The 55,837-nt window shown below is 62.9% G+C and carries 55 protein-coding genes (2 of these 55 cut by a window edge); 32 read left to right on the top strand and 23 right to left on the bottom strand.

All coding sequences use genetic code 11. The features are described from left to right. Positions 1–423, bottom strand: the beginning of a protein-coding gene (locus ACWF6P_RS10590; protein ID WP_452620981.1) for a peptidylprolyl isomerase. Its footprint begins 459 nt before the window's first position; the window shows 423 of its 882 coding nt (coding positions 1–423); its start codon is at positions 421–423; its stop codon lies off the left edge, out of view. A gap of 194 nt (positions 424–617) precedes the next feature. On the opposite strand from ACWF6P_RS10590, the gene ACWF6P_RS10585 reads away from it, so the two are divergent. The 4 genes from ACWF6P_RS10585 (at position 618) to ACWF6P_RS10570 (ending at position 4,260) form a co-directional block, all read left to right on the top strand. After that, positions 618–1,298 (top strand): MBL fold metallo-hydrolase, encoded by a 681-nt coding sequence (locus ACWF6P_RS10585; protein ID WP_378445886.1) that lies wholly within the window; start codon positions 618–620, stop codon positions 1,296–1,298. Between the two features lie 15 nt (positions 1,299–1,313). Next, complete coding sequence (gene hisS, locus ACWF6P_RS10580) at positions 1,314–2,585, top strand: histidine--tRNA ligase (RefSeq protein ID WP_452620980.1); 1,272 nt, start codon at positions 1,314–1,316, stop codon at positions 2,583–2,585. After that, a complete protein-coding gene (locus ACWF6P_RS10575) occupies positions 2,575–3,204 on the top strand; it encodes a hypothetical protein (RefSeq protein WP_042919891.1) in 630 nt (209 codons plus the stop codon). Before hisS ends, ACWF6P_RS10575 begins: the two co-directional genes overlap by 11 nt. A gap of 66 nt (positions 3,205–3,270) precedes the next feature. Then, positions 3,271–4,260: a malate dehydrogenase gene (locus ACWF6P_RS10570; RefSeq protein ID WP_452620979.1), complete on the top strand. Its 990-nt coding sequence runs from the start codon at positions 3,271–3,273 to the stop codon at positions 4,258–4,260. A gap of 62 nt (positions 4,261–4,322) precedes the next feature. Here ACWF6P_RS10570 and ACWF6P_RS10565 read toward each other — a convergent pair whose 3' ends face one another. Together ACWF6P_RS10565 and ACWF6P_RS10560 are read right to left on the bottom strand one after the other, a co-directional pair. After that, positions 4,323–5,699 carry a hypothetical protein gene (locus ACWF6P_RS10565; RefSeq protein WP_452620978.1) on the bottom strand — a complete coding sequence of 459 codons (1,377 nt, stop codon included), beginning with the start codon at positions 5,697–5,699 and terminating at the stop codon, positions 4,323–4,325. Beyond that, entirely contained in the window at positions 5,696–6,025 is a 330-nt protein-coding gene (locus tag ACWF6P_RS10560; protein ID WP_452620977.1) for a type VII secretion target, read from the bottom strand. Before ACWF6P_RS10560 ends, ACWF6P_RS10565 begins: the two co-directional genes overlap by 4 nt. Before the next feature lie 173 nt (positions 6,026–6,198). Between ACWF6P_RS10560 and otsB the strand changes: the two genes are divergently transcribed. Further along, entirely contained in the window at positions 6,199–6,987 is a 789-nt protein-coding gene (otsB, locus tag ACWF6P_RS10555) for a trehalose-phosphatase (protein ID WP_452620976.1), read from the top strand. 199 nt (positions 6,988–7,186) lie between these two features. Here otsB and ACWF6P_RS10550 read toward each other — a convergent pair whose 3' ends face one another. From ACWF6P_RS10550 to ACWF6P_RS10535, 4 genes are all read right to left on the bottom strand, one after another. Next, on the bottom strand, positions 7,187–7,978 hold the full coding sequence (locus ACWF6P_RS10550; RefSeq protein WP_452620975.1) for an ABC transporter permease: 792 nt from the start codon (positions 7,976–7,978) through the stop codon (positions 7,187–7,189). Continuing rightward, complete coding sequence (locus tag ACWF6P_RS10545; protein ID WP_452620974.1) at positions 7,978–8,952, bottom strand: ABC transporter ATP-binding protein; 975 nt, start codon at positions 8,950–8,952, stop codon at positions 7,978–7,980. Before ACWF6P_RS10545 ends, ACWF6P_RS10550 begins: the two co-directional genes overlap by 1 nt. Positions 8,953–9,033: 81 nt before the next feature. Then, positions 9,034–10,092, bottom strand: a complete 1,059-nt coding sequence (locus tag ACWF6P_RS10540; protein WP_452620973.1) for a serine/threonine protein phosphatase — start codon at positions 10,090–10,092, stop codon at positions 9,034–9,036. Then, positions 10,089–10,592 (bottom strand): nuclear transport factor 2 family protein, encoded by a 504-nt coding sequence (locus ACWF6P_RS10535; RefSeq protein WP_378630386.1) that lies wholly within the window; start codon positions 10,590–10,592, stop codon positions 10,089–10,091. The genes ACWF6P_RS10540 and ACWF6P_RS10535 overlap by 4 nt, the downstream gene beginning before the upstream one ends. Before the next feature lie 158 nt (positions 10,593–10,750). Between ACWF6P_RS10535 and ACWF6P_RS10530 the strand changes: the two genes are divergently transcribed. The 3 genes from ACWF6P_RS10530 to ACWF6P_RS10520 are packed head-to-tail and all read left to right on the top strand — an operon-like array spanning position 10,751 to position 14,832. Continuing rightward, positions 10,751–11,371, top strand: a complete 621-nt coding sequence (locus ACWF6P_RS10530; protein ID WP_378647887.1) for a TetR/AcrR family transcriptional regulator — start codon at positions 10,751–10,753, stop codon at positions 11,369–11,371. After that, entirely contained in the window at positions 11,371–13,134 is a 1,764-nt protein-coding gene (gene kstD, locus ACWF6P_RS10525; RefSeq protein ID WP_452620972.1) for a 3-oxosteroid 1-dehydrogenase, read from the top strand. The genes ACWF6P_RS10530 and kstD overlap by 1 nt, the downstream gene beginning before the upstream one ends. A 15-nt stretch (positions 13,135–13,149) precedes the next feature. Next, positions 13,150–14,832: an ABC-F family ATP-binding cassette domain-containing protein gene (locus ACWF6P_RS10520; RefSeq protein ID WP_452620971.1), complete on the top strand. Its 1,683-nt coding sequence runs from the start codon at positions 13,150–13,152 to the stop codon at positions 14,830–14,832. Positions 14,833–14,849: 17 nt separating this feature from the next. Here ACWF6P_RS10520 and ACWF6P_RS10515 read toward each other — a convergent pair whose 3' ends face one another. After that, a complete protein-coding gene (locus ACWF6P_RS10515) occupies positions 14,850–15,497 on the bottom strand; it encodes a hypothetical protein (protein ID WP_378533234.1) in 648 nt (215 codons plus the stop codon). A gap of 439 nt (positions 15,498–15,936) precedes the next feature. Between ACWF6P_RS10515 and ACWF6P_RS10510 the strand changes: the two genes are divergently transcribed. Continuing rightward, positions 15,937–16,491 carry a LysM peptidoglycan-binding domain-containing protein gene (locus ACWF6P_RS10510; protein ID WP_378533232.1) on the top strand — a complete coding sequence of 185 codons (555 nt, stop codon included), beginning with the start codon at positions 15,937–15,939 and terminating at the stop codon, positions 16,489–16,491. Positions 16,492–16,503: 12 nt separating this feature from the next. Here the strand turns inward: ACWF6P_RS10510 and ACWF6P_RS10505 are convergent, their stop codons facing one another. Continuing rightward, on the bottom strand, positions 16,504–17,232 hold the full coding sequence (locus ACWF6P_RS10505) for a TetR/AcrR family transcriptional regulator (RefSeq protein WP_452620970.1): 729 nt from the start codon (positions 17,230–17,232) through the stop codon (positions 16,504–16,506). A gap of 197 nt (positions 17,233–17,429) precedes the next feature. Between ACWF6P_RS10505 and ACWF6P_RS10500 the strand changes: the two genes are divergently transcribed. The 5 genes from ACWF6P_RS10500 to ACWF6P_RS10480 all read left to right on the top strand — a co-directional run bounded on the left by ACWF6P_RS10500 (position 17,430) and on the right by ACWF6P_RS10480 (position 22,965). Then, positions 17,430–18,989 (top strand): amino acid permease, encoded by a 1,560-nt coding sequence (locus ACWF6P_RS10500; protein WP_452620969.1) that lies wholly within the window; start codon positions 17,430–17,432, stop codon positions 18,987–18,989. A gap of 2 nt (positions 18,990–18,991) precedes the next feature. Then, entirely contained in the window at positions 18,992–19,825 is an 834-nt protein-coding gene (locus tag ACWF6P_RS10495) for an urea amidolyase associated protein UAAP1 (protein ID WP_452620968.1), read from the top strand. Beyond that, positions 19,822–20,475, top strand: coding sequence for an urea amidolyase associated protein UAAP2 (locus ACWF6P_RS10490; RefSeq protein ID WP_347872683.1), 654 nt, complete (start codon positions 19,822–19,824; stop codon positions 20,473–20,475). Before ACWF6P_RS10495 ends, ACWF6P_RS10490 begins: the two co-directional genes overlap by 4 nt. Continuing rightward, the gene (locus ACWF6P_RS10485; RefSeq protein WP_452620967.1) at positions 20,472–22,454 is read left to right on the top strand and encodes a 5-oxoprolinase/urea amidolyase family protein; all 1,983 of its coding nucleotides are present in this window, start codon (positions 20,472–20,474) and stop codon (positions 22,452–22,454) included. The genes ACWF6P_RS10490 and ACWF6P_RS10485 overlap by 4 nt, the downstream gene beginning before the upstream one ends. A gap of 145 nt (positions 22,455–22,599) precedes the next feature. Beyond that, positions 22,600–22,965, top strand: a complete 366-nt coding sequence (locus ACWF6P_RS10480; protein WP_452620966.1) for a cupin domain-containing protein — start codon at positions 22,600–22,602, stop codon at positions 22,963–22,965. Here ACWF6P_RS10480 and ACWF6P_RS10475 read toward each other — a convergent pair. From ACWF6P_RS10475 to ACWF6P_RS10460, 4 genes are read right to left on the bottom strand one after another with little or no spacing between them, the layout of a single operon-like run. Further along, positions 22,931–23,725, bottom strand: a complete 795-nt coding sequence (locus tag ACWF6P_RS10475) for a Fic/DOC family protein (protein ID WP_452620965.1) — start codon at positions 23,723–23,725, stop codon at positions 22,931–22,933. The genes ACWF6P_RS10480 and ACWF6P_RS10475 overlap by 35 nt on opposite strands. Beyond that, the gene (locus tag ACWF6P_RS10470; protein WP_452620964.1) at positions 23,722–25,155 is read right to left on the bottom strand and encodes a putative nucleotidyltransferase substrate binding domain-containing protein; all 1,434 of its coding nucleotides are present in this window, start codon (positions 25,153–25,155) and stop codon (positions 23,722–23,724) included. Before ACWF6P_RS10470 ends, ACWF6P_RS10475 begins: the two co-directional genes overlap by 4 nt. A gap of 50 nt (positions 25,156–25,205) precedes the next feature. Further along, complete coding sequence (locus ACWF6P_RS10465) at positions 25,206–26,090, bottom strand: DUF5995 family protein (protein WP_452621013.1); 885 nt, start codon at positions 26,088–26,090, stop codon at positions 25,206–25,208. A 54-nt stretch (positions 26,091–26,144) separates the two neighbouring features. Beyond that, positions 26,145–26,510, bottom strand: a complete 366-nt coding sequence (locus ACWF6P_RS10460; RefSeq protein WP_019748335.1) for a RidA family protein — start codon at positions 26,508–26,510, stop codon at positions 26,145–26,147. A 97-nt stretch (positions 26,511–26,607) separates the two neighbouring features. Between ACWF6P_RS10460 and ACWF6P_RS10455 the strand changes: the two genes are divergently transcribed. Genes ACWF6P_RS10455 through ACWF6P_RS10440 form a run of 4 tightly spaced genes read left to right on the top strand, consistent with a single transcriptional unit; the run spans position 26,608 to position 32,370 of the window. After that, a complete protein-coding gene (locus tag ACWF6P_RS10455; RefSeq protein ID WP_452620963.1) occupies positions 26,608–27,645 on the top strand; it encodes an Rv2578c family radical SAM protein in 1,038 nt (345 codons plus the stop codon). 54 nt (positions 27,646–27,699) lie between these two features. Then, positions 27,700–29,124, top strand: coding sequence for a 3' terminal RNA ribose 2'-O-methyltransferase Hen1 (locus ACWF6P_RS10450; protein WP_452621012.1), 1,425 nt, complete (start codon positions 27,700–27,702; stop codon positions 29,122–29,124). Next, positions 29,121–31,664, top strand: a complete 2,544-nt coding sequence (locus tag ACWF6P_RS10445; protein WP_452620962.1) for a polynucleotide kinase-phosphatase — start codon at positions 29,121–29,123, stop codon at positions 31,662–31,664. Before ACWF6P_RS10450 ends, ACWF6P_RS10445 begins: the two co-directional genes overlap by 4 nt. Positions 31,665–31,701: 37 nt before the next feature. Further along, positions 31,702–32,370, top strand: a complete 669-nt coding sequence (locus ACWF6P_RS10440; protein ID WP_452620961.1) for a class I SAM-dependent methyltransferase — start codon at positions 31,702–31,704, stop codon at positions 32,368–32,370. Here ACWF6P_RS10440 and ACWF6P_RS10435 read toward each other — a convergent pair. Next, entirely contained in the window at positions 32,331–33,560 is a 1,230-nt protein-coding gene (locus ACWF6P_RS10435) for an MFS transporter (RefSeq protein WP_378445911.1), read from the bottom strand. The genes ACWF6P_RS10440 and ACWF6P_RS10435 overlap by 40 nt on opposite strands. A gap of 70 nt (positions 33,561–33,630) precedes the next feature. Here ACWF6P_RS10435 and ACWF6P_RS10430 point away from each other — a divergent pair, with 70 nt between their 5' ends. Next, positions 33,631–34,686, top strand: coding sequence for a LacI family DNA-binding transcriptional regulator (locus ACWF6P_RS10430; RefSeq protein WP_452620960.1), 1,056 nt, complete (start codon positions 33,631–33,633; stop codon positions 34,684–34,686). Further along, positions 34,653–35,138 carry a hypothetical protein gene (locus ACWF6P_RS10425; RefSeq protein WP_452620959.1) on the top strand — a complete coding sequence of 162 codons (486 nt, stop codon included), beginning with the start codon at positions 34,653–34,655 and terminating at the stop codon, positions 35,136–35,138. Before ACWF6P_RS10430 ends, ACWF6P_RS10425 begins: the two co-directional genes overlap by 34 nt. A gap of 94 nt (positions 35,139–35,232) precedes the next feature. Here ACWF6P_RS10425 and ACWF6P_RS10420 read toward each other — a convergent pair whose 3' ends face one another. Then, positions 35,233–36,051: an AraC family transcriptional regulator gene (locus tag ACWF6P_RS10420; RefSeq protein WP_452620958.1), complete on the bottom strand. Its 819-nt coding sequence runs from the start codon at positions 36,049–36,051 to the stop codon at positions 35,233–35,235. A gap of 91 nt (positions 36,052–36,142) precedes the next feature. Between ACWF6P_RS10420 and ACWF6P_RS10415 the strand changes: the two genes are divergently transcribed. Continuing rightward, on the top strand, positions 36,143–36,514 hold the full coding sequence (locus tag ACWF6P_RS10415; protein WP_452620957.1) for a cupin domain-containing protein: 372 nt from the start codon (positions 36,143–36,145) through the stop codon (positions 36,512–36,514). Here the strand turns inward: ACWF6P_RS10415 and ACWF6P_RS10410 are convergent, their stop codons facing one another. The 4 genes from ACWF6P_RS10410 to ACWF6P_RS10395 all read right to left on the bottom strand — a co-directional run bounded on the left by ACWF6P_RS10410 (position 36,515) and on the right by ACWF6P_RS10395 (position 40,304). Next, the gene (locus ACWF6P_RS10410; RefSeq protein WP_452620956.1) at positions 36,515–37,243 is read right to left on the bottom strand and encodes an HD domain-containing protein; all 729 of its coding nucleotides are present in this window, start codon (positions 37,241–37,243) and stop codon (positions 36,515–36,517) included. 210 nt (positions 37,244–37,453) lie between these two features. Continuing rightward, positions 37,454–38,050, bottom strand: a complete 597-nt coding sequence (locus tag ACWF6P_RS10405) for a CHAP domain-containing protein (protein WP_452620955.1) — start codon at positions 38,048–38,050, stop codon at positions 37,454–37,456. Between the two features lie 17 nt (positions 38,051–38,067). After that, the gene (locus ACWF6P_RS10400) at positions 38,068–39,639 is read right to left on the bottom strand and encodes an MDR family MFS transporter (RefSeq protein ID WP_378445918.1); all 1,572 of its coding nucleotides are present in this window, start codon (positions 39,637–39,639) and stop codon (positions 38,068–38,070) included. Between the two features lie 32 nt (positions 39,640–39,671). Then, positions 39,672–40,304, bottom strand: coding sequence for a TetR/AcrR family transcriptional regulator (locus ACWF6P_RS10395; protein ID WP_452620954.1), 633 nt, complete (start codon positions 40,302–40,304; stop codon positions 39,672–39,674). Positions 40,305–40,408: 104 nt separating this feature from the next. Here ACWF6P_RS10395 and ACWF6P_RS10390 point away from each other — a divergent pair, with 104 nt between their 5' ends. The 4 genes from ACWF6P_RS10390 to ACWF6P_RS10375 all read left to right on the top strand — a co-directional run bounded on the left by ACWF6P_RS10390 (position 40,409) and on the right by ACWF6P_RS10375 (position 43,797). Then, complete coding sequence (locus tag ACWF6P_RS10390; protein WP_452621011.1) at positions 40,409–40,762, top strand: zinc ribbon domain-containing protein YjdM; 354 nt, start codon at positions 40,409–40,411, stop codon at positions 40,760–40,762. 100 nt (positions 40,763–40,862) lie between these two features. Continuing rightward, positions 40,863–41,894 (top strand): ABC transporter substrate-binding protein, encoded by a 1,032-nt coding sequence (locus ACWF6P_RS10385; RefSeq protein ID WP_452620953.1) that lies wholly within the window; start codon positions 40,863–40,865, stop codon positions 41,892–41,894. Positions 41,895–41,945: 51 nt separating this feature from the next. Then, on the top strand, positions 41,946–42,365 hold the full coding sequence (locus ACWF6P_RS10380; RefSeq protein WP_214886538.1) for a DUF1622 domain-containing protein: 420 nt from the start codon (positions 41,946–41,948) through the stop codon (positions 42,363–42,365). A gap of 31 nt (positions 42,366–42,396) precedes the next feature. Continuing rightward, positions 42,397–43,797: a DUF2252 domain-containing protein gene (locus ACWF6P_RS10375; protein ID WP_452620952.1), complete on the top strand. Its 1,401-nt coding sequence runs from the start codon at positions 42,397–42,399 to the stop codon at positions 43,795–43,797. A gap of 4 nt (positions 43,798–43,801) precedes the next feature. On the opposite strand, the gene ACWF6P_RS10370 is transcribed toward ACWF6P_RS10375, so the two are convergent. From ACWF6P_RS10370 to ypfJ, 3 genes are all read right to left on the bottom strand, one after another. Continuing rightward, positions 43,802–44,518: an SRPBCC domain-containing protein gene (locus ACWF6P_RS10370; protein ID WP_452620951.1), complete on the bottom strand. Its 717-nt coding sequence runs from the start codon at positions 44,516–44,518 to the stop codon at positions 43,802–43,804. A 2-nt stretch (positions 44,519–44,520) separates the two neighbouring features. After that, positions 44,521–45,135, bottom strand: a complete 615-nt coding sequence (locus ACWF6P_RS10365) for an ArsR/SmtB family transcription factor (protein ID WP_452620950.1) — start codon at positions 45,133–45,135, stop codon at positions 44,521–44,523. 73 nt (positions 45,136–45,208) lie between these two features. Continuing rightward, on the bottom strand, positions 45,209–46,132 hold the full coding sequence (gene ypfJ / locus ACWF6P_RS10360; RefSeq protein ID WP_095970224.1) for a KPN_02809 family neutral zinc metallopeptidase: 924 nt from the start codon (positions 46,130–46,132) through the stop codon (positions 45,209–45,211). Positions 46,133–46,295: 163 nt separating this feature from the next. Between ypfJ and aspS the strand changes: the two genes are divergently transcribed. From aspS to ACWF6P_RS10345, 3 genes are all read left to right on the top strand, one after another. Further along, the gene (gene aspS, locus ACWF6P_RS10355; protein WP_452620949.1) at positions 46,296–48,119 is read left to right on the top strand and encodes an aspartate--tRNA ligase; all 1,824 of its coding nucleotides are present in this window, start codon (positions 46,296–46,298) and stop codon (positions 48,117–48,119) included. A gap of 18 nt (positions 48,120–48,137) precedes the next feature. Then, a complete protein-coding gene (locus ACWF6P_RS10350; RefSeq protein WP_452620948.1) occupies positions 48,138–49,103 on the top strand; it encodes a DUF389 domain-containing protein in 966 nt (321 codons plus the stop codon). Between the two features lie 191 nt (positions 49,104–49,294). Then, positions 49,295–50,476: a kinase gene (locus tag ACWF6P_RS10345; protein ID WP_452620947.1), complete on the top strand. Its 1,182-nt coding sequence runs from the start codon at positions 49,295–49,297 to the stop codon at positions 50,474–50,476. A gap of 68 nt (positions 50,477–50,544) precedes the next feature. Here the strand turns inward: ACWF6P_RS10345 and ACWF6P_RS10340 are convergent, their stop codons facing one another. Beyond that, the gene (locus ACWF6P_RS10340) at positions 50,545–50,925 is read right to left on the bottom strand and encodes a nuclear transport factor 2 family protein (RefSeq protein ID WP_452620946.1); all 381 of its coding nucleotides are present in this window, start codon (positions 50,923–50,925) and stop codon (positions 50,545–50,547) included. 189 nt (positions 50,926–51,114) lie between these two features. On the opposite strand from ACWF6P_RS10340, the gene ACWF6P_RS10335 reads away from it, so the two are divergent. The 4 genes from ACWF6P_RS10335 to mltG form a co-directional block, all read left to right on the top strand. After that, positions 51,115–52,458: a replication-associated recombination protein A gene (locus tag ACWF6P_RS10335; protein ID WP_452621010.1), complete on the top strand. Its 1,344-nt coding sequence runs from the start codon at positions 51,115–51,117 to the stop codon at positions 52,456–52,458. Positions 52,459–52,535: 77 nt separating this feature from the next. Continuing rightward, positions 52,536–55,208 (top strand): alanine--tRNA ligase, encoded by a 2,673-nt coding sequence (alaS, locus tag ACWF6P_RS10330; protein WP_452620945.1) that lies wholly within the window; start codon positions 52,536–52,538, stop codon positions 55,206–55,208. A 2-nt stretch (positions 55,209–55,210) separates the two neighbouring features. Continuing rightward, positions 55,211–55,744: a Holliday junction resolvase RuvX gene (gene ruvX / locus ACWF6P_RS10325; RefSeq protein ID WP_230815526.1), complete on the top strand. Its 534-nt coding sequence runs from the start codon at positions 55,211–55,213 to the stop codon at positions 55,742–55,744. Further along, on the top strand, positions 55,741–55,837 hold the beginning of the coding sequence (mltG, locus tag ACWF6P_RS10320) for an endolytic transglycosylase MltG (protein WP_452620944.1). Its footprint extends 1,214 nt past the window's final position; 97 of the gene's 1,311 nt are visible here — the first part of the coding sequence; its start codon is at positions 55,741–55,743; the stop codon falls past the right edge of the window. The genes ruvX and mltG overlap by 4 nt, the downstream gene beginning before the upstream one ends.

Here is a 55,837-nt window from a genome sequence, read left to right as displayed (position 1 = left end):
GAGCGTGAGCCCGATGTTCCCCTGTGACGTCTCGACGCTGATGCTCGGCGTCGCGTCCGGGGCGGTGGTGGGAATCCCGTCGGTACGAGGCGGGTTGTTGGCCTTGGACGCGGTAGCACCGTCCGCCGGGTACGAGCAGGAAACCGTGTCGGCCAGGGGCGTCGACAGACCGGCAGGCATCGCACCCGCGGTCTGCGGCGTGAGGCTCGAGTCGTCGGCAGCAGCGTTGGTGGTGTTCGCGTCGTCGTCACTGCGGTTGCTCAGCCAGATGAGGCCGCCGACGACACCGACTACGACAACCACGCCGAGCGCAGTTCCGGCTATGGTCATCTGCTTGCGCTTGCGGGCACGTTCTGCGCGACGTTCGAGCTGACGCTCGAGCTTGCGTTTCGCCGCCTCGCGGCGTTGCTCGTTACTCGGCACTGCTGTAGTCCTCCGTATCGCGGGTGGATCGTGGTCGGCCGGCCGAGCGACACCCTGGGGTCGGCTTCGGCAAGCGGCTCTACTCGTCGTCAGAGTCTCCCATTGCAACCTGAGAACTTACTGGCGGGGCAGCAGCTTAGGCTGTAACCGACACCGTGTTGTTCGTTTCCGCCCTTCGAAGAGGAGTTGCCCCCGTGCTCGTCACTGGTTTTCCGGCCGGGATGTTCCAAACCAACTGCTACATACTCGCCCAGGACGACGCGTGCGAATGCGTAGTCGTCGACCCGGGGCAGGATGCGGCCGAGCCGCTCTTCGAATATCTCGACTCGAAGGACATGACGGTCAACGCGGTACTACTGACACACGGTCATCTCGATCACGTGTGGTCGGCCCGCGAGGTCTGTGAGCGGTATTCCGTACCCGCGTACATCCATCCCGAAGATCGCTACATGCTCAGCGATCCGGCACGGGGGATCGGCCCGACGATGAAGGAATTCATTCAGGGCATGACGTTCGTGGAGCCGGACGAGGTGATCGAACTGGCCGACGGCGACAAGATCACCGAAGCCGGAATGACGTTTGTCGTCGACCACACACCCGGGCACACGCAGGGATCCGTGGTGTTCCGAACCCAGGCGAACACCGAGGACGGACCCGTGGACTTGGCGTTCACCGGTGACACCCTGTTCCAGGGTTCCATCGGGCGCAGCGACCTGCCCGGCGGAAATCACGAGCAGTTGCTCGCCTCGATCGCCCGCAAGCTACTGGGACTCGGTGACGAGACAGTGGTCCTGCCCGGGCACGGCGGCAACAGTTCGATCGGCGCCGAGCGAAGCTCGAACCCGTTTCTCGTTGGACTCAGCGCACAAGAATAAGGAAAAGTACCTCTCGTGAGTAAAGCCAGCACCTTCTCTGCACCCAAGGGCATTCCGGACTACGTTCCGCCGCAGTCAGCCGAATTCGTCGCCGTTCGTGACGGTTTGACGCGCGCCGCCAGGTTGGCCGGGTACGGCCACATCGAATTGCCGATCTTCGAAGACACCGGCCTGTTCGCGCGCGGCGTCGGCGAGTCCACCGACGTCGTCAGCAAAGAGATGTACACGTTCGCCGACCGTGGCGATCGTTCGGTGACGTTGCGTCCCGAGGGAACCGCAGGCGTCATGCGTGCCGTCATCGAGCACAGCCTCGATCGTGGACAATTGCCGGTCAAGGTCAGCTACGCGGGCCCGTTCTTCCGCTACGAGCGCCCGCAGGCCGGTCGCTACCGTCAGTTGCAGCAGGTCGGCGTCGAGGCCATCGGGATCGACGACCCCGCACTCGACGCTGAGGTCATCGCGATCGCCGACGCCGGATTCCGGTCGTTAGGGCTCGACGGCTTCCGCCTCGAAATCACCTCTCTCGGCGACGACACCTGCCGACCCCAGTACCGCGAACTGCTGCAGGAGTTTCTCCTTGCACTTCCGCTCGACGAGGACACGCGTCGACGCGCGGAGATCAACCCGCTCCGGGTGCTCGACGACAAGCGCCCGGATGTACGTGAGATGACTGCGGGCGCACCGCTCATGCTCGATCACCTGTCGGAGAGCTGCAAGGCCCACTTCGACGAGGTGCTCGCGCACTTGGACGCCTTGGGTGTTCCCTATGTCGTCAACCCGCGCATGGTTCGCGGCCTCGATTACTACACCAAGACGACCTTCGAATTCGTGCACGACGGACTGGGCGCGCAGTCCGGAATCGGCGGCGGTGGTCGTTACGACGGTCTGATGGAACAACTGGGCGGACAGCCGCTCTCGGGGATCGGGTTCGGAATCGGCGTCGACCGCACGGTTCTCGCTCTCGAAGCCGAGGGAAAGTCGGTTGCACCACCGGCACGTGTCGATGTCTTCTGTGTGCCGATGGGCGCCGAGGCGAAGGCGGCACTGGTGAAGATCGCACATCAGTTGCGTGCCAACGGAATTCGTGTCGACCTGGCGTACGGAAATCGTGGCGTGAAGGGCTCGATGAAAGCAGCTGATCGTTCGGGTGCCGCAATCGCATTGGTACTCGGCGAGCGTGAGCTCGAAGAGGGCGTTGTCGTTGTCAAACAGTTGGCAACAGGTGAGCAGGAGACGGTGGCGCTCGACCAGGTTGTCGACAAGCTCGGGGATCTCGTTGAGCACTGAGGCCGAACCGGTTTCACTCGATCTGGTTCCCGTGGCGTTGATCGCGCCGCGGCTGAAGAAGTTCGCCGTTGTCGTTGTGGTGTTCGGTGTGGTCGTCGGGTTGATCGTCAGTGTGTTCTCGACGGCGACCGTTGGAGTGATCGTCGGTGCCGTCATCGCGGTGCCGACGTCGCTGGCGATCCTGATGACGCTGCGCCGACACATCACGTTGTACGGCAACAGGGTTCGTGCGCAAGCTGGTTTTCGAACCAACGACGTCGACGTGGCCGAGGTACTCACGGCGGCGTTGACGGTGCGATCCGGCCGGATCAGCGAGGTCAGCCTGACACTCGGCGACGGACGGTCCACCGTGCGGATACCGCTCGCGCTGTACACGGCAGGAGGCGGGCGCGAGTTGGAGATCCTTGCACTCCGCAAGCTCGCCGACGCCCTCGCTGCCAGCGAGTTGGTGCCGGCTGCCGCGTTGTCCTCGGTGCTGATCGAACAGTTGCGTGCCGAAGCCCGCGGCGCCGGACTGGCCGAGCGTCCGCTGTATCGCGCCGTCGAACTCGTGACGGCGGAGGGACGAGTGCCGAGAACCACACTGACAGACCACGAAGTGGCCGGATTACTCGACTAGCGTGGAAACCGTTCTTGCAGCGTTGTAGAACGGACAGTCGTGAAAACGGCAGGTGAGGAGTCGGCAATGAGTATTGCGCCCGTAACCGTCACGGTGACCGGAGCGTCGGGTCAGATCGCATACGGCATGCTTTTCCGCATAGCTGCGGGGGAGATGCTCGGCGCGGACGTCCCGATCAAACTTCGACTGCTCGAGATTCCCGCCGCCGTGTCCGCTGCCGAAGGTGTTGCGATGGAACTCGAGGACGGCGCATTTCCCTTGCTGAGCTCCATCGACATCACCGACGATCCCGACGTCGCCTTCTCCGGCGCGAACATCGGCATGCTGGTCGGTGCGCGTCCGCGGAGCAAGGGGATGGAGCGCGCCGACTTGCTGAGCGCGAACGGCGCGATTTTCACAGCGCACGGGAAGGCGATCAACAACAACGCAGCCTCGGACGTCAAGGTTCTGGTCGTGGGAAACCCGGCCAATACCAACGCACTTATCGCGATGAACAACGCACCGGATGTACCGGACACTCGGTTCAGTGCACTGACGCGTCTCGACCACAACCGAGCGATCGCGCAGGTGGTAAAGAAGACCGGCGTTCGTGCGTCGTCGGTCCGCAAAGTATCCGTCTGGGGAAACCATTCGGCGACGCAGTACCCGGATCTGTCCCATGCGACCGTCGCGGGCAAGCCTGCGCTCGCGATGATCGACGATCGCGACTGGGTGGAGAACGATTTCATCCCTACGGTTCAGGTGCGAGGCACAGCCATCATCGCTGCGCGTGGATCGTCCTCTGCGGCAAGCGCAGCCAGTGCTTCGATCGACCACGTCCGCGACTGGATGATCGGTACTGCCGAGGATGACTGGGTATCGATGGCCGTGTGTTCGGATGGTTCATACGGAGTGCCCGAAGGATTGATCTCATCCTTCCCGGTGACCTGTGCCGGTGGTGAATTTTCCATAGTTCAGGACCTCTCGATCGACGACTTCTCACGCGAACGGATCGACCTGTCTGTCAGCGAATTGGAGCAGGAGCGTGCGTCGGTGCGGGAGCTGGGCTTCGTCTGAGCTGAGCTTTGTCTGGGGTTGAACCGCCGCCCCGGCCGGTGACACCCGGCCGGGGAGTCCGATCAGAGATCTCGTAACAGGTACTGATCGGGATCCTCGGCGCCGAGCACGGGCGGCGACACCATCGGTAAATCGTCGACCATAGAATTTTCGTCGCCGGCATTGACGAGATACCCCGGAGTGGTGCGTGACGACTCGTCGTCCCGCGATCCGCGAGGTCCGCCGCCCATCATTCCCCCAGGCGTCATATTTCCGCCGCCGACCGCCGAAGATACTGCACCCAGGCCGGGCGTTGCTACCGGAACCGGTTGAACTGCAGCAACTCCCGCCGCGCCTCTCATCGTTCCACCGCTCGCGCCGTTCCCGCCCACCCACGCCCCGCCGGAGCTCGCGGTCGCACCGGGTGACGGCGACCCACCGGCTGCGAGTGACGCCGACGAATTGCCTGCGCCCCACAGCTTCTCGACGCCGGCCGGAAGTCCGGCGCCTGCCTGCGCTGCCGAGGTCGGAACTGCATCGGCGGCTGGGTGAGTGGAGTACGGTGCGTCGCCGGCGTTGATTGATGCCGGTGACTGTGGGGCGGATGCAGCCGAGGCCGACAGAGGCTGGGCGATCTGGCGGGCGGCGTCGGCGAACGCCTCCGGAGCGGCAAGGTTGGCGAGCGCCTCACTGATCGGTGGAGTCGGAACGGGGATCGACCCGGCAAGGGCGTTCATGGCAGCGGTGTGCCCGAGCATTTCGCCGCGAGTCTGCGTCACCGCCGCGACCGCTGCCTGCATGTGTTCAGCTGCGGAGGCAATCAACATTGCCTGCCCGGGTGGTGTCCACGCGATCGGTGCAGCAGCCGCAACCGTGGCGGCGAAGGACTGGGCGATCGCCGCGAGATTTGCATTGCCTCGTTGCACCGATTCCGCTGCGGCAGCAGCGGTTTTCGATATCGCAGTTCCGCGTTCGCTCAATTCTGCGCCGCTGTTCTGTGCGGATCGCGACAGTTCGGTCGCGGCGTCACTGCCGGTGCTGTTCCATGTCTGCCCCACCTCGGCGACCGCGCTTTCGGACAGTCCCATGGCTTGGTCGATCAGCGTGGACGCCTGGTTGAAGATGCCGACGGGATCGATGCCGGTAAAAGTGCCTGTGCCGAGACTCTTCCCGAGTTCGATCAGGGGCGCGAACAGATCTTCGATTCCGGGGAGCGCCGGAACCGGTATGCCGGCGAGCATCGAGTCGACCGCGTTGTTCGGCAGTGCCGGGGCCTGTGGACTGCCGAGGAAGCTCGGTATCGACGGCAGGGTCGGAAGTGACGCGAGCAGGTCCGAGAGATCCCCGAGCGCGGACAAGGCCATTGCCGGGTCCGGCGCACCACCTTGAAGGAGTTCGAGGACCGTCGTCGAGTCGTCTTCGGTATTGACGCGATCGGTATTGACGCGACCGGTGTTCACGCTGTCACACTCGTCGATCCAGCCGCGCCGGTCAGATCTGACGCGATTGCATGATCTGTCCTGTCGTAGGCCTGCGCGGCTGCACCGGCAGTTGCGGCATTACCGGCGTAGAACGTAGCGAGTGCTGCAACGTCTTTGGTGTGTGTGGCCTGAGCGCGCGCGAATGCTTCGAGAAATTCGATCCCGACGGGGCCAACGGCTGGTGCGACTGCCGCGATGTTGGCCCCCAGATCGACGACGGCGGCCTGCGCGATGTGTCCTGCCGCTTCGGCAGACGTCGAGCCGTACTTACGGATGTCGTCAGTGACGACAGTCAATTCGCTCATCATTACCCCCCAGTTGGCAAGCGTCGTGAGAACTGTATCGGACCACAGTCCGCCCTTGCAGGGAGAGAACGCGAGTTCGCCAGCGGTTCCGGACAACTTGGACGAAGTGGCGGAGATTACATTCGGATCCGGTGTTGGTATTGCGGGTGCGATCGATTTGGCACACTCGAACCATGCGAACCGCTTCGGACGTCATCCTCCGACTCACGTCCGATCCAGCTCGCTGTGGACTGGTGATGGATTTCGACGGTGTGCTTGCACCCATCGTCGATGATCCGTCGGCGAGTGCACTTCTGCCCGGCGCCGAGGACGTGCTCGCGACTCTGACGAAGCACCTCGGTGTAGTCGGCCTGCTTTCGGGGCGGCCGGTGTCGTTTCTGCGAGAACGGCTGAGTCTGGATTCGGTTGTACTTATGGGTTCCTACGGTGTCGAGACCTGGACGGACAACGGAATTGAGGTGCTTCCGGCCGTCGCGGCGTTCAGTGATGCCGTCGCCGAAGCAGAAGCCGACCTGCGCCGCTTGTTCTATTCTCAGGCAGTTCCTGGCATCCATGTCGAGAGCAAAGGCCTTGCGGTGGCCGTGCATTGGCGTCGGGCTGCAGATCGAGCGGCCGCGCAGCGCCTGGTGGAAGCAGCGACAACTGAAATCGCGAGCCGGACCGGGTTGCAACGTGAGCCCGGCAAGCTGGTCGAAGAATTGCGCCCACCGGTCAAGGAGGACAAGGGGACAGGTCTTCTTCGTGCGATCGAGGCCGCGGGAGTCGACTTCGTTGCGTACGCAGGTGACGACCGCGGCGATCTACCAGCCTTTGCGGCGGCAATCGCATCCGGGGGAGAAGCGCTGGTGGTCAAGGGCGATGAAATTGCACCAGAAGTTGCCGCCGTCGACGGCGTCCAGTTCGACGGCCCGCAGGCATTCCTGGGTTGGATGAAAGATCTTGCCGCGCAACTCGAACGCTGATGCGTGATGTCAGTCGGCCAGGAACTCGACCAGGTCTTCTTTCGAGGTGCCGCGTGCACGGGGCGGAGTGACGCGAACCCGCTCGTGCCCTGATCCTTGGCGTGATCGACAAGCGCTGCGGGTTCTGTCAACGCGAAACTGGCCGCACCGGAAGGGCTCCGGTGCGGCCAGTTTTGGTCTTGATCAGTTCGTGACTCGGTCAGGCGTCGCGCTTGTTGACGACGGCGATGCTGATTCCGAATATCACCAGCACAAATGCTGCGAAGTAGAACAGGCTTCCCCAAGGGCCCCAATGGAAATTGGCGCTCGAACCCGAAGAGAGGAAGTGGTCGGCATTGGCGAACGGGAGGAACGGTGTGACGTTTCTGCCGAAGGATCCGAACATGCCGAACAGGCTCTCGATGAGCAGTGGCCACAGCAGTAGTAGTGCAATGGCGCCGGCGGACTGACGAAGGAGTGCTCCGACGGCAATAGCAAGGGCGACGCAGAGGAACGCGAAGATCGGTACGCCGTAAACGGCGCGCCAGGCATCGGCGTTGTCGAGTGCAAGATTGGTGGAACCTTCAGAGCCTGCAGCAGCTTTGGTGATGAATACCGCGCCGAGCATGAGAACGAAGGACAGTACCGCGCCGAAAGCCCCGATCAGGCCGGCTTTGGCGATCAGAACCGAAGCCCGACTCGGGATAGCTTGGAAGGTAGTACGGATGATGCCGAAGCGGTACTCGCTGGTGATCGCGAGCGCCGCCATGATCATCAGGACCATGACGCCGAATCCGGATACTCCTAGTCCCGCGTCGTTGAACGTGGGGAGGAATTTCTCGAAATCAGGAGTTCCTGATGCAGCTTCATCGTTGTACGCCTGAATGCTCGAACTCGACGAACGCCCGATCATCCAGGCGACGCCCAACCCAAGGACGATGATTGTGATCGTGCACCACAGCGGCGACTTGGTCGTGGTGATCTTGATACGTTCAGCACTGAGAACAGCCATTACAGTGCACCTCCCATAGCGTGCTGTGTGTTTGAATGGTGGGCTCCGGCACCCGGATCGATACCGGATGCGTGGTACTGGACATCATCTCCGGTCAACTTCATGAACGCATCCTCGAGCGACCCCTGCACAGACGCCAACTCGTGCAACACGATTCCCTGCGAACCAGCCAGACCGCCGATCACATCGGTGGTCGAATCCACCACCACCAACACCGGCTCCGATCCTGAATGCTCCACGCGGACAGTCAGTCCGTGGGCAGTCAATGCGGCATGGAGAGCGTCCAATTGTGGGCTGCGCACGCGTACCGTCGACTCCGACGAACGATCCACGAACTCCGCCACCGTCGAATCCGAAATCAACCGACCCCGACCGATCACCACCAACTGCTCCGCCGTGAGCGCCATCTCCGACAGAAGGTGACTCGACACCAACACAGTGCGGCCCTCCGCCGCCAACCGCTGCATGAACTTACGAATCCAGACGATGCCCTCCGGATCGAGACCGTTGACCGGCTCGTCGAACAACAACACCTTCGGATCACCCAACAACGCACCCGCCAACCCGAGACGCTGCGACATACCGAGCGAGAACCCGCCGGCCTTCTTGCCCGCCACCTCGGACAACCCGACCAACCCGAGCACCTCGTCGACGCGGGACTTCGGGATCCCGTTCGAGGCAGCCATCCACTGCAGATGCGCCCGCGCACTGCGATTGGGGTGCACCCACTTCGCATCCAGCAACGCGCCCACCGTCCGCAACGGTGTTGTGAGCTCCCGGTACGGCCTGCCGTCGATCAACGCCGCACCCGACGTCGGCTGATCCAAACCCAGGATCATCCGCATCGTCGTCGACTTGCCCGCACCGTTCGGGCCCAGAAAGCCCGTCACGATGCCCGGCTTGACCGTGAACGACAAATCGTCCACCGCTTTCGTCGGTCCGTAAACCTTGGTCAATCCCCTCAGTTCAATCATGTGCAGAACTGTGCCCTACCGGCAATGACCAGCGCATCGGTCCGGAGGATGACATGAACCCTGAGATGTGGAGACGGCAGTTCAGGGAAAACCCTGTCCTCGACCGGATCTCAGAACTGCCGCTATATGAGGGTAGTGCGCGTCGAAGTCGCCGTCGAACAATTGCCAGTAGAAGTCGTTCATCTCCGCAGCGGCAGGTGCGTGCCGGGTCAAGATCGCGGCCACCTCCGGTGCCACATCACCGGGGATATGACCTGTGGCGCACCGGCGTACGTACTCGTTGCGGGCGACTGGTCCGCCGCTGGTCGGCCTCGGTACCCCGCAGACCTCGGTCACCAACCAGTTGACCAGAAGCATGGCGGCGTAGTCGGCGTCGTGAGTGGCATGACTCCGGGCGAAGTCGCGCTCGGCAGTCGACAGGTCGAAGTGTGGGGATGTGGCCAGTCCGAAGTCGCTGAGATAGATCCGCTCCATGTCGGTGCGCATATTGCCGAAATGTCCGTCCATGTGGAGCAACTGTCGATCGCGCAAGAACGCCACGATCTCCGAGAACTGTCGCTCGACTTCGGCAGCCTTGCCGGTCGGGTTGTCTTGCAGCCAATCCGATATCGGGTGTGCGATGTACTCGCAGAACAGAACGAGGCTGCATGGTGCAGCGGCGAGTGCCTCGAGGCGTGTTCGTACTGCCGGGCTGCCGCCCTGAGAGGCAAGCACCGCGTCGATGTCCGCGTGTTCGGATGCAACAGGTGAGCGGCCGGGCAGCACCCGCCAGTGGTAAAGCATCGGGAACGACTGTGTTTCGCCGGCCAGAACGGCATCGGTGACGACGACGTTCGCGGCCAGCTCTCGCCAAGCGTTGAAGCTTGGGCCTCCAATGCCGTACTGGCAGAACATGGGTAGGTCGAAGAGGTTGGACGTGGAGCCCACGTCGGCGAGTTCGCGTTCGCTCAATGGAATTCGTTTGGTGAATACCGGAACGCCGTTGAGCCTGTTTTCGCCGACACTGACGAGTCCTGCGGCGCCGCCCACTCCGACACTCGTGACTCGAGCGGTGTCTACCAGTTGGGCCAGTTCGGCATCGTTCTGAGAAGCGAGGAATGCCGATAGTTTTCGATACCGGTCAGCCCTGACATCTGTCATTCCACGACTGTGCCACAGGTTCGTGCGGCTTCGATTTCGCGAAGCCGCTTGTCGAAGTCTCCGATTCTGGCGGTGTCCTCGTAATAGTCTTCCTGCTCGATGATCTTCCCCCACTTGGTTCGGACGAGAAGCACTGTCCGATTTTGGTAGATGACGGAGCCGTCGGGGCCGAGCGCTCGGTCATTGAAACGCGCGAGCAGCGTCATGCGCCAAAGTGAACCACCGAAATACGCTTCGGTGACTTCGCCTTGAAGCCCGGCTGCGACGAATTCCTGGAGAAATTTCTCAATTTGGTCCCTTCCGGCGTGCACGCCGGCCCACCGATGATCGCCGTCGGCGAATCTCAGTACTGCGTCACGGTGATATGAGCCCAGCAGCGGACGGTAGTTTCCGGAGTTGAGCGCCCGGACGTCGCGCCTGAACTTGAAAAGCAAAGCTTTACGCAGCAGCGATCGCGAGACGATCGCCGTTCCGAGGCCGGCCGCGAACCATCGCTTCATCTTCGAAGCTTGTCGTGGCATCGAATGCCCTGTCAACGATGTGCCGGGGTCTGCTGGTATCTGACAGAGAATTGGATATTGACAGTGACTGTCACAATAGGTGAGACTCGCATTATCGAGAATGGCCGGATCTCGGCCGAGGCGGGAGGACGTTGCTGATGTCACTACGGGAGAGACAGCGGTTGCAGGTGCGAGCAGACATTCAACGTGCGGCATTCGAACTGTTCGCACGTGACGGTTTCGAAGACGTGACCACTGAGCAGATTGCGTCGGCGGCGGGGGTGTCGGCGAGCACGTACTTTCGGCACGTTCGTAACAAGGAGGATTTGCTGTTGGATCCGGTCAGGCAAGGCGGTGCCGGAATCGTGACGCTACTCGAGGAGCGCCCGGCATCCGAGTCGGCTGATCTTGCGATCTCACGGGCAATCCTCGAGCGTTCCAATGCTTTCGAGTCCTCGGAGATCGATCAGTGGCGATCGGCGTTCCGTACCGCGCCGCACCTGATGGATCGAGTCGCGCTGATCGCGCCCGAACATCGTGATCGGCTGGTCGAGTTGGTGGCACAGCGAATGCAACTCGATCCGGAAAACGACAGCCGTCCAGGACTTCTCGTTCATCTGATGTTGGCTGCGGCGGAGTTCGGCTATCGGCAATGGATACGTCACCCCCAAAAGCGCGGGGCATCGCTTCCCGTGTGCGTCGAGGGGGCGCTCGACGCCGTTCGGGGATCCCGGTGGCACACGCAGGACGAAGATGACACGAAAGGCCGTGACCAGTGATGGACGAGAACTCTCAGGGCGCCGTGCCGCCCGTGGTAAATGTGCCCGTAGTGGATGTCGTTGTTGTCGGCTCGGGGGCTGCCGGCATGTCCGCAGCCATCACCGCAGCCCGCAACGGACTCTCGACGATCCTCGTGGAGAAGTCCGAATACTGGGGCGGTTCGTCCTCTCGGTCCGGGGGCGGCGTGTGGATTCCGGGAAATTCGATACTTCGCCGCGAGGCGCCGGCAGACGATATCGACTCTGCGCGAACATATCTGAAGAGCATTGTCGGCGAGGACGCGGACACCGATCGCATTGATACCTATATCGATCGAGGCCCCGAAGCCCTCGATTTCCTGATCCGACATTCCGCTCTGGACCTCGAATGGGTGAAGGGTTACTCCGACTACTTTCCCGAGGCGCCCGGCGGACTTGCAAGCGGGCGATCGTGCGAACCGCGCCCGTTCGATGCCCGAGCACTGGGCGACGATCTCGCGACACTTCATCCGCCGTACATGAAGGTTCCGCTCAACATGGTTGTCCAACAATCTGACTACCGGTGGCTGAGCACGGGGATTCGGCATTGGCGCGGGCCGGTGCGAATGCTTCGGGTGGGAATGAGATCCCTGGCCGCGAAGGCCAGGAAGAAGAAGCTGATCGGGCTCGGACCAGCACTCATGGCGGAACTGATGCTCGGAGTTCGGGAAGCCGGAGTGCCGGTGAAACTCGGAACGAAGCTTGTGGATTTGGTTACCGACAGCGGACGTGTGGTGGGCGTGCGACTCGAGTCCGGGGGAGTACAGACAACGCTGCGCGCGCGATGCGGCGTCATCCTCGCGTGTGGCGGTTTCGACAACAACGACGACATGCGCAGCGAGTATCAGCGTCGACCGAGTAGTGCACAGTGGACTCTCGGAGCGCCGACCAATACCGGGGACGGTATCCGAGCAGCTCTCGGCATCGGCGCAGCAATTTCGTACATGGACGACGCGTGGTGGGCGCCGTCGATTCCACTGCCCAAGGGCCCGTGGTTCGCCTTGGCGGAGCGCTCGTTGCCGCGCAGTCTGATGGTCAACGCCGGCGGGAATCGGTTCATGAACGAGTCGCTTCCCTACGTCGAAGCGGCGCATGCAATGTTCGGCGGGAAACATGGCCGAGGTGAAGGCCCTGCCGAGAACATCCCGGCCTGGCTGATATTCGATCAGACTTACCGTGACCGTTACCTGTTCGCGGGAGTTCCGGCGCGTGGGTCGATACCTCGGTCGTGGGTCGCATCGGGCGCGATTGTGCGAGCCGGATCGATTGCCGAACTTGCTGCCGAGATCGGAGTACCAGGCGATGCGTTGTCGGCGACGATCACGCGATTCAACAGTTATGCGCGCGACGGAGTCGATCGTGACTTCGGCCGGGGGACAAGCAAATACGACCACTATTACGGTGACCGCACCAACAAGCCCAATCCCAGCCTCGGAGAACTCACCAAGGGGCCGTTCTACGCCGCGAAGATGGTTCCCGGCGATCTGGGAACCAAGGGCGGTATCAACACGGACGCTCGCGCGCGGGCGCTGCGCGCGGACGGTTCAGTCATCGACGGGCTCTACGCCGCCGGAAACACCAGTTCGCCGGTGATGGGTCATACCTATGCGGGGCCAGGCGCAACTATCGGTCCCGCAATGGTTTTCGGCTATCTGGCGGCGCTCGACGCGGTCGCACAATCCCATGACGGTCGTGAGCTAGCGACCGAAGGCAGAAATAATGGTTTGGCAGATCGCCGTGGGTAGGGTTCTCTTGACAGCGTGACCCACCTCAACATCGCCGACGTCGACTACTTTCTCCCTGATGGTCGACAACTGCTCAGCGGCGTCAGCTTCCGGGTCGGCAACGGTGCCAAGACTGCACTGATCGGCCCGAATGGGACCGGCAAGACGACATTGCTTCGGATCATTGCCGGAGACGCACTCGCTGACGAGGGCGCAGTCACCAGATCCGGAACACTGGGTGTGATGCGGCAATTCGTCGGTCAGGTTCGTGACGAGTCCACCGTGCGTGATCTCCTGTTGTCCGTCTCTCCGGCGCCGATCCGCGACGCGGCACTGGCGCTCGACACCGCGGAGAACGCGATGATCGAGCGAGACGAAGAGTCAACTCAGATGAAATACTCACACGCGCTGGCCGATTGGGCCGACGTCGGCGGATACGAGACCGAAGACTTCTGGGACAAGATCACTACCTCGGCTCTCGGAGTTCCCTACGACCGTGCGAAGTGGCGAGCGGCCAACTCGCTCAGTGGCGGCGAGCAGAAGCGGTTGGTTCTCGAAGCGTTGTTTGCCGGGCCCGACGACGCACTTCTTCTGGACGAGCCGGACAACTACCTCGATGTTCCGGGGAAGAGGTGGCTGGAAAAAACGATCTCGGAATCGCCGAAAGTGGTCCTGTTCGTCAGCCACGATCGCGAACTGATCGCCAATGCGGCCACCCACATCGTGACACTCGAACCCGGAATCAGCGGCGCGACATCGTGGACCCACGGCGCTGGGCTGGCCAGCTACCACCAGGCCCGCGAGGATCGCAACGCGCGCTTCGAAGAACTGCGCCGGCGCTGGGACGAAGAACACGCGAAACTGCGTGCCCTGGTTCTGCGATTGCGTGAAAAGGCCAAGTTCAACGACGGCATCGCTGCTCGGTACCACGCTTCGCAAACCCGGTTGGCGAAATTCGAGGAGGCAGGACCGCCCGAGGCAATTCCTCTACAGCAGAAGGTGACAGTGCGACTGGCGGGTGGGCGAACTGCCAAGCGTGCCTTGGTCTGCCAGAATCTCGAGCTGACGGGTCTGATGAAGCCCTTCGACGCCGAGATCTGGTACGGAGACCGCGTTGCCGTGCTGGGCTCCAACGGGTCCGGGAAGTCGCATTTCCTCCGTCTCTTGGCGGGCGGTGGAACCGACCCTGGGACCGAGCATCTTCCCGTCGAGGCGCTCGACATCGCACCGGTTGAGCATGGCGGAACCGCGACGCTGGGTGCTCGGGTACGTCCCGGATTGTTTGCACAGACACACTCCAGGCCCGATCTGACCGGAAACACGCTGTTCGAGATCCTGCACATGGGCGACGAACACCGCAACGGAATGGGGCGTGAAGCGGCGAGCCGGGCTCTTGATCGTTATGGATTGTCCCAAGCAGCGGAGCAGAAGTACAACGACCTGTCCGGCGGTCAGCAGGCACGACTGCAGATTCTGCTCCTCGAGCTCTCCGGCGCCACGATGCTGTTGCTCGATGAGCCGACCGACAACCTCGACCTTCATTCGGCGGATGCGCTCGAGCAGGGGATTGCCCAGTTTGCCGGAACCGTCATCTCGGTCACCCACGATCGTTGGTTCGCACGCGGGTTCGACAGGTTCCTGGTCTTCGGATCGGATGGAAATGTGTACGAGAGTGAGTCGCCGGTCTGGGACGAGGCCAGGGTCGAACGAGCGCGCTGAGATCGAGCAGCCGCTCCCTACCTGGGGAGAGGCGGCAATTCGCCGATCACCGTGCGAAGAAGGCTCAGATCGCTGCGGTGCGGTCGGGTCGGGGGACACTGCGAAAGATCGAGCTGCGCCGGGAAGTGCCACACAACGCGCCCTGGATCTACGCGTTCGACCGCCGAGTACCACTCGGTGAGCGGCTCGGCGAGCGCCGCGTGAAGCTCGAAGTGGCGTCGGCGGCGGCTGGGGTCTCCTTCGCGCTGCAGTAGAAGTTGCTCCGATGCGGGTATCGAGATGACGGTCAGATCCGCGAAACCGAGTTTCAGCTGCGCAAAAGCGCTTTCGACCGCCAGGAGTTCGTGCTCGAATCGCTCCCGAGGCGCCGCGCCCACTGCAGCGAGACACCAGCTGTAGTGCAGTTTCAGCGGGTCGCTGTCGCAGAGCGCGGTACCGGTTCTCGATTCGAGATCTTCCGCTTGCGACCATCGCTTCGAATTGACCGTTGTCCAATAACTTGCCTGAACGTCGAGATCCGTGCCGTCCGGCTCGAACCCCGTGGGCTGATACTCGGCGACGAATTCTTCCGCTGCGGATTCGCCACCGAGTTGGGTTCGGCACCAGGTGGTCTTGCCGGCGGCGCTGGGGCCTTCCACTGCGATGATCACCAGTTCATTCTCCATAATGATTGGGGCGGTTGGTTTTTCCCGTTGCCAGGACTCTCTTAACATCCCCAGGGGCCTCGTTGGTGGTTCGACACGGCCGATTCCGGTGCTGTGGGTCACAAGATTACCGTGACGGTTGCCACATAACGGACGGATAACGATCGGTATGGTTGAAGCTCGAATCAACTAGCTGACCTGCGGCTATTGCCCGATTCTTCGCAGATTCTGGTACGGCAGTGCTGGAAAACTGCCCCGTGACCAATCCGTGACCATCGCCTACGGTCGTTGACAGCCCGAAACTACCGGGCAAACACCGACCCGCAACTGCGTGCTTCTGCCCCGCGGGTCCGGTACTCCCGAAACCTTCGCGGGGCAGGAGTGAAACAGGCGAGTCGATCGACGAGACGTGAAAGCGTCCGGGCCGACGTCGTCCGCGGTGGCGGAGAGGATTTACCCAATGACCAGCATCACCTTCAAGCGCGCCCTCGGCGCAGTTGCAACCGCAGGCGCAGTCGTCGCGATCCCGCTCGCCATGAGCACCGGCACCGCGTCGGCAGCCGGCCACGACTGGTCCGGAGTCGCCAACTGCGAGTCCTCCGGCAACTGGGCCGCCAACACCGGCAACGGCTTCTACGGCGGACTGCAGTTCACGCAGAGCACCTGGAACGCATTCGGCGGATCCGGCAACGCTGCCAACGCCAGCCAGTCCGAGCAGATCCGTGTCGCCGAGAACGTTCTCGCAGGCCAGGGCGTCGGCGCATGGCCCGTCTGCGGTCAGTACCTGACCACCGGCACCACCGCGGGCAACTACGAGGCCGCAGCAGCTCCCATCACCGCTGAGGCTTCCGTCGAGTCGGCTCCGGCGGCAAGCACCGGAAGCGGCAACTACGTGGTCAAGGCAGGCGACACCCTGTCGAAGATCGCTGCTGCACACGGCATCTCGCTCGAGAACCTCGCCAGCCAGGTCCCGAACATCAACCTCATCTTCCCGGGACAGTCCCTCTCGGTCTAGTCTCGTGGCCGTTTAGGTCCTCATTGCGTCGAAATTGTCCGGAGCTGATTCAGCCCCGGACAATTTCGGCGTTTCTGCGTTCGAGATGAGTTCCGCCGCTTCCGTATGGAGAGGAGCAAGATCCTGGCGCCACCCCAGAATGTGCAATGCCGACCCGGCGATGACGGCGGCGTCGGGGATCGGCGTTCCTTCGAGCGCGTCGGCTCGCGCGCTGATCACGCTTTCGACCAGGCGAAACGGAAGCTCGGCCAGAGTCGATACCGGATCGCCAATCGCGGCGAGCACTGCCTGGGCGAGTGTCCGGTATTGCTCGCGAAGCCGATCGCGATCGGCCCGGAACGACATGAACCGGTCGCTTCTCAGTTCCGGCAAGAGGTAGAGGACGCCGAGGTTCCACCGTCCGGTGATCAGTTGCGCCGCGTCGATGTACGAAAGCGCGTACAGCTTCACCTCGGGTGAGGCGTCGAGCGGCCTGAGATTCTCTGCGAAGTCGATCGCCGGAGTCACCGTGTCGGCGAGTAGCGCAACGAGGATGTCGTCTTTGGTGGCGAAATGGTTGTACAGAGACGCCTGACGCATCCCGACTGCTTCGGCGATATGGCGCGTCGACGTCGCCGCGAAGCCTCGGGTGGTGAACAGTTCCGCGGCAGCATCCAAGATCTCCGCCCGGGCGGTTCCACCCGGGCGTCGGCGAGGGGTCAGGCGGGGTCGTCCGGGGCCGGCGTTGGTCACGCCTTCCATAGTGGCAGGCCGAGGCCTTACATGCGGGGTGGACGTCCCTGTGAGCATTTGGTCACGTGCTCGAAACGTACTCAACGAGCCTGTTACAGAATCGGGCGAATCGTATACGCGGGCGTCACCTGCGGCGAGTGGATTTCGCGAAAACTATCAATCGACAGTTATTCGCCTCTGAATCGCTTCGCCGAAGGAGTACGCCGTTGAGTGCAACCACCCCGGCTGCGCAGCCCACAACCGCATCCGCGCTCGCCTCTTCACCTCACGACGACGGTGACCTCGCGGAGTTCGGCTACGAGCAGCAGCTGCATCGATCGCTGGGAAAGTTCGCGTCGTTTGCCGCGGGCTTCTCCTTCGTCTCCATTCTGACCACGATCTTCCAATTGTTCGGTCTCGGTTTCGGTTTCGCGGGGCCGGCCTTCTTCTGGACCTGGCCGGTCGTCTTCATCGGACAGTTCATGGTCGCGCTCAACTTCGCGGAACTTGCTGCCAGATATCCGATTTCGGGTGCCATCTACCAGTGGTCGCGGCGAATGGGCGGTGAGATCGTCGGCTGGTTCGCCGGGTGGTTCATGATTCTCGCGCAGATCGTCACCGCATCGGCGGCCGCCATCGCCTTGCAAGTTGTGCTCCCCAATGTGTGGAGTGGGTTCCAGATCATCGGCGAGGACAGCGCGCTCACCTCCTCGAGTGGTGCTGCCAATGCGGTGCTACTCGGTTCGGTACTTCTGGTTCTCACCACCTTCATCAACTGCATCGGCGTCAACTGGATGTCGCGTATCAACAACATCGGTGTGACCTGCGAAATTGTCGGTGTCATCGCTGTGGTCGGGATGTTCTTCACCCACGCTCAGCGCGGACCGGACGTCGTCTTCGACACCGGCAGTGCCGGCGGTCAGCCCGGATACGCCTGGGCGTGGATCATGTCCGGACTGATGGCCGCTTACGTCATGGTCGGATTCGGTTCGGCAGGGGAATTGGCCGAGGAGACCCGCAATCCTCGACGCGTTGCACCCCGCACGATCCGTCTTGCACTCTCTGCGTCCGCACTCGGTGGCGGCTTGATGATCCTCGGCGCGTTGATGGCGGCGCCTTCGCTCACCGACGGTCGCCTGGCCACGGAAGGTTTGCCGTACGTACTGACGTCCATCCTGAGTTCGCCGTGGGGCACCGTTCTGCTGATCGACGTCTCGATCGCAGTGTTCGTATGCACCTTGGCAATTCAGACCGCAGCATCGCGGCTCATGTTCTCCATGGCCCGCGACGGGCGTCTGCCGGCCTCGCCGATCCTGGCAAAGGTGAACCCCCGCACTGGAACACCTATCGCACCGTCCATCCTCATCGGCCTGATCTGCATCGCCGTTCTGGCCGTCAACGTGGGCAACTCGGCAATTTTCGCGACCCTGTCCAGCGTGTGCATCATCTTGATCTACTTGGCCTACCTCATGGTAACTGTGCCGCTGTTGATTCAGCGGCTCAAGGGCTGGCCGCGCACCGCTGCCGGCCCCAAGTTCGATGCCGAAGGTGAAAAGCTGTTCTCCCTCGGTATCTGGGGAGTGCCTGTCAATATCGCGGCGGTGGTGTACGGCGCACTGATGGTGATCAACCTGTCCTGGCCGCGGGCCGAGATCTTCAATCCCACCGGCGAATATCCCATCCTGCAGTGGGCTGCCCCCATCACGATTGCGCTGGTCGTCGGGCTTGGAGTCGCCTGCTTCCCGCGCGGCCGCGCCACCCCGAATCCCGTCACGATCGGAGCCTGACCATGACTACCCAGACCACCGCCGGAGCCCGCGAGCATGCCCGGTCCCAAGCCGGAACGATCACCGATTCCATGCCCGTTTTGCCTGCAACGCGTTGGCCGTACCCACCCGAGGACGTCGCCTCGGAGCGTCTGACCTGGGCTGAAACGGTGCCGGGCGGGCGATACACGACGAAGATTCTCGCCCGTGGAACGCGATTGCGACTTCGCGACGTCGTTGGCAGCGCCTGCGCCAATGTCTTGCTCTACCGCGCCGACGCTCCCTGGGAGCGGCTCAACGTCGCCGATACCGTCAAGGTGCCGTGGCAGGCGTATCTCGGCGTCGGGCACCCATTGCTCTCCGATCAGGGGCGAGTACTCGCGACCGTCGTCGCAGACACCTCGGGTCACCACGACGCGTTCTGTGGAACGACATCGCGCGCCACCAACGAGGCGAAATACGGTCAGGGTTCGTTGCATAGTGCCTCACCCGCCGGACGCGAACTTTTCACCGTGGCTGCCGCGAAGAACGGACTCGGGCAGCAGGACATAGCGCCTCCGTTGTCGTTCTTCCACGGTGTGCGCGTCGAAGCCGACGGCGCTCTCACCAGCACCGGATCCGCCGGAGCAGGTGCAACGGTTGACCTTCTGATCCACCTGCCCGTCATCGTGATGATCGCCAACACCGCGCACCCACTCGACCCGGCGTCGGAGTTTCCCACCACGTCCCTCGAAGTGCTCGCGTGGAATGCGGCCGACGAACTCGACAGCCTCGTCGATCGCGGGCCGGAATACCAACGCGCAGTGCTCAATACCGAAGACGCCTGGACGGCTTCGAACCTGGAGGAGATCGCATGACCACCACCTTGGATGTCCCCGCCCTCGTTCCCGGAACGGTGATCCTCGACGAGATCGCTGACGCGTTCGGGCCGTGGTCAGCGCTCGTTCGTGCCGGTGACGTCCTGACCATCGTCGATCTGCACGGAAATCAAGCCGTCGACACACTCGTCTACGCCGGTGACGATCACAGCGTTCGGTATTCGGCAGCAGCGACTGTCGCCGCCCAGCGGAATCTGTTCCTGACCACAGGCTCCGTGCTCCGCAGTGACGACGGAACTCCGCTCATGACACTTGTTGCGGACGAGGTCGGAAACCACGACACGGTCGGCGGCGCGTGCTCTCAGGAATCGAACACGTTGCGATACGGCCACCACACCAAGCATCAGCACGCGTGCGTCGAGAACTTCCTCGTAGAGGGCGCCAAATGGGGGCTCGGTAAACGGGACCTGGTGTCCAACATCAACTTCTTCATGAACGTCCCGGTCGACCCCGACGGCACGCTCGGCATCGTCGACGGACTGTCGGCGCCGGGAAAGCGGCTCGCGTTGCGTGCCGAACGCGACGCGCTTGTCCTCGTGTCCAACTGCCCGCAGATCAACAACCCGTGCAACGGCTTCGATCCGACGGCCGTCCGCATGATCGTCACACGGCCGGGAGCAGACGAATGAACGCAAAGCTGACCATCGTGCGTCCCGGAATGTTGACGACGGTTCAGGACTATCCCGGACGGGTTGGATATTGGCAGATCGGAGTCCCTCCATCGGGCCCGATGGACGACCTGTCGTTTCGGTTGGGAAACACCGCACTCGGAAATCCTGAAGGCGCTCCGGGAATCGAATGCGCAATGGCCGGACCTGCGATGACCTTTGACGAAGACACCACGGTGTGCGTCACAGGCGCCCCGGTGTCGGTGACCGTCGACGGCGTCGCACACGGTCAGTGGCGACCAGTTTTCGTTCCCGCTGGAGCGGTGCTCGACGTCGGAACGGTCAGCGGTCCGGGACTGCGCATCTACGTACTCGTGCAGGGCGGAATCGAGACCGACGACTATCTCGGCAGCGCCTCGACCTTCACCCTGGGTAGGTTCGGTGGACACGAAGGCCGGACCCTGCGTGCAGGAGACGTTCTCAAACTCGGACAGGCGACCGCGGCCGCGGGAGCTGTTCCCGCCGAGCATGTTCCGGCGATACACACGTGCTGGGAACTCGCGGTGACCGAGGGCCCGCACGGGGCGCCGGAGTTCTTCACCCGCTCCGACATCGACACTCTGTACGCGACCGAGTACGAGGTCCACTTCAACTCCGACCGCACCGGAGTCCGGTTGGTCGGGCCGAAACCTGACTGGGCTCGAACCACAGGAGGCGAAGCGGGCCTTCACCCGTCGAACATTCACGACAACGCGTACTCGATCGGTGCACTCGACTTCACCGGCGACACACCCATCCTCCTCGGACCCGACGGACCGAGCCTCGGCGGCTTCGTCTGCCCGATCACGGTCGTTTCCGCCGATCGATGGAAGCTCGGACAGTTGGCTCCCGGCAACAAGATTCGCTTCGTACCGGTTCGTGCCGAACGGGCGGCCTCGCGCCGTGACCTGGGAGTATCGCGTCGAGCCTCCAGTTCGGTTGTGCATTCCACCGGCGGTGACGGCGACGACGGCGTCATCGCCCGCCGCGACGGCGACACCCCGGTGACGTATCGCCGCTCGGGTGACGACAACGTGTTGGTCGAGTACGGCGACATGAATCTCGATCTGGCCCTGCGTGCGCGTGCACACGCGCTGCATCAGCGACTCGAACTCGAGAAACCGGCCGGACTACTCGATCTCACGCCGGGAATCCGCAGCCTGCAGGTCCGCGTTGACCCCGACGTCCTGCCCGTCGGCACACTGATGGGAATGCTCGCCGAGGCAGAGGACACCTTGCCGGCGGCCAACGAACTCGTGGTGCCCAGTCGCACTGTGCGGATGCCACTTTCGTGGGACGACCCGGCAACGCGCGAAGCGATCCAGCGGTACATGCACGGCGTTCGCGCCGACGCGCCGTGGTGCCCGTGGAACATCGAGTTCATCCGCCGGATGAACGGTCTCGAATCCGTGAACGACGTGTTCGACACCGTCTTCGGCGCCGAGTACATGGTGCTCGGCCTCGGCGACGTCTACCTCGGAGCGCCGGTCGCGACACCGCTCGATCCGCGCCATCGCCTGGTCACGACCAAGTACAACCCTGCCCGCACCTGGACCCCGGAAAACGCCGTCGGGATCGGTGGGGCTTACCTCTGCATCTACGGCATGGAAGGCCCAGGTGGGTACCAGTTCGTCGGACGTACGACGCAGGTGTGGAATCACCGCCACCCCGCGAAGTCGGGTCCGTTCGAGGAGGGCACTCCCTGGCTACTGCGATTCTTCGACCGGATCACCTGGTATCCCGTCGAGCCGGAAGAGTTGATGGATCTGCGTGCGGACACCGCCGCCGGCCGCGGCGGGGGAGTCGAGATCGAGGACGGAAGTTTCTCCCTGGCCGAGCATCAGGAGTTCCTCGCGTCGAATTCGCGCTCCATCGAGGAGTTCCGCGCGATGCAGTCCGTCGCGTTCGGGGCCGAGCGTCAGCGCTGGTCGGATGCGGGGGAGTTCTCGCTACCCGGTTGATTGCCGACTGATCACCGTTTTCTCCGAGTGAGCACCGCTTCCAGAGTGACGGAGGCGGTGCTCACTCAGTAGTAAAGGTGTTCAGTCCCCACCGGCGGCCATCTTTGGTCGTTGCGCTGGTCGACGACGTGGGCGACACTCAGCCATGCGATTCGTGACCCTGCCCGAGGGGAGCTTGGACGCCGACGAGTACGGCAGCCGGAACATCACCATGATGCAGCTCGCCCGTTCGGTGGACGGTGGAGAATTCAGGAGTCACTTCGCGTGGTGTCGGCCGAACAGCCTGTTGGGTAAGCACTCCGCGAAGCTCTGGCAGTTATTCGTCGTCGTGGACGGCTCAGGTTGGGTAGCCGAGGCCGACGGCCGACGGGTCGCGATGTCGTCAGGCGATGCAGTGTTGTGGAGCCCGGGGGAGATCCACGAGTCCGGTTCGGACGAGGGGATGCTTGTGGTGATCGTCCAAAGCAGTTCGCCCCTTACGGGGTTCCCCGGCGAGTCAGCGCGCGATTGAACAGATCGATGAACGGGCGCGGCGATGGCGTTCCGGTGGGCCGGAAAGGCGAAGAATCCCTCGACGCCGATACCCATTCGGTTCTGCTCACCGGCGACAAGTCGAGCTGATACCGGGTGTCGGCGGCGAGTCGATGCAGGAAGAGGGTTCCGGTTCGGCCGTTTCCTTCCCGAAACGGGTGGGCGTGATTGAGAGTCGAGTACACCGACGCGAGCGCGAACGACGCAGCGCCGCGGTCGAGCGTGGTCCAGTCGACGGCGGCGATGATCTCTTCCACCTCGGACAGGTAGTTCCGGATCGCGGAAACCGGAGCAAAGGTGGCCGCGCCCTTCTTGATGTCGACGGTTCTGATGTGGCCGGCCCACTGGTACAGGTCTTGGAAAACATGCTGGTGAAGAAGGAGAAGTTCGACAGTGTCGCCTGTGTGCGGCACTAGTTCGTCTGCGAGATGTGCCTCGCCCAGACGCAGTGCGGTCGCCGCAAATTCCAGCGACTGTAGTGCAGCAGCATCTCGTACGTCGAAGTTGTTCTTGAGTACCGACGTACCGCGATAGACGTACGGCGCTGATCGTCGCCAGCGGATCCGCGGGGGAATCGTTGACGAGAGGCCGACGGCCCGCGCCAGCTCCTGCTCGAAATACTCACGCCGAGAAAGCATCCCGATCAGGACGGCTTCGAGTTCCGCGATCTGCTCATCGTTCGGATCCCAGCCTTCGAGTCGCTCCGCGGTCAGAACCTGTTCGAGCGCACTGCGATTCACGGGTCGATGTCGGGTAGCGCCGACGCGGACGCGGCGTACTCGAGGCGTCGCTGCACACCTGCGACCTCGCGCACCGCGTTGCTCAGCAAGCTGCGTGAGAGTGGTGTGAGTTCGGAAATCACGACCTCGTCGGTTGGCGGCCTACCCGCGGAGAACTGATCGGTCTGGTGGCGGACGCGAATCTGCTGCAAGACTTCGAAAGACTCGATCAGCACCTGGGCGTCGTCGTCGAGTAGAAAACCGCTCCCCGCTGCAGCCTTGAGTCGTTCGAGTGTCGAACTCGTGCGGGCACCCACGGAAATCCCCGCCCATCGAGCGATGTTCACGATCGGTTGGACTGCGCTGGCTTTGAGGTCGACGGTTCCGGTCCGACGCGTGACCACGTCTTTGAACGAATGAAGTTTTGCCTTGTCGCTGACCGCTTCGCGAAGTAGTACACGCATCACGGCCGGATGCAGTCGCAGTTGATCCAACGCTGCAGGGCGAGGGTCCAGCGCCGGGTCGCCCGCGACGACGCGGGCATCCGCCAGCATCGACAACATGACCAGCGCTTGGTCCTGGTACGGATTGGAGACCCATTTTCGCAGCGCAGTGCGCCATTGTGGCAGCGTTCGCGCAAACCTGGCCTGGGTGGCGACGGCGTTCTTGGTGTCTCGCGGGAACCCACAGAGATCGAGGATATCGTGGATGCGCTTCGCGGCGTCGGCACCCTCGTGATGGGATTCGCCGCCCCACACCAGCGCGCTGTCGATATCCGAGGACGGGAGCGCTTCACGCCGCGCGACGCTGCCGAGCGACAGCCACGCGAAATCCGGTCGTTCGTCGCCGCCGACAACCAACTCTATGGCTCGCCTGACTGTGACGTCGATCAGCACGGCGAGCGTGGCGCCGATGTCGAGCGGAGAGACCCGCGACGCCACCAACTCCGTCACCAGAACCGGTACGGCACGGGCGGTTTCGACGAGGTGCGCGTCGTCTTGCGCCGTGGCGAGTGCTGCTCGCAGTTCGAAACCTTGATTGGTGGCCGAAGTCAGGAGGTCACTGAGTTCGAGCACACCCATCAACGTGCCTGCCTCGGTCACGACCGGGAGGTGGCGCAATCCGTACTCGAGCATGTCGGTCACGGCGTCGGCGCCCAGTCGATCAGGGTCGACTGTCACCGCAGACGGCGTCATCACCGTCGAAACCGGCTGACTGCTGTCGACGCCACCGACTACCACGCGAGCTCGCAAGTCACCCTCGGTGAAGATTCCGAAACCGGTTGTAGCCGTAGGGATCACAACAGCACGGCGGCCCGCGTCGGTCATCAACTTCGCGGCCTCACGGATGGTGGCCTGTTCGCTGCAGACAATTGCGGGTCCGCGCAACAGGTCTCGTACCCGGCGCATGGCGGGACTCTGCATGCCTTGCCCCGCCGAGTGCCCCGTCATGGGGTCATTGTCTCAGGTGTGTCCGTTTCAGGTCGGCAGAGGGTGAGAAGTCACAGACCGCCGAGCCGTGCGAGTACGTCGAGAGCTGAATCCGTGGTGCGCCAGAGTGCGTCGATCTCCTGCTCGGCGCCAGGACGGGTCTGCGGATTCTGGAGGGCGAACCCGTTGGCCAGTGTGATGGTGTTGTATCCGCTGTCGGCTGCGCGGAGCAGCAGTTCCGAGGGCTGCGAGTTTCCGGCCAACCGGTCGAGTCCTTCGCCGACGAAGTAGAACCGCCAGAGCGGCCCGAGGTCAGCGTCGTACTCGGCCTTGGTGAGGGTCACGATCGAACCACCCTTGACGGCAATGGAATCGACGATCTTGTAGAAATCGGGAACATCCTCTGCAGTGGTTCCGGATGTGGCGACGGCATGAGCGAGGTCGACGGTGAGATGCGCGTTGTAGCCGGCCATGGCGACCCGCGCGGGACTGGTGTCGCACTGACGCGTCAGAGTGAAATAGTTGCTCCACGCCGGATCGGTGGGGGTACCCGTGAACTCCGCGTGGACGTTCACCAGGTACCTGCGCAGCAATTCATAGCTGACCGAATGGGCCCATTCGTCATTGTCGAAAGCTGCATGATCTCGCTGCAGGGGCATTACCGCCTCGTGCTCGACAGCGTCGAGGCCGATGGAAAACAGGCCTCGCCAATCGTGGTGTGAGACGAGGATCGACGTGATCTCCCGATGACGTTCGACAGCCGTCTCGAGGCGAGGTAGTCCGCCGCCGTTCAGCGTCGTGACGTCGCTGAGTTCGGCAATCCGATCCACCTCGTCATTGCTCAGCGGGCTGCCGCAGGCCGTCGAAAAACTCTCGCCCGGTTCTGCAAGTGCAGAGCCGGGCGAGAGAAAAGTGACGGTGATGCCGAGCGCGAGCGTCAACGGATACAGCCGCATCGGTTTCATCGGCTCAGACTAGGCGCCCACTGTCACAAACGTCCGGATTGACGATCAGCTGAGGACCGCGTCGGCCTCGATCTCGATGAGCAGAGCGGGGTCGATCAGCGAGCTGACCTCGAGGATGGTCGTGGCGGGACGAATCTCGCCGAACACTTCACCGTGGGCGAGAGCGGCCTGCTCCCACTGCGTCATGTCGCGAAGGTACATGCGAGTGCGAATGACGTCGTCGAGCGAGGCGCCGGCCTCGGCAAGTGCTGCCTTGATCGTTTCGAGCGCCGCGCGTGTCTGATCGGTGAGGGTCTCACCAGGAGCGGTGGTGCCGGAGACTGCGATCTGGTTGCCGATGCGCACGGCGCGGGAGTAACCGATCTTGGGTTCCCATTCGGAACCGGACGAAATATTGATTCTGTTCGACATGCACCGAATTCTGCCAACAACTTCCCGGCCGTGGTGAGGCACGGTCGGGTATTTGCTCCGTCTTGACATACCTTAGAACAAGTGTTCGACTTGGGGCATGAGGTGGTCGGGTCAGGCATTGGATGCAGACGACGGAGCGCTACCCGGACTCGAACGGGCCGGGTTGGTTCGCTCCGTGCAGACTCCGGAGTTCGAGGGAATCACGTTTCACGAGGTGCTCTGCAAGAGCGCGCTCAACAAGATGCCCGAAGAGTCGACGTTGCCGTTCAGCTTCACCGTCAACGCTTTTCGTGGCTGCTCACACGCATGCCGATATTGTTTCGCGAGGCCGAGCCACGAGTATCTCGACCTCGACGCCGGCGCGGATTTCGACTCCCAGGTGGTCGTGAAGACGAACATCGCCGCGGTCCTCCGCAAGGAGTTGGCGCGAAAGTCCTGGAAACGGGAGGCGGTGGCACTGGGCACCAACACCGATCCCTATCAGCGAGCCGAGGGGCGATACCGCTTGATGCCCGGCATCATTCGCGCGCTGACCGAATCGGGAACTCCCTTCTCGATCCTGACGAAGGGAACTCTGCTCCGGCGGGATCTGCCACTGTTGAAGATGGCGTCGGAGCAGGTCGACGTCGGAATCGGAGTGTCGTTGGCGATCAACGACGCCGTACTTCAGAAGCAGATCGAACCTGGCACACCGTCGCCGCGTGCGCGCCTCGAGATGATCCGCGCTGTCGCCGACGCTGGATTCGCGTGCAATGTGATGGTGGCGCCGGTCATTCCGTTCCTCACCGATTCCACCAGTCACCTCGACGGTCTGTTCGAGGCACTGTCAGAGGCGGGTGCGACCAGTGTGACGGTCTTCCCGATGCACCTGCGCGGCAGTACTCGGGGCTGGTTCATGAACTGGCTTGCTCAGGAACACCCGGCACTCGTCCGCCGCTACCGCGAGCTGTACGGGCGGGGCGCGTACGTCACTCCCGAATACAAGCGTTGGCTCGCAAGCCGCGTCGAGCCACTGGTCGAGCGTCATGGGTTGGGTGGTCGTTCGGAGCATCGAGACGTCAATGCATCTGGCCAGCAATCGCGCGAAGCGCCGCGTGAACTGGTAGGTGCGGGGGCAGCTCTTACCTTGTTCTGAGTGCTGCGCGGTTCTGACGACTGCGGGCGCGTAAATCGGAGGCGCTCCGGATGTCTGCCGGGCTACATTCGCCTGGTGCTACTGACACTGACGACCACCCCGACCTCGCAGACTCCTGATGCGACTGCGTTGAGCTACCTGCTGCACAAACATCCCGACCGAGTGCAAGCTTTCGACTTGGCGATCGGCACCGCCACGGTTCTGCACCCGGAAGCCTCGGCCGAAAAGACAACTGTGGCAGTGATTGTGGACGTCGACCCCATCGAACTTGTGCAGAGCAGGTATCGACGCGGCAAGAGTGGTGACAACTTTTCGCTGGGGGAGTACGTCAACGACCGACCGTATGCGGCGTCGTCGATCCTCTCGGTTGCTTTGTCGAAGCTGTTCCGTACCGCGTTGACAGGAACGTGCAAGTCGCATCCGGAACTCGTCGAGGCAGAACTCGCGTTGACGGTCTCGATTCCGGTGGTTCCGTGCGGCGGCGATGCCGACTTGCCGCGTCGTCTGTTCGGGCCGCTGGGGTGGGACGTGACAGCGACTCCGGTGCAACTTGATCCGCACCTGCCGAATTGGGGAGACTCCGACTTCGTGTCGCTGACACTGACCGGGGAACACACCGTGCAGAGCGCCCTTCGGCACCTATATGTGCTGTTGCCGGTACTCGACGACGTGAAGCACTACTGGGTGGGATCGGACGAGGCGGACAAGTTGATCCGCGTCGCCGGGGAGTGGTTGGCTTCGCATCCGGATTCCGCGCTGATCATGTCCCGCTACCTGGCGCGTCGACGTGACCTGGTCGAATCGGTAGTCGACCGATTGATTCCCGAACAAGCGGAGGTGCAGATCGAACTGCCGCGCCCGGATCCGCCGCTGGCACGGCTTCGTGTCGAAGCGGTTCTGGCGACGCTCCAGCGACTGAATGCTCGAACAATCGTCGACATCGGTTGTGGCGAAGGGAAACTGATCGAGGCGCTGATGCCCTACGCGCAATTCGACAAACTTGTCGGCGTCGATGTGAGCGCGCGTGAACTGACGCGGGCGCAGCGGAGATTGAAGTTCACCGAAATGTCCGACGTCCAACGTGAACGTGTGTCTTTGATGCAGTCGTCCGCGACTTACCGCGACGCACGGTTGAAAGGCTTCGACGCAGCCGTGCTGATGGAGGTGGTCGAGCATGTCGACGCGGCGCGCCTACCGGCTTTGGTCAGATCGGTCTTCGTGGACGCAGCGCCGCAATATGTGCTGCTGACTACCCCGAATGCCGACTACAACGTTCTGTATCCGGCGTTGGCAGAGGGAGAGTTCAGGCACCCGGATCACAGGTTCGAGTTCTCCCGAACCCAATTCGAAGACTGGGCAACCGAAACAGCCCGAGCCCATGGCTATTCCGTGGAGTTCGAATTTGTCGGAACAATCGATCCGGCCCACGGCGGGCCGACGCAATTGGCGATCTTCGCGAAGGAGGCACGAACGTCATGACGGCGTACGAAATTCCAGACCTGGCTCTTGTAGTACTCATCGGCGTCAGTGGCTCGGGGAAGTCGACCTTTGCCGCGCGTCACTTCGGTGAGTACGAAACTCTCTCGAGTGACACCTTCAGAGGATGGGTCAGTGACGATCCGAATTCGCAGGAATCGACGTCCGACGCTTTCGAAGTGCTGGAGTTCGTCGCAGCCAAGCGTCTGCGACGCGGACGTCTGACGGTGATCGACGCGACCAACGTCCAGCCCGCCGCGCGCAAGCGACTCGTTTCGTTGGCTCGCGATCACGACGTGCTACCGGTGGCAGTTGTGCTTGACGTCCCGGAATCGGTCTGTGCTGCACGCAACGACGCTCGCGCTGATCGGACGTTCGGGCGCGATGTCGTTCGCCGCCAGCACCAGCAGTTGACTCGTTCGCTTCGCGGGTTGGGCAAGGAAGGTTTCCGTTCGGTTCACATCCTCAGAGGTGAGGACGCGGTTTCCGAAGCCGAGTTCTCGCGTCACCCGCTCCGCAGCGATCTGCGTGTCGAGCGTGGCCCGTTCGATGTCATCGGCGACATCCACGGATGTCGCAGTGAACTCGAGACGCTGCTCGCGAAACTCGGCTACACCGTCGACTACGGGGCCGATGGCGGCGCTGTCGATGCCGTGCCGCCGGAAGGGCGCACTGCCGTCTTCCTCGGAGACTACGTCGATCGGGGACCGGATTCGGTCGGTGTGCTGCGTCTGGTCATGGGAATGGTCGCGGCGGGACATGCGATAGCGGTTCCGGGTAACCACGAGAACAAACTCGTCAAAGCGCTGCGGGGCAAGAAGGTCACGGCGAGTCACGGTCTGGCCGAGACGCTCGAGCAGCTCGCCACCGAGACGGCGGAGTTCCGCGACAGCGTCCTCGACTTCTGTGACGGCCTCGTCGCGCACCTCGTCCTGGACGACGGCAAACTCGTCGTCGCACACGCCGGTCTCAAGGAGGACTACCACAACAGGGCATCCGGCCGAGTGCGGAGCTTTGCGCTCTACGGTGAAACAACCGGTGAGACGGACGAATTCGGCTTGCCGGTTCGATACCCGTGGGCGCAGGACTACCGAGGATCTGCGATGGTCCTCTACGGCCACACTCCGGTCCACGAGGTGGAATGGATCAACAACACAGCATGCCTCGACACCGGCTGTGTGTTCGGTGGATCTCTGACCGCACTTCGATACCCGGAGCGCGAGATCGTGTCGGTTCCGGCAGAGCAGGTTTGGTACGAACCGATCGTGCCGCTGGCTCCGCCGACTCGCGATCCAGACGTGCTCGATCTTGCCGACGTCCTCGAAACGACCGGCGTCGACACTGAACTCCGCGGTCGGGTGTCCGTGCGCACCGACAACGCCGCCGGGGCCTTGGAAGTGATGAGCCGCTTCGCGGTCGCGCCGCCATGGCTGCGGTACCTACCGCCGACCATGGCGCCGTGCGCGAGCGCCCAGTCAGACGACTATCTGGAACACCCGTCGACCGCGTTCGACGCATACCGGGCTGCCGGAATCGGAACAGTCATCTGCGAAGAGAAGCACATGGGTTCGCGGGCAGTGGCGCTCGTGTGCCGTGATCGATCGGTTGCTCAGTCCCGATTCGACGCACCGGATGCGCTCACCGGCATGGTGCACACCCGCACCGGCCGCCAGTTCTTCGACGACGAGCTGACTCAGAAGTTGGTCGACGACATCGCCGCCGCAGTCACATCCGCTGGGTTGTGGGAAGAGTTGGGCACCGACTGGCTGCTCCTCGACTGCGAACTGTTGCCATGGAACGTCAAAGCAGAAGGTCTGCTGCGCTCGCAGTACGCGTCGGTCGCGGCGGCGGGGCGAATTGATCTCGCCGCCCGCGAGGCAGTGTTGGCGCAGGCCGGTTCGCGGGGTCTGGACGTGGCGGAAATGTTCGAGCAGACATCGGTCCGAGCCGGGAGTATCGAGCGCTTCGGTGAGGCGTACCGGCGGTACGTGTGGCCGACGAACGGGCTGGACGGAGTCACCATCGCTCCGTTTCAGGTGTTGGCGACCGAGGGCCGGTCGTACGGGGAACGGGATCACGAATGGCACCTCGGAATTGCGGACCGCCTGGCCGAGGCAAAGCCGAATCGATTTACCACCACACGTCGACTGGTGGTCGATCTCGGTTCCGAAGACTCGGTGTCCGAAGCGAAAAAGTGGTGGGAGTCGCTCACCGGTGAGGGCGGTGAGGGGATGGTCGTCAAACCGCTGGCGAATCAGATTCACGGACCTCGCGGGTACAACGCGAAGGTTCAGCCGGGGATCAAGGTTCGCGGTCGTGAGTACCTGCGTTTGATCTACGGCGCCGACTACCTCGAACCGTCGACACTTGCTCGGCTACGCAATCGCAACCTGGGGCACAAGCAGTCGATGGCGCTGCGCGAGTACGCGCTCGGCATGGAGGCGGTGACTCGGTTGGTTGACCGCGAGCCGTTGTGGCGCGCACACCAGGCGGTGTTCGCGGTGTTGGCTCTCGAATCGGAGCCGGTCGACCCGCGATTGTGACGGCGGGTTTGGGAGGTGCGGATTGATACCGTCGGGTATGGGTGTGATTGCTCGCTTGGACGGTTTCAACCGGCGCCATCCGTGGAGTCACAACGATCACTACGGACGGTGGGTTCTGCGCAGTCTGGGCGGAACCAGGTCCGGTCGCGCCCTGGACGTGGGGTGCGGGACGGGCAATGTGATCGACCTCCTGCGTACGCGGTTCGACGTGGTGGTCGGCGTCGAACCCGACCCCACGACCTCGGCCGCCGTGCTCGCCAGGTTTGCGGACGACGAGAACGTGATCATCGAAGCGCTGCGGTTCGACGACTTCGCGTCCGAGGTGAGGTACGACGCGATCACCGTCGTCGCGGCGCTGCACCATCTTCCACTCGAAGAATCGATGAAACGCCTGAGCGGCCTGCTCGAACCGGGCGGTCGGCTCGTCGTAGTCGGGTGTTATCGATCGACGACCATGACCGACGGACTCCTGTCGGTGTTGGCGGCCGTCTGCAATCCCGTCGTCGGCGTGCTCGAGCATCGACACGTTGCGGTGGAGTCGCTGAAGTCGATGACCGCTCCTACCGCGGAAGCTGGTGAGTCGATGGCTGACGTCCGGCGCGCCGCCGCCCTGCATCTGCCAGGTAGCAGGATCAAGAGGCGACTGTTCTGGCGCTACACCCTGATCTACGACGCGAGGCTGGCTGCCGCGTCGGTGGGGGAGTGAGTGGACCGCTGCGGTTCGCGGGGAAATGCGCGTCGGCCGAACCCGACTATCACCAACGAACCGATCATCAAAGCGACCCCGATTCCCGCCAGATGCGAGATCCCTCCACCGTCGACGACAGCGGCGCCGAGCAATGCGCCGGTCGCAATCGCGATCTGGAACACGACCACGTAAACGGCGGAGGCACGGTCGGTCCCGATCGGGACGGCGCGCAGAACCGAGGACTGTAGGCAGATCGGAACGGTGGTGAACGCCGCGCCCCACAAGATCGTGGCGACAACTGCGAACGCTCCCATCGACGGCGCCAAGAGCCAGAAGATGGCCAGCGCGCCTGCCACCGTCGCGATCGAGATGAGCGTGAAGAGGCGCGGTCGGCGGTCGTAGTACTTGCCGGCAACCCAAACCCCGACTGCGCCGGCGGCGCCGTACACCAGAAGCATCGCGGTACGGATCCCACCGGACGAGCCAAGGCTCTGCTCCACCAGAAGGGTGAAGAACGTGTACGACGCGAACTGCCCCAGCGCAGCAAACAGCGTCGCCGCACAAATGACGGCGAGTGCTCGTCTCATCTCAGGTGTCGGCTTCGGCTTGTCTCGCTTGCTCCGATGGAGTTGATCGACCGGCATTTCCGGCAACGCACGATGCAGTGAGAAAGCGATGATCACTGCCACCACACCGATTGCCGCCGACGCGGTCCGCCAACCCCAGGACTGGCCGATCGCCGAAGACAGGGGGCCTCCGAGAACAAAAGCGAGAGACGTGCCGGCGTACACCATCGCGATGGCCTTGCCCTGCTGTCCGCGCGGAACCAGAGTCGCTGCGACCGGCGCAACCACTGCCCAGAACACGCCGTGCGTCGCAGCGCAGAGCAACCGCCCGATTACCAGCATCGGATAGTTGACGGCCAACGCAGCGACCAGTTGCGACACCGCGAGGGTGGCCACGGTCAAAACGACAACGCGTCGGCGCGGCCAGGATTTGACTGCAGAGATCAACGGAAGCGTCAGGGCCGCGACACCGTATGCGTAGAAGGTCAGCAGAAGGCCGACACGCCCTTCGGTGACGTCGAGATCTGACGATATTTCGCTGAGTAGTCCGATGGGGAGCATTTCAGCCGTCACGTAGGCGAAGGCTGCCCCGGCCAGTGTCATCAGCCGTAGCGTGGTTGCCTTCGGCAGTCGAGCGGTCATGGTGTGTAACGATACATGTACCGATACACACCCGCGCAATGGATATTCTGCACTCGCTATGCTGATGCGCATGGCCACACGTGCACAGCGTTCGAGTCGACCGACGATGGCCGACGTCGCCAAGGCCGCAGGCGTATCGGTGATGTCGGTCTCGTACTCCTTCGCACAACCCGAGCGCGTGTCGGAATCAACACGCGCCAAGGTGTTCGCGGCAGCTGAAGATCTCGAGTACTCGGGCCCCAACCGAGCGGCGCAGTCGTTGCGGAGCGGCAAGTTCAACAACATCGCGGTCGTCTTCAGTGAGAAGCTGACGTACGCCTTCGAAGACGCAGTAGCCCGGCGATTCCTGTCGGGCGTCGCCGACGCCTGCCTGGACGCGAATGCCGGATTGATGATGCTGCCGAACTCGGGGAAACCCGGAGACGTCGACAGAGTTCGCGACGCAGCGGTAGACGGTTTTGTCGTCTGGACGACAGTCTTCGACGACCCGATCCTCGACGCGATTGTCGGCACCGGAAAACCTGCGTGCATTCAAGGCGGGCCGGCGCACGAGGGTGTGGATCTCGTCGGGATGGACGATGTTGCCGGCGCGACCGCGATTGCGGCGGTCGGTTTGTCGGGGGCGCAGCGCCCCGCGGTGATCAGCCTCCCGTGGGATCGCGAGCGTCGTTCCGAGATCCGGATGGATGTGGATCCGGGTGAGGCCTTCTTCCCGGTTTCCCGCCATCGGCTGAAGGGTTATGAACGCGCAGTCCGGGACGCCGGACTCGACTGGTCGTCGGTACGAGTCGGGGTTGTCACCGTCAATGAGCGGAGCGAGGGAGCGCGAATGGCTCGCTTGCTGCTCGATGTTCCGGCGAGCCGTAGGCCCGATGTAGTGCTGGCGATGAGTGACGAACTGGCTCTGGGGGTGCTGGACGCGATCCGTGAACTCGGCCTAGCGTTGCCTGACGACGCCGCGGTCGTCGGGTGGGACGACACTGCAGCCGCGTCGGACGCAGGGCTGACTACGGTTCGCCAGTCCCTGTTCGATCAAGGACGTAACGCAGCTCGCGTGGTTCTCGGGCTCGACGATGCGGTGGAGCCGGTCGAGTGGTCGGTGCGTCGGAGAACCTCGACGCGATGATCACCCCGGTCATCGTCGACGGTCTGCGTTTTCGGTGGTTTGTCCCTCCAGAATTGGGGGAGACCGTCCGTTGGGGGCTCTCGTGGAATGCCGACAACCCGCGCCGGTGGGCGGTTGCCGAAGCCGCGGGTGCAATGCACCTACTTGCCGGAACTCCTCGTGACGACCCAAACGCGCGTCAGGCGTGGATAGATTTCGGCGCAGATGCCGCCACGACCGGAGTAGTTCGGCGCCTGCGGCTCATGTCGATCGAGTCCGACATGCTTCCCGACCCGAAGATTCCGCACGGCGCAGATTGGGGTTGGGCTACGACGCAGTTCGTGCCGGGCTCCGAGCGCTTCTACGAGTTAGCGCGTGCACCTCGTGCGTTGCGCTCGTATCAGCTGACCGATCGTGACTGGGGGCCGCGGCGCGAGGAGTTCTTGCTGGTCGACCTCGAGACGGCTGCTTGATCGCTGGACCTGACACCGTTTTCATTCAGTGCACACAGGCTCCAGCTGACTGGAAAAAGTGTTCGCTCGATGAAACCGGTGCCAGGTGCTGTGGCTAGCGCTCTCTGCCGACGACGTTCAGTGCGTATCTGCCGGGTGGCGCCCCGATGTGCTTGACGAAGTGTCGCGACAAGTGGGCTTGATCGTGGAATCCGACGTCGACGGCCACATCCGCTAATTCGCGCCCGGCCAGGATTGCGCGTCGTGCCAGATCGATTCGGCGTCCCGTCACGTACTTGTGGGGCGGAAGGCCATAGTGCGTCGCGAAGTTCTTGATCAGATAGGTGGGGTTCCGCTGCAGAATGCTCGACGCTTCTCGCATCGTGATCCCCGTCGTGAGTCGCGCATCGAGTAGCTCCCGAAGTTGATCGGCAACGCGTTCGTCAACGGTCGGCGTGTGACGGGATCGACCTGTGGCCGGTGTGAGGATCTCGTTCAATCTTTCAGCGAGGAATCCCAGGCGACTTTCGGCCTCGAGTGATTCGCCGTCCGGGCCGAGTGCAGAGTGCAGTTGATCGATGCGATGGCGCAGCAGAGGGTCTCGAATCTCGGGACAGTCGACTGCTCGGCCTACCAGATCCTCGCCGAGAATTGAAGTTTCGAGATAGAGGATTCGTTGCCGAAATCCGGCCTCGGTGACCGGGACTCCGTCGTGCGCGATGCCGGGCGGCAACAGTGTCACGATCTCAGGCGCCGCTCCGTGTGCTCGGTGGTCGAGGTCGTACGCAATCGTTCCGCGGTCGACGAGCATCAGCGACCACTGATCGTGCGTGTGCTTCGGATAGGCGTGGCCGACAAAATCGGCATGAAAGACCTCGGTGATTCCCTCGAGGCCCGGTGCCCACGCGGTGATCTGTGCGCCGTGTGGATCCATGTCAGAAACGTACAAGACGCACCGGCCTCGGGTGACGAAGAGTGGTGCGGGTTCGTCGTCGCAACGATGGCGAGCCTGAGGGAGGAACACCATGGACAGTTCGGCAACAGCGATATCGCTCCGCGAGAAGTTCGGTCAGTTCACCGAGCACTGGTCACCCAAGAAGATTGCTTCACTCAATGACTACGAGATCAAGATCGTCAAGATAAAAGGAGAATTCGTCTGGCACACCCACACCGACACCGACGAAATGTTCCTGGTGACAAAGGGGCAGATCCGAATCCAACTGCGCGACGGAGATGTTTCGCTGGGGCCCGGTGAATTGTTCGTTGTACCTCGCGGAGTCGAACATTGTCCCATCGCAGAAGGGGAAGCGGAGGTGATGTTGATCGAACCCGTGGGCGTGGTGAATACCGGGAACGTCGGAGGATCACGAACCGCGGTGCTCGAGGACTGGACGTAGCTAGCGGCTCTTCCAATCCAGGGGATTGGTTCGGAGCGGCAGTGCCATGCCCGATCTCCAGAGCGTCGCCGCGCGAGAGAGCGGACGGAGCTTGACCTCGCGCCGCATCGACTGTGCGAACTCGTCGGTGAACCCGGTTCGCGGGTACTCCGCGATTGCTGCATCAACAGCTGCTTTCGGTACTTCTGGTGCACGTCGACCGGCGACGTCGAAATGTGCTGCGGCGTGCAGCAGATAGGCGTCGGCGCCCGCTTCGCGATCGACAGTCAGATCCATGTGCAGACGGATCGCTTCACCGATTCGCTGTGTCGACCTCTCCGAGGCGCCCACTCGGGTCGCGAGTTCTTGCGCGTCGGCGGCGCTGATGTAGGTGAAACACCCGTGCTCGGTCGATCCCTCTGCGCCCAAGCCGACATCGTGAAGCGCACACGCGGTGAAGAGATCTTCTGGGTCGTACTCGATCGCATCGATCTGCGCGAATACGTCGGCCCAGATCCAGCAGCGCAGGCTGTGGTTCAAGACCGCGGGGGAGAGGGAGCCTTTGGCGTGATCGAGCGCTTCGCTGCACAGCTTGGTGTCGGGGAGTGGGCGTTTGCGCAGCTCGAGTGTCCGAGTGGGGTAGCGGCCGAGCCGGAGTCGGAGCATCGACGGAGTACTCATGGCCTGCAAGGCAGCCGCGCGGGCCATGAGTTGCAACTGCTCGAGGGTGGTCAGCTCACCGGGGCGCATCGAATTCCTGTCTGAGGTAGGGGACAGCTGGATACGAATCTAGTTGCCAGATCCGGTCCTTCGCCTAGGGTCAATATCTGTCGACGACGGAAACACTGGATTATCCGAATATCGCGAATCCGTTTGCTCCATCCAACGGTCAAACCAATTCACAAATCTCGACGCCCACATCAATCGAATTTCATCACGCAAAGACGGCAGGGGGTTGGCTCAGAGGACGCCGAACCCGACGATTCCCGGAACTTCCGAGGGCACTATGCGATGAAGCATGACTTTGTTGTTCTCGTTTCCGCCTACGGTGGTCAGTGTGCCGGCGTCGTTGATCAGAACGACGTTGACGTGTTGCCCGAAGGGGCTCGAGTCGCCGTACAGGATCGTGTCGCCGACCTTCGGTTGGTAGTTCTGACCGTAGGGGACAAACGCGTCGACCGACTCGTAGTACTCCTGCAGCGTGTACACCCCGGGGATGCGCCACGAGCCGGAGTTGGGGTTCGAAAAGGGCGTCCCGATCTGGTTCATCGACCAGCTCACGAAATCGGCACACCACGATTCTTCGACACCCTCGGCGTATTTGGTGCCAGGACTGCCCGATGCCCATTCCTGTTCGAGGACGGTCAGCAGTGCACTCTGCTGAGCGGTCATCGTGCTGTGGTCCACCGTGGGGAACGAGTCGAGGTTCTCGCCGGCAAGGGCGTCGCCGCCGCGGGCGAACCACCAAAGCACGCCGGCAACAACGACAACCACTACAACGCCGAATACGCCCAGAACAGCGAGAGTGCGTCTGGGCGTATTCGGTGCGTGCGACATCACGCCACGATAGTCAATTACTCGAGCGGGGGTGCCGATCGATCGATCGTCGTCGCGAGCGGCTTCTCCTTGACGAAGAGCAACAAGACGACCGCTGCGATGACCAAGGGGACGAGGTACAGGAAGATCGGCGCAAGCGCATCGTTGTATGCGCCGACGATGATCTCGCGAACCTGGCTCGGCAACTTCCAGAGAATTCCCGGTGTCAACGAGTTCTCATCCCCACCGACTGCGCCTCCGTTTGCCGGAAGCCTCTCGGACAGCAGATTGGTCAGGCGCGAGGCGAACAGGCTGCCCACGATCGCGCTTCCCAACGAAGCACCGATCTGACGGAAGAAGTTGTTCGACGCAGTGGCAGTTCCCACTTCAGCGGCGGGAAAGGTGTTCTGCACGATCAGGATCAGAATCTGCATGACCAGGCCGAGCCCGATGCCCATGAGCGCGATGTAGCAACCGAAGACCAGCAGCGAAGTCGAGGGCGTCAGACGTGACAGGAGGACCAGAGCAACTGCGACGATCGACGTTCCGACGATCGGGAAGATCTTGTAGCGGCCGGTCTTGCTGACCAACTGGCCGGACCCGATGGAGGCGACGAGCAGGCCCGCCATCATGGGAATCATCATCAATCCTGCTTCGGTGGCGTTCTTGCCGGTCACCATCTGGATGTAGGTCGGCAGGTAGGCGAGCGCACCGAACATGGCAATTCCGATGATCAGGCCGGCGACTGTGGTCAACACGAAGTTGCGCTGAGCGAACAGATGCATCGGAATTACCGGTTCTTCGGCACGCTTCTCGACGAAGACAAAAGCCACTGCCGTCACGACGCAGCCGACGATCAGCCCGATGATGACGGCCGATCCCCAGGCGTAAGTGTTTCCGCCCCAGGTCGTGAACAGGATCAGACACGTCGCTGACGTCGCGACGAGAACCATGCCCAGATAATCGATGCGAGGCTTGCCGAGGTTCGGCTTTCGCAGGTGTAGGAATGCCATCGCGCTCGCGATGGCGAGTAGGCCTAGGGGGATGTTGATCCAGAAGGCCCAACGCCAACCGATGCCTTCGGTGAACCAGCCGCCGAGTAGGGGACCGGCAACCGAAGCCAGCGCGAACACACCGCCCATCGCACCCATGTATCGGCCGCGTTGCCGGGCCGGAACGACGTCGGCGATGATTGCCTGGGACAGCAGGATCAAACCACCGCCGCCGAGGCCTTGTACTGCGCGACCAGCGATAAGTGTGGTCATGTCGTGGGACAGACCGCCGATCACCGAACCGACGATGAAGATGCTGATGGCGCCGATGAAGAGGCCCTTGCGGCCGATCAGGTCACCGAGTTTTCCGTACACCGGCATCATGACAGTCGAGGCGAGGATGTACGCCGTCGTCACCCAGACCATGTGGTTGACGCCGTTCAATTCTCCGACGATGGTGGGCAGCGCAGTGCTGAAGATCATCTGATCGAGCGATGCCAGCAACATGGTGATCATCAACCCGACAAAAACGAGGATGATCGACCGTTTGTCTGGCGCGGCGTCGGTGTCGGTGTGCGCGCCGTCGGGGTCGACGGTTGCAGCTTCTCGAGTGGACATGAAGTTCCTTAGTTCAGTGACGGCTGGCGAAATCAGTTCGCGGATCGGAGAATTCGAGCCATCAGGAGTAGTGCAGGATCCAGCAGTTCGGTTCTGGGGCCGGCACGTTCGCTGCCCTGCCATTTTCGGAAGACGTAGCGCATCGCTGCGCCCGCTGTGATGACCGTCGCGGTGGCTTCGTCTGCGGCGGCGGTGTCTGCCGGAAGTTGTCGATAGTCGGGGCGCCCGCGCAGCTCGCGCGTCAAGAGTCTGGTGAGTGTGTCTTCCAGGTCGTGGAACGTGGCGAGGTGCTGTTGGAGGAGTGTGGGATGCCGTTCGAACAATTCGCGTCTGTGCGCGAGCAGGTCGGGCCGCTCGTCGACGATCTGCATGGCCTCTTCGAAGACCGCGAGCGCGCCTCGGAGTGGATCGTCGGGGTGCTCGTTGATCAGCGTGATCATGGTCGATTCGCTCGGCACGACGAGCATGAGCCCACCGATTGCGGCGTCCTTCGTCGGAAAATAATTGAAGAACGTGCGCGTCGACAGGTTGCAGGCTTCGCAGATCTTCTCGACGGTCACTTCGTCGTAGCCCAGTCCGAGGACGAGTTCGACCGCCGTGTGCTCGATCAACTGCCTCGTGGCAATTCGCTTTCGTTCACGCAATCCGAGTGTTTCGGTTCCCATTTCATCCATAATTGCACAGAGTGCAAAGTTTCATCGAGTGCAATATTTGTCTCAAGAACGGTTCATGGAGTGCAAAAATGGGAATCGCGCGCCGGCTGGATAGGATGACCCGCGTGGAAGACACCCTGCCCCCATGCCCCGAATGCGCCGGCGAATACACCTACGAAATGGGTGCGCTGATGGTGTGCCCGTCCTGCGCACACGAGTGGGCACCGGCCGATGGTGCAGATGAGGCTCCGGGAGTGGTGAAGGACTCTGTAGGAAACGTCCTTGCGGACGGCGACACCGTGACCGTCGTCAAGACACTCAAGGTGAAGGGCAGCCCCACCGGTATCAAGTCGGGTACCAAAGTGCGCAACATCCGCCTCGTTCAGGGCGTCGGCGACCACGACATCGACTGCAAAGTCGACGGCATCGGACCGATGCAATTGAAGTCGAGCGTCGTCAAGAAGGTGTGACCGGATAGCAACAGATGTCGGCTCGAAATCCTGTTCAGTTTCGACGGTTCGATAACCACAATCGAGGAGATTCTCGACCGCCGAACGAATGGACCGAACTGTGCCGAACTCGATCTGCCTTGACCCTGCTCCCGGTAGTACCGCACTCGATACAGACGAGCAGTGGAACCGCATCGTCGATGCGCTGACGCGCCGGGGTTTCCTCGGCGCCGGCCTCGGCGCGGCGGCCGCGACGCTTCTGGCAGCGTGCAGCAGTGACGAAAACGGCTCGGAGTCTGCAGGTCTCGTCACCGTGCAGGACGAGACGGGCGGTGTAGAGATTCCGTCGGATCCCCAGCGAATGGTCATCGCCCATGTCAGCGCCATGGCGACGGTGCTCGACCTCGGTGTGCCGCCGGAGAAGATCGTCGGCGGCTTCTTCGGTCTCGAAGGTGTGGGCAGCGATGCGGTGTTGCGGACGATGCCGGAGGCCGCGAATATTCCGAACCTCGGCACGGCCGGAACCTGGAACAAGGAAGCCATCATCGGTGCGTCGCCCGATCTGATCGTCATGCTCCTGACCGCCGGAAATGCTTATGCGGCAAAGTCCTACGACGAACTTTCGGCGACCGGTGTTCCGGTGTTCGCCGGCTTCAACGGGTTCCTCACGTGGGACGAGATGAAGAAGTTGGTCACCTCGATGGGCGTCGCGGTCCGACGCGAAGAAGCGGCGACCGAATTGAACACGAAAACGGAAGAGCGACTCCTGGCAATCAAGGATCGACTCTCGGCACTCGGCTCGCTGCCGTCGGTAACCCTCCTGCGTACAGGCGAGAACGGTGTTGTCTACAACCAGGTCGACGCTCTTCTCGACGCCCTCGGATTCCCCGGTGATCGAGCCAAGTCGGAGGAGTTCACGCGCACACTTTCCGCGGAACAACTCGATCAGGTCACCAGCGACGTGATCATCGTCGGTGCTTTCCAGGACCAGCAGGACGTCCGCGCTCAGTTGGCGATGAACCCGCTGTGGGAGCGGCTTCCCGCTGTCCGCTCCGGAAACGTGCACTACGTCGACGACAGCCTGTGGGGCTCGGGCTATTCTCCTCGCGCGACACAGCTGCGGCTCGACGACATCGAGCGGATCTTCAGCTGACACCGTCGTGTCCTCTCGACTTATCGGTGAGTTACCTCGAGAATCATGACCATGGACAAAATCAGGTTCTTCGAGCTTGTCACCGAATGGTTCGAAGTACTCGGTGTTGTCGCCATGGTTCTCGGGTTCGTCTTCGCATTCGTGATCGCGGGACGCGCCTGGACTCGAACGCGCGACGGTAGTTCAGCGTTTCGCACTCTGCGCGAAACCATGGGCGCGGTCATCCTTCTCGGGCTCGAGATTCTTGTCGCCGCTGATCTGGTCAAGACTGTGACGTCTTCACCGTCGCTGACCGATGCCGCAGTTCTGGGCATGATCGTGCTGATTCGAACGGTGCTCAGCCTGTCGATTCAGATCGAGATCGACGGGGTACTTCCGTGGCGCAAGGCGTTGGTGTCCAGTCCGGAACTCCTGGTACGCGCGGCGCGCGGATCAGGAGGCCGAGCGATGCCCGACGCGTCGAGTTCGTAGCGATAGCCGTTGCGAGTGAAAGGTCGGGCAGATGACAGCAGTGCGCACCGAACATCTCTCTGTCGACGAGCGGCGGGCCCGCGGCCGCCAGGCGCGTAGAGACACCCCGCTGGCGGCGCTCGCGGATCTCGCCGACAGCGACCGCGACCCGATTTCACTACTGGAAGTGCAGGCGAAATCCCGGGTCCAGGACCTGGTACCCATTCGCTACGGGCGGATGTCGGCGTCGCGATTCTCGTTCTTTCGGGGTGCTGCGCTGGTGATGGCCGACGATTTGTCGCGCAGCCCGGATTCGGGCCTTGCCAGCCAACTCTGCGGTGACGCACATCTGAGCAATTTCGGTATCTACGCAACGCCGGAGCGGAAGTTGGCGTTCGACATCAACGATTTCGATGAAACCTACCCGGGCCCGTTCGAGTGGGACGTCAAGCGACTGGCCGCAAGCTTGGCGATCGCCGCGAAGGACAACGGATTTTCGGGCAAGGAGCGAAAGAAGATCGTTCGCGGATGCGCGGCCGAGTATCGGGAAACCATGATCACCCAGGCAGGATTGGGAAATCTTGCAGTCTGGTACTCGCACATCGCACCCGAGGACGGGCTCGAGGCCCTCCAGATCGACCTGAAGAAGCGCATGCTCGCTCGTACACAAGCGACGCTGGACAAGGCTCGCCGCCGCGACAGTGTGCAGGCGGCAGGCAAGTTCACCGAAATCGTCGACGGCCGGCGACGATTCATCAGTGATCCGCCCTTGATCGTGCCCGCAAACGAGTTGTTCGCCGGGACCGATCTCACGCAGATCGAGGACCTGTTGCGCCAACGTGTCCGGTCGTATCGCGACACACTGCAATGGGATCGGCGCGTTCTGCTCGACGCCTTCGAGATGACGCACATCGCCAGAAAAGTCGTGGGCGTCGGAAGCGTCGGAACACGCGCGTGGATGATCCTCATGAAAGGCGTCGACGACGACGATCCGTTGATTTTGCAGGTCAAAGAGGCGCAGCCCTCGGTGCTGTCCGGCTACGTCGACGGCCCGACCTTCAAGAACGAAGGGGAGCGCGTCGTCAACGGGCAACGCTTGATGCAAGCGACGAGCGACATTTTTCTCGGCTGGGAACGAGGGCCGGGGCTCGACGAGGGCGAGCACGATTTCTACATTCGCCAACTGCGCGACGGTAAAGGGTCGGCAGTCATCGAGGAGATGGTGCCGGAGGGTTTGGAACTCTACGGTCGCTTGTGCGCGAGGGTCCTCGCCTACGCGCATGCTCGCTCGTCCGATCGAATAGCGATCGCCGAATATCTCGGTGACGGAACCGAATTCGATTTCGCGATCGGGGAGTTCGCGGCTGCCTACGCCAAACGCAACGCTCGCGATCACGCCGCTCTGCTGACCGCGATCGACAACAGTCGTGTGTCAGCAGAGCGGGGAGTGTGACGACTCAGGCGAACACGCCGGTGAGCCAGGCCTGCCACGCTGCCGTCGCTGCGTCACTATCGGCATCCGCGGCGAAGAGGTGATGGGCCGCGTCGACGTTGCCGCCGAAGGCATTTCGGCCGTAGAACCGAAGCAAGGCGTTCTCGGTGCGCAAGCCGATGAACCAGTCGTTGACGTAATCGACGATTGCTTCGATGGTCCCGATTCCGGGCACATTCACCGTCACCGTGTCGCCGACGGCGGTGTCTCGGGTGATTCCAAGTGCGCCGCGAAGTGTATCCATGGCGTCCGGCGCGCTGGAGGCCTCCGGACCATCGGCCGAGACGTACGTTGTGGGCCTACCGGCAAAGTACTGCACGTACTGGCCGAGACTGTGAAGGTAGAAGTCGGTGTGCTTGCTCGCTCCGTCGTACTGGTTGTCCCAGTCCTCGGCAAACACTCCGGCGTGGACGTAGCGGACAACGGCGGCGCTCTCGTCTCGTGCTTCGACAACGTAGTCGAGGTTGTTGAACCAGCCGTCGGGGCCTTGCATGTGGATGGCAAGTTCGCTGGGCGGCTCCCAGGTCGCGATGATCGGGCTGTCCGGGCGGCTGCCGTCGGCGGGGATCTCGAGAGGGGAGGGGAACATCCAGCCTGCCGTTTCGGCCGAGATGGCGGCCCAGATCTGGTCGGGAGTTCCGGGGACAACTACCTCGCGGCGGATTTCGAATTTCTCGGACATTGTTACTTCTCCGTTTCGGGCGCGTCGATGATGTGGGGTGTGGTGAGGCTGGGATGCAGGGCGACAACGAGGCGGTGTTTGCGTCCGCCTTCGGAGTTGCCGCCGTGGTACTTGGCGACGAGTGAGTTGATCGATTCGCCGAGTTCGCCGGCGAATGCGGCGCGGTCGGATGCAGTCGCAAAAATGATGTCGCTGTCGATGGCAAAGGACGCCAACGGTTTTCCGGCCGCTGTCGCCCCGGCGATCAGCTCGCCGACCTCTCGGACGATCCGCGCCGCCAGAGTGACGAGCCAGCGCGCCGAGAGCTGATCCGGGAACCGGCTCGGGTCCGGGGCGAGCGCAGACATGGCGGCAGGGGAGATGACGTACGACGCGGCGCTGGCCTGCATGATGCGCTCGGTCATGTTGCCCCGCTTGCGTTCCTCGACGAGTTCGACAAGTCCGTGCTCTTCGAGAGTGCGTAAGTGGTAGTTCACCTTTTGGCGTGTCAGTCCCACCCGAGGCGCAAGCGAGGATGCCGATCCCGGCACCGCCAATTCGGCCAGAATCCGTTGCCGTATCGGGTCGAGCGATGCCTCCGCGGCAGCGGGGCGATCGATGACTGCTACTTCCAACATGAGAAAACCATCCCACCGACAATAAATTCTGTCAAGACAGAAAAAATTGTCAGCAGGATGGTTTCGGGGTTCTCTACCGCTTCAGGTCGGGTGGGTTGTTCAGATCCCTCGCCGAGTAGGTGTCACACGAGGAGACCTGGCCTGTTTGATACCCAGTTGCGAACCACGCCTGACGTTGCGCGGACGATCCGTGTGTCCAGCCTTCGGGGTTGACCCGACCGGTCGTGGACTTCTGGATGCGGTCGTCACCCACCGAGGAGGCCGCCGACAGTGCGTCGCGAATGTCGTTCTTCGACAGGGGCTTCAGGAAAGGCTGGCCGGTTGCCTCGTCGGGAATCGTGTCCGCGAAATGCGCCCAGACGCCGGCGTAGCAATCTGCCTGGAGTTCCGTGCGGACCGCGCCGGACTCCTCACCCTGCGGGTCGGCTTGCGCTCGGCCGATGTCACCGAGCTGATTCTGGATGTGATGACCGAACTCGTGCGCGACCACGTACTCCTGCGCGAGCGGCCCTGCGCTGGAACCGAAACGGTCGACGAGCAGTTGGAAGAAACTCGTGTCGAAGTACGCCGTCTGGTCGGCCGGGCAGTAGAACGGACCGACATCACTCGACGCCTGTCCGCACCCGGTGTTGACCGAACCGCTGAACAAGACAACTTCGGGACGCACGTACGCCGTGCCGGTCTGCTTCACCAACTGCTGTTCCCAGACGTCGTCGAGGCTTCCGACGGTCAGAGTTACTCGGCAGTTCACGTCTGCGTTTGCCTGAGCGCCGGTGCACTCGTCGACCGACGACAGTCCGGTCGACGAACTCGAAGTCTCGGTAGACGTGCCCAGTAGTGAGCCGGGGTCACCGCCGAACAGCAGCGCCAGGATCAGAACGATGATGCCGCCCGCGCCACCGCCGATCGCGATTTTGCCGCCGCGGCCGCCGCCACCCCCGCCGCCTTGAACCTGAACGCGTCCCGCTTCGCCGCGGGCCCCCTCGTTGAAGGTCATCTATGTCCGCTTTCTGCTGTCGTGAACAAGTGCTTGCCGTCACTTCTGGAGATAGCTTCGCATGCGATGCGGGTCCGCGTTTCCGCTCTGCGCAGTTCGCTCCGTAGGATCGCAGGCAAAGTAGTCGGTCGTCGGTTATTGGAAGTAGTTCGAAAGGAATCCCGTGCTGCGCACACATCTCGCCGGTTCATTGCGACCCGAGCAGGCAGAGCAGACCGTAACGCTCACCGGTTGGGTAGCCAGGCGTCGTGATCACGGCGGAGTGATCTTCATCGATCTCCGTGATGCATCCGGAGTTGCGCAGGTAGTTTTCCGGGCAGGTGACGTGGCCGAGCAGGCGCACCGTCTGCGCGCGGAATACTGCGTTCGCGTGACCGGAACGGTCGAGGTTCGCCCCGAGGGCAACCAGAACTTCGAGATCCCCACGGGAGCAATCGAGGTCAACGCCACAGAACTCGAGGTTCTCAACGAAAGCGCACCGCTGCCGTTCCAGCTCGACGATCAGGTCGGCGAAGAAGCGCGTCTCAAGTACCGCTACCTCGACCTGCGTCGTGAAGGCCCCGGCTCCGCAATTCGCTTGCGCTCCAAGGTAAGTGCTGCAGCGCGCGGCGTTCTCTCGCACCACGAGTTCGTCGAGGTCGAAACGCCGACGCTCACGCGTTCGACGCCAGAGGGCGCCCGTGACTTCCTCGTTCCGTCACGCCTTCAGCCCGGTAGCTTCTACGCACTGCCGCAGAGCCCGCAGCTGTTCAAGCAGCTCCTCATGGTCGGCGGCATCGAGCGCTACTACCAGATCGCGCGTTGCTACCGCGACGAGGATTTCCGCGCCGATCGTCAGCCGGAGTTCACCCAGCTCGACATCGAGATGGCATTCGTCAACCAGGACGACATCATCCTGCTCGCCGAGGAAATCCTCACGGCGCTGTGGAAGCTGGTCGGCCACGAGATCAAGACGCCGATCGATCGCATGACCTACAACGAGGCAATGCGTCGTTACGGCAGCGACAAGCCGGACCTGCGTTTCGACATCGAACTGGTCGAGTGCATGGACTTCTTCAAAGACACGACGTTCCGCGTGTTCCAGGCCGAGTACGTCGGCGCCGTCGTGATGCCCGGTGGTGCAAGTCAGCCGCGCAAGCAGCTCGATGCTTGGCAGGAATGGGCCAAGCAGCGCGGGGCCAAGGGCCTGGCGTATGTGTTGGTCGGCGAAGACGGCACTCTCGGTGGCCCCGTCGCCAAGAACCTGACCGACGCCGAGCGCAAGGGCCTTGCTGCTCATGTCGGAGCTCAGCCGGGTGACTGCATCTTCTTCGCGGCGGGTGCAACCAAGCCGATGCGCGCGCTTCTCGGCGCAGCCCGTGGTGAGGTCGCACGCAAGAAGGATCTCATCGATCCCGACACGTGGGCTTTCGTGTGGATCGTGGACGCTCCGATGTTCGAGCCGACTGCCGACGCCACTGCTTCCGGTGACGTTGCGCTGGGCCACTCCGCCTGGACGGCCGTGCACCACGCGTTCACCTCGCCGAAGCCGGAGTTCTTCGACACGTTCGACACCGATCCGGATTCCGCTCTCGCCTACGCCTACGACATCGTCTGCAACGGCAACGAGATCGGCGGCGGCAGTATTCGTATCCACCGCAAGGACATTCAGGAACGAGTGTTCAAGGTGATGGGTATCTCCGAGGAAGAGGCGCAGGAGCAGTTCGGCTTCCTCCTCGACGCCTTCGCCTTCGGCGCGCCTCCGCACGGCGGAATCGCATTCGGCTGGGACCGCATCACCGCGCTCCTTGCCGGCATGGATTCCATCCGTGAGGTCATCGCGTTCCCGAAGTCCGGTGGCGGCGTCGACCCGCTGACGGATGCGCCGGCACCGATCTCGGCTCAGCAGCGCAAGGAATCGGGTATCGACGCGAAGCCCGAGAAGAAGTCCGAGGAGAAGAAGCCAGAGGACAAGAAGTCCGACGGCGACACCGGCGAAGCCAAGTAGAACCGACACCGGATCGCCATGCTGCATTTGCGGGTGATCTGCCCGACCGAGCGCACCGAGCAAGTTCTCGGTGCGCTCGCGTCGCAGCGGGGCGCAACACACATCGTCGTATTACGTGATGTCGCAGTTCATCCTGCCGGTGACATGGTGGAGGCCGACGTCGCCCGTGAGGCGGCCAACGACGTCGTCGATGCCCTGAACGAACTCGGCGTCGCCGAGGACGGCGGAATGACGCTCGTACCGGTCGAGACGGTGTTGTCGGCGGCGGCGCGCAAAGCCGAGCGTGACGTGCCGGGTGATCCAGCGGATTCCGTCGTGTGGGAGGAATTGCTGTCCCGCACGCGGGAAGAGTCAACACTCAACGGATTGTTCGTCGCGTTCCTGACGATCGCGTGTCTGCTGGCCGCGATCGGCGTTGTGACCGACTCACAGATCACGATCGTGGGCGCCATGGTCGTCGGCCCCGAGTTCGGGCCGCTGGCAGCCCTTGCGGTGGCACTGGTGCGGCGGGATCGACGGTTGCGCCGACGCTCGATTCTTGCGCTCGCCGTCGGATTCCCCATCGCGATGGGCGTGACTCTTGCCGCCACGGTCGTGGTGAAGTTCTTCGGATGGATGGACGTCGTGAGTCTCGAATCACTCCACGAGGTCGATTTCGTCTACAAGGTCGGGCCCATTTCGTTTGTCGTCGCCCTCCTCGCCGGCGCGGCCGGAATGCTGGCGCTCGTCTCCTCGAAGTCCGCCGCCTTGGTCGGGGTGTTCATCTCGGTCACCACAGTTCCCGCCGCTGGTTTCGCGGTGGTTGCGGCAGCGAACGGGGAGTGGCGGATCGCCGGGTTGTCGTCTCTGCAACTGGCGGTCAACCTGCTCGGGATAGTCATCGCCTGTGTACTCGTTCTCTGGGTCAGAACGCGGGCCGACGAGGAATTCGAAGCAGCATTGAAGGGCATTTCTCGATTTGTCGAAGACGACAAAACTCCATGACGTCGCCGGTTCGGAGTTCTGCTCACCGTCAGCAAAATTCTCGCGAGAACTGTGTGCCGATGTGGCGATTAGGGACTTTTGTCATCGCCGCAGGTAGGCGGCAATTTCTGTTGCTGTGAGGGCCCGAATTCTCCGCTGTGAGCGGATGAGCTTGGCATGATCGGAGTCACTAACGGGTAAGTTGGTCGGTGATGACCGCATTACTGGCAGACCCCGTTTCCGAAGTCGTCGCAGCTGCTGAGCAGTTGCTGACACGCCGCACAGGGGCACCCGTAACCCTGGTGGATCCAGTCGATCTCGGGGGGAGTGGCCGCACCGTCGTGCTGCGCGTCCGTGTCGCCGAGAATCCGTTCTCGTTGCCTCGCACACTGGTGATCAAGCAGGTCCGCGACAACTTCCAGGGAGCTACCAAGACGGCGATTGCGCTCCCCGCCGCATCCGAGGGCGACTTCGACGTCGAAACCGCCTTCCTCCGTGAAGCGGTGTCGTATCAGTTCGCCAACGCGCTTGCCAAGGACGCTCGCCCCGGCGCGGAACTGTTGGCGTCCGACCTCGACGCTCGTCTTTTGATCCTGAGTGATCTCGGCGACGCCACCGCCATCAGCGTCCGTCTCGAAGACTCCGACCCGGACACCGTCACGCACACGTTGATGGCCATGGCGCAGGCCATGGGCCGAATGCACGCCGCGACAGTAGGCCGTGAGGACGACTTCACCGCGCTGCTGCGTCGCGCCGAGGTCGCCCATTGCTCCGACGAAGTAGCGGATCAGGTGGGACGCGCCGTGGCCGGCGTTCCCACCATGCTGGTAGAAAGTCTCGGCATCGATGTGAGTTCGGACATTCTCGAGCAGGTGCACCACGCACAAACGCTGTTCAGTGGCGGCCGGTTCCGTGCATTCAGTCCGTCGGACCTGTGCCCGGACAACATCATCGTCAACGACGACGGCGTGCAGTTCCTGGACTACGAGTGGGGCGGCTACCGCGACGCCCTCCTCGACATCACGTACGCGCTGGTGTCGTTCCCCGGTTGCCTGTGCAACATCGACCTGACCGAAGAGCGAGCGTCGGCGATGGTGGATGCCTGGCGGGCCGAGGTCGTCGGGATGTGGCCCGCCCTGGCCGACGAAGCCGAGTTGGGACGCAGGATCGTCGAAGCCCAACTCATCTGGGTCTGGCTCAGCACCTATCTGTACCTGCCCGAAGACCATTCACGTATCGCTGCGGTCCGAGAGCACTATCTCTCGATCCCGCGCGCCGACGCCCTGGTCGGCCGTTGGGCCAGGCTCGCACGTTCGGCGCAGCTCGCCGGCAACGATGCCGTCGAAGCCCACGCCCGCGAGGTCGTGGCGGCGTTGCGCACCGAGTTCAGTTGATTCTCTGGCCACATGCAGAAGGGCGCCCGTGCACGCAGCACGAGCGCCCTTTCTTTGTCGAGGTCCGCTCAGTTGTCGGAGACCAGATCGCTCTCGGACAGATCCGTCGCTGCGAGCGCCGTCGCCAGATCAGGATGCCGGAACGTCGATGTGACCTGATCCGCCACGACTCGGAACGCCGAGGCCACAGTTGCGGACTTGTCCGGTTCGGCCGCCCACGTTGCGGTCTGTTCGACGACGACCACGCCGTGGTGGACGTACATCTTTCCGGGGACGAGTGTGATGCCGGCGTTGGTGGCCCACTCGCGCAGGGCAGCGAGTCCCTGGCTCGCGCCCTTGGGGCCGCCGACCTCGATGTCGTCACTCGACAACTGCAGCAGTGTGTCGACGTCTTGGGAGTTGAGTGCATCGTGCCACGCGAGGACGGTGGCGATCTCGGAGGTGCTCATGGCGACAACGCTATCCAATGCTGATTCCCAGCGGGGTGAGGGCTGGCGGAACAGCGGATTGTGTCAGGCGTCGGTGGTCTCTAGTAGCGTCGATTCGTGAGCGATTGGCAAGCGGAAGACAGTGTGGTGGTGAAAGACAGCGTGGTGGCGGAAGACGGCCTCTTCGAGGCAACACCGGAAGAGTCCGAGATCGACGAACCAGATGTCGTGTCGGTAGCCGAGCGCGCTTTGTCCTCGGTGCCGCCCGGCGCTCCTCTGGCTGTCCGCATGCGCCCGCTGACCCTTGGTGAGGTTGTCGGGCAGCAGCACTTACTCGGGCCCGGCGCGCCACTGCGCAGGATGGTCGAGGGATCCGGCGCCGCATCGGTGCTTCTGTACGGACCTCCCGGCACCGGCAAGACCACGCTTGCATCGTTGATCTCGGGTGCAACGGGCCGCCGGTTCGAGGCCTTGTCTGCTCTGTCCGCGGGTGTCAAGGAAGTCCGCGGTGTCATCGAACTCGCGCGCCGTCGCCTGCTGAACGGCGAACAAACAGTTCTGTTCATCGACGAGGTTCATCGTTTCTCCAAGACCCAGCAGGACGCCTTGCTCGCCGCGGTCGAGAACCGGATCGTTCTCTTGGTCGGCGCGACCACCGAGAACCCGTCGTTCTCCGTCGTCTCCGCGCTGTTGTCGCGCTCGTTGGTCCTGCAACTGCAATCGCTCACCGCTGCCGATGTCCAGGAACTGCTCGAGCGTGCGGTCTCGGACGAGCGAGGGTTCGGGGGAGCGATCACGATCGACGACGACGCGATGGAACACCTCGTCCGTTTGGCGTCCGGCGATGCACGCCGAGCCCTGACGGCACTCGAAGCCGCTGCCGGGGCCGCACTGGACACTGCAGGTGACGCGCCGGGTCCGGTGGTGCTCGACCTCGCGACCGTCGAGGCCAGCGTCGACAAGGCTGCGGTTCGGTACGACCGTGCCGGAGATCAGCACTACGACGTCATCAGCGCATTCATCAAGAGCATTCGCGGCTCCGACGTCGACGCCGCGCTGCACTACCTCGCACGGATGCTGACCGCGGGCGAAGACCCTCGATTCATCGCACGGCGTCTGGTCGTTCACGCCAGCGAAGACATCGGCATGGCCGATCCGACAGCTCTGCAGACTGCGACCGCCGCCGCGCAGGCAGTGCAGCTGATCGGCATGCCCGAGGCGCGTCTTGCTCTGGCACAAGCCACCATTCATCTGGCGACAGCCCCCAAATCGGGTGCGGTCATAGCCGCTCTCGGCGCTGCCATGGCCGACGTGGCCGCCGGAAAATCCGGACTCGTACCGCCGCATCTGCGCGACGGGCACTACAAGGGCGCCGAGCAATTGGGCAACGCAGTCGGTTACAAGTACCCGCACGACACACGTGATGGTGTTCTGCGGCAACAGTATCCGCCGGACGATCTGGTGGGTGTCGACTACTACCAGCCCACCGCGCACGGCAACGAGCGAGAGATCGCCGATCGGGTGAGCAAACTCCGCCGAATAGTTCGTGGCTGACGCCTGCCAGGTTCCACCGGTCGACGCGTTAGTCTGGACACCCATAGCTCGACGCTCTTGAAGGTAAGGACCGGTTAGTGCAAACCCACGAGATCCGCAGGCGATTCCTCGACCACTTCGTCAAGGCCGGCCACACCGAGGTGCCCAGCGCCTCGCTGATTCTCGACGACCCGAACCTCCTGTTCGTCAACGCGGGCATGGTTCCGTTCGTGCCGTTCTTCCTCGGGCAGCAGACGCCGTCCTACTCGCGCGCGACGTCCGTGCAGAAGTGCGTCCGCACCCTGGACATCGAAGAGGTCGGCATCACCACCCGCCACAACACCTTCTTCCAGATGGCGGGCAACTTCTCCTTCGGTGACTACTTCAAGAAGGAAGCCATCTCCCACGCCTGGCAGTTGCTGACAGGTTCGGTCGAGGACGGCGGATACGGCATCGATCCCACCCGCCTGTGGGCCACCGTCTACCTTGACGACGACGAAGCATTCGCGATCTGGCGCGACGAGGTCGGACTGCCCGAAGAGCGCATCCAGCGCCGCGGCATGAAGGACAACTACTGGTCCATGGGCATCCCAGGACCCTGTGGACCCTGCTCGGAGATCTTCTACGATCGCGGCTCCGAGTACGGCGTCGAAGGCGGCCCGGAAGCCGACGAGGACCGCTACATCGAGATCTGGAATCTCGTGTTCATGCAGAACGAGCGCGGCGAGGGCACCAACAAGGGCGACTACCCGATCCTCGGACCGTTGCCGAAGAAGAACATCGACACCGGTATGGGCGTCGAGCGCGTCGCGTTCCTCCTGCAGGGTGTCGAAAACGTCTACGAGACAGATCTTCTCCGCCCCGTCATCGACAAGGCCGCCGAACTGACCGGCAGTGTCTACGGGACCGACCACACTTCAGACGTCCGTTTCCGGGTCATCGCCGACCACGCACGCACCGCCGCGATGTTGATCGCCGACGGTGTGAACCCCGGCAACTACGGCCGCGGGTACGTCCTGCGTCGGTTGCTGCGTCGTATCGTGCGCTCGGCCAAACTGCTCGGCAGCGAGCAGCCCACCATGCGCGAGTTCATGATCGTCGTCCGCGACACGATGGCGCCGTCGTACCCGGTTCTGGAAACCGACTTCACGCGCATCGAGAACGTTGCCGTCGGTGAGGAGACCGCGTTCCTCAAGACGCTGGCCTCGGGATCGGCACTCTTCGAGAATGCTGCCGAGTCGGTCAAGTCGTCCGGAAAGTCGGTCATTGCCGGCGATCAGGCGTTTGCACTGCACGACACCTACGGCTTCCCGATCGACCTCACGCTCGAGATGGCGTCCGAGGCCGGTCTCACCGTCGACGAAGACGGTTTCCGCTCGCTCATGGCCGAGCAGCGTAAGCGCGCCAAGGACGATGCGCAGGCCCGTAAGCACGCTCACGCCGACCTCTCGGTCTACAAGGAACTGCTCGATCGAGGCGCCACCGAGTTCACCGGCTTCGACGAGCTCGTCTCCGAGGCTCACGTCCTCGCGCTGATCGTCGACGGCGTCCGCGTGCCGGTGGCGAAGGCCGGCCAGGACGTCGAGGTCATCCTCGACCGAAGCCCGCTCTACGCAGAGTCCGGCGGACAGATCGCCGACATCGGTTCGCTCACCGCTCCGGGCCTCGAAGCCAAGGTCAACGACGTGCAGAAGATCGCGAAGAAGGTCTGGACGCACAAGGTGACGGTCAAGAAGGGCGAGATCACCGAGGGTGACGTCGTGCTCGCACACGTTGATGCCGAGTGGCGCAAGGGCGCAACCCAGGGGCACTCCGGTACCCACATGGTGCACGCTGCGCTGCGTCAGGTGCTCGGCCCCAACGCGGTGCAGGCCGGCTCGCTCAACAAGCCGGGTTACCTCCGTTTCGACTTCTCCTGGCAGGGTGCGCTGTCCGAGTCCCAGAAGCAGGACATCGAAGCCCTCACCAACGAAGCCGTGGCGTCGAACTACGCGGTCAACACCTTTGTCACGGATCTCGACAAGGCCAAGTCGATGGGTGCGATGGCACTCTTCGGCGAGAACTACGGCGACGAGGTTCGCGTCGTCGAAATCGGCGGCCCGTTCTCGATGGAACTGTGCGGCGGTACTCACGTCGGAAGCTCCGCTCAGATCGGTCAGGTCACGCTGCTCGGTGAGCAGTCGGTCGGCTCCGGAATCCGACGCGTCGAGGCGTACGTCGGTTTGGATTCGTACCGCTACCTCGCCAAGGAGCGCGCGCTCCTGGCCGGACTGTCCTCCTCACTGAAGGTTCCTTCGGAAGAGGTGCCTGCTCGCGTCGAGGCGCTCGTCGAGCGACTCAAGGTGGCCGAGAAGGAACTCGAGCAGACCAAGGCCAAGGCTGTGCTGGCGTCGGCAGGCGAGTACGTCGCCAAGGCCAAGCGCATCGGCAGCGTCCTGGTGATCGCCGAACCGGCTCCTGCCGGAGTCGGTGGAAACGATCTGCGCAGCCTCGTCACGGACATCAAGGGTCGCCTCGGCTCCGAACCTGCCGTCGTAGCTCTCCTCGGTGACGTCGACGGCAAGGTCCCGTTTGTGGTCGCCTCGAGCAAGGCAGCTCAAGGTCTCGGTGTGAAGGCCGGCGAACTGGTCGCGTCGTTCGGACCCAAGATCGGCGGCCGCGGCGGCGGAAAGCCCGACATGGCCCAGGGCTCGGGTTCGGACTCCGCAGGAATCCCGGCGGCGCTCGATGCGATCCGGGACAGAGTCGGAGAGCTGGCGGGCGGCAGCTGACGGTGGTGGCTACGCAGCAGGGTCCCGATCGCCCCGGCATCGACGACCCTGGTCGCGGGCGGCGCATCGCCATCGACGTCGGCAGTGTTCGCATCGGCGTCGCGTCCAGCGACCCCGACGGCATCCTCGCGACACCGGTGGAAACGGTTCCACGCTCGAAGGAGCGTGGGCCCGACGCGCCGGATATCCGGCGCATTATCGACATCGTGTCCGAATACGAGGCCGTTGAGGTTATCGTCGGACTGCCACAGACGCTGCGCGGTGAGCAAGGTAAAGCCGCCGGTATCGCGACTGCATTCGCCAAACGACTGCAGCGGGCCGTCGAACCGATCCCGGTGAGACTGTCCGACGAACGACTGACGACCGTCACGGCTGCGCGCAATCTCCGCGAAAGTGGAGTCAAGGCACGCGGTCAGCGGCCGATGATCGATCAGGCTGCGGCGGTGGAAATCCTGCAAGGCTGGCTGGACGAGCGGAGTAGAGCTGTGAAACCAGGGGAGTCGTCGAAGGACGCTGCACTGGAGGGCGATCTGTGAACGCGCGGTGGGATGAGGGCGGCGGAAGCCGGCCCACCAGTTCGTTCGACTTCGACAACGACGAGACCATGGTCATGCGTGCGCTGCCGCAGA

It is taken from the genome of Rhodococcus sp. NPDC055024 (assembly GCF_053608585.1).
The sequence above is the reverse complement of the archived record's forward strand: the minus strand, read 5'-3'. Positions and strand labels throughout refer to the sequence as shown.

What these genes read in the sequence shown, in the direction of transcription:
- ACWF6P_RS10480 (WP_452620966.1), top strand. Translation starts at nt 22,600, where the DNA reads ATGCGATTCGTGACCCTGCCCGAGGGGAGCTTGGACGCCGACGAGTAC.
- ACWF6P_RS10375 (WP_452620952.1), top strand. Translation starts at nt 42,397, where the DNA reads ATGACAGCAGTGCGCACCGAACATCTCTCTGTCGACGAGCGGCGGGCC.
- kstD (WP_452620972.1), top strand. Translation starts at nt 11,371, where the DNA reads ATGGACGAGAACTCTCAGGGCGCCGTGCCGCCCGTGGTAAATGTGCCC.
- ACWF6P_RS10430 (WP_452620960.1), top strand. Translation starts at nt 33,631, where the DNA reads ATGGCCACACGTGCACAGCGTTCGAGTCGACCGACGATGGCCGACGTC.
- ACWF6P_RS10445 (WP_452620962.1), top strand. Translation starts at nt 29,121, where the DNA reads ATGACGGCGTACGAAATTCCAGACCTGGCTCTTGTAGTACTCATCGGC.
- ACWF6P_RS10505 (WP_452620970.1), bottom strand. Translation starts at nt 17,232, where the DNA reads ATGGAAGGCGTGACCAACGCCGGCCCCGGACGACCCCGCCTGACCCCT.
- ACWF6P_RS10350 (WP_452620948.1), top strand. Translation starts at nt 48,138, where the DNA reads ATGCTGCATTTGCGGGTGATCTGCCCGACCGAGCGCACCGAGCAAGTT.
- ACWF6P_RS10420 (WP_452620958.1), bottom strand. Translation starts at nt 36,051, where the DNA reads ATGGATCCACACGGCGCACAGATCACCGCGTGGGCACCGGGCCTCGAG.
- ACWF6P_RS10460 (WP_019748335.1), bottom strand. Translation starts at nt 26,510, where the DNA reads ATGTCGAACAGAATCAATATTTCGTCCGGTTCCGAATGGGAACCCAAG.
- ACWF6P_RS10410 (WP_452620956.1), bottom strand. Translation starts at nt 37,243, where the DNA reads ATGCGCCCCGGTGAGCTGACCACCCTCGAGCAGTTGCAACTCATGGCC.
- ACWF6P_RS10405 (WP_452620955.1), bottom strand. Translation starts at nt 38,050, where the DNA reads ATGTCGCACGCACCGAATACGCCCAGACGCACTCTCGCTGTTCTGGGC.
- ACWF6P_RS10560 (WP_452620977.1), bottom strand. Translation starts at nt 6,025, where the DNA reads ATGAGCGAATTGACTGTCGTCACTGACGACATCCGTAAGTACGGCTCG.
- ACWF6P_RS10390 (WP_452621011.1), top strand. Translation starts at nt 40,409, where the DNA reads ATGACCCGCGTGGAAGACACCCTGCCCCCATGCCCCGAATGCGCCGGC.
- ACWF6P_RS10485 (WP_452620967.1), top strand. Translation starts at nt 20,472, where the DNA reads ATGAACGCAAAGCTGACCATCGTGCGTCCCGGAATGTTGACGACGGTT.
- ACWF6P_RS10370 (WP_452620951.1), bottom strand. Translation starts at nt 44,518, where the DNA reads ATGTCCGAGAAATTCGAAATCCGCCGCGAGGTAGTTGTCCCCGGAACT.
- ACWF6P_RS10550 (WP_452620975.1), bottom strand. Translation starts at nt 7,978, where the DNA reads ATGGCTGTTCTCAGTGCTGAACGTATCAAGATCACCACGACCAAGTCG.
- ACWF6P_RS10570 (WP_452620979.1), top strand. Translation starts at nt 3,271, where the DNA reads ATGAGTATTGCGCCCGTAACCGTCACGGTGACCGGAGCGTCGGGTCAG.
- ACWF6P_RS10545 (WP_452620974.1), bottom strand. Translation starts at nt 8,952, where the DNA reads ATGATTGAACTGAGGGGATTGACCAAGGTTTACGGACCGACGAAAGCG.
- ACWF6P_RS10440 (WP_452620961.1), top strand. Translation starts at nt 31,702, where the DNA reads ATGGGTGTGATTGCTCGCTTGGACGGTTTCAACCGGCGCCATCCGTGG.
- ACWF6P_RS10365 (WP_452620950.1), bottom strand. Translation starts at nt 45,135, where the DNA reads ATGTTGGAAGTAGCAGTCATCGATCGCCCCGCTGCCGCGGAGGCATCG.
- ACWF6P_RS10470 (WP_452620964.1), bottom strand. Translation starts at nt 25,155, where the DNA reads ATGACGGGGCACTCGGCGGGGCAAGGCATGCAGAGTCCCGCCATGCGC.
- ACWF6P_RS10540 (WP_452620973.1), bottom strand. Translation starts at nt 10,092, where the DNA reads ATGACAGATGTCAGGGCTGACCGGTATCGAAAACTATCGGCATTCCTC.
- ACWF6P_RS10455 (WP_452620963.1), top strand. Translation starts at nt 26,608, where the DNA reads ATGAGGTGGTCGGGTCAGGCATTGGATGCAGACGACGGAGCGCTACCC.
- ACWF6P_RS10345 (WP_452620947.1), top strand. Translation starts at nt 49,295, where the DNA reads ATGACCGCATTACTGGCAGACCCCGTTTCCGAAGTCGTCGCAGCTGCT.
- ACWF6P_RS10395 (WP_452620954.1), bottom strand. Translation starts at nt 40,304, where the DNA reads ATGGGAACCGAAACACTCGGATTGCGTGAACGAAAGCGAATTGCCACG.
- ACWF6P_RS10490 (WP_347872683.1), top strand. Translation starts at nt 19,822, where the DNA reads ATGACCACCACCTTGGATGTCCCCGCCCTCGTTCCCGGAACGGTGATC.
- ypfJ (WP_095970224.1), bottom strand. Translation starts at nt 46,132, where the DNA reads ATGACCTTCAACGAGGGGGCCCGCGGCGAAGCGGGACGCGTTCAGGTT.
- ACWF6P_RS10465 (WP_452621013.1), bottom strand. Translation starts at nt 26,090, where the DNA reads ATGCGGCTGTATCCGTTGACGCTCGCGCTCGGCATCACCGTCACTTTT.
- ACWF6P_RS10530 (WP_378647887.1), top strand. Translation starts at nt 10,751, where the DNA reads ATGTCACTACGGGAGAGACAGCGGTTGCAGGTGCGAGCAGACATTCAA.
- ACWF6P_RS10515 (WP_378533234.1), bottom strand. Translation starts at nt 15,497, where the DNA reads ATGGAGAATGAACTGGTGATCATCGCAGTGGAAGGCCCCAGCGCCGCC.
- ACWF6P_RS10435 (WP_378445911.1), bottom strand. Translation starts at nt 33,560, where the DNA reads ATGACCGCTCGACTGCCGAAGGCAACCACGCTACGGCTGATGACACTG.
- ACWF6P_RS10400 (WP_378445918.1), bottom strand. Translation starts at nt 39,639, where the DNA reads ATGTCCACTCGAGAAGCTGCAACCGTCGACCCCGACGGCGCGCACACC.
- ACWF6P_RS10340 (WP_452620946.1), bottom strand. Translation starts at nt 50,925, where the DNA reads ATGAGCACCTCCGAGATCGCCACCGTCCTCGCGTGGCACGATGCACTC.
- otsB (WP_452620976.1), top strand. Translation starts at nt 6,199, where the DNA reads ATGCGAACCGCTTCGGACGTCATCCTCCGACTCACGTCCGATCCAGCT.
- ACWF6P_RS10510 (WP_378533232.1), top strand. Translation starts at nt 15,937, where the DNA reads ATGACCAGCATCACCTTCAAGCGCGCCCTCGGCGCAGTTGCAACCGCA.
- ACWF6P_RS10380 (WP_214886538.1), top strand. Translation starts at nt 41,946, where the DNA reads ATGGACAAAATCAGGTTCTTCGAGCTTGTCACCGAATGGTTCGAAGTA.
- ACWF6P_RS10415 (WP_452620957.1), top strand. Translation starts at nt 36,143, where the DNA reads ATGGACAGTTCGGCAACAGCGATATCGCTCCGCGAGAAGTTCGGTCAG.
- ACWF6P_RS10535 (WP_378630386.1), bottom strand. Translation starts at nt 10,592, where the DNA reads ATGAAGCGATGGTTCGCGGCCGGCCTCGGAACGGCGATCGTCTCGCGA.
- ACWF6P_RS10495 (WP_452620968.1), top strand. Translation starts at nt 18,992, where the DNA reads ATGACTACCCAGACCACCGCCGGAGCCCGCGAGCATGCCCGGTCCCAA.